Source organism: Duganella kummerowiae, from assembly GCF_053572355.1.
Window position 1 is genome coordinate 220,693 of sequence record NZ_JBKFEH010000017.1, and the last position, 57,671, is coordinate 278,363.

General features: G+C 63.8%; 51 protein-coding genes and 1 pseudogene (2 of these 52 only partly in view). 42 read left to right on the plus strand and 10 right to left on the minus strand.

The annotated features are described in order from the left end of the window. The 25 genes and pseudogenes from epsL to ACLB1G_RS22615 all read left to right on the plus strand — a co-directional run. On the plus strand, positions 1-356 hold the final stretch of the coding sequence (gene epsL / locus ACLB1G_RS22495) for an XrtB/PEP-CTERM-associated polysaccharide biosynthesis outer membrane protein EpsL (RefSeq protein WP_491629477.1). It extends 889 nt beyond the left edge of the window; only the last 356 of its 1,245 coding nucleotides appear in the window; its start codon lies off the left edge, out of view; the stop codon is at positions 354-356. 73 nt (positions 357-429) lie between these two features. Beyond that, positions 430-1,749: an undecaprenyl-phosphate glucose phosphotransferase gene (locus ACLB1G_RS22500; RefSeq protein WP_491629478.1), complete on the plus strand. Its 1,320-nt coding sequence runs from the start codon at positions 430-432 to the stop codon at positions 1,747-1,749. A gap of 150 nt (positions 1,750-1,899) precedes the next feature. After that, the gene (locus ACLB1G_RS22505; RefSeq protein ID WP_491629479.1) at positions 1,900-2,877 is read left to right on the plus strand and encodes an EpsD family peptidyl-prolyl cis-trans isomerase; all 978 of its coding nucleotides are present in this window, start codon (positions 1,900-1,902) and stop codon (positions 2,875-2,877) included. 34 nt (positions 2,878-2,911) lie between these two features. Then, complete coding sequence (gene epsE, locus ACLB1G_RS22510; protein WP_491629573.1) at positions 2,912-3,700, plus strand: polysaccharide export protein EpsE; 789 nt, start codon at positions 2,912-2,914, stop codon at positions 3,698-3,700. Between the two features lie 29 nt (positions 3,701-3,729). After that, complete coding sequence (epsF, locus tag ACLB1G_RS22515; RefSeq protein ID WP_491629480.1) at positions 3,730-5,133, plus strand: chain length determinant protein EpsF; 1,404 nt, start codon at positions 3,730-3,732, stop codon at positions 5,131-5,133. Between the two features lie 12 nt (positions 5,134-5,145). Further along, entirely contained in the window at positions 5,146-6,018 is an 873-nt protein-coding gene (gene epsG / locus ACLB1G_RS22520; protein ID WP_491629481.1) for a chain length determinant protein tyrosine kinase EpsG, read from the plus strand. 47 nt (positions 6,019-6,065) lie between these two features. Continuing rightward, entirely contained in the window at positions 6,066-6,923 is an 858-nt protein-coding gene (xrtB, locus tag ACLB1G_RS22525) for an exosortase B (protein ID WP_491629482.1), read from the plus strand. Next, positions 6,920-7,609 carry an exosortase-associated protein EpsI, B-type gene (epsI, locus tag ACLB1G_RS22530; RefSeq protein WP_491629483.1) on the plus strand — a complete coding sequence of 230 codons (690 nt, stop codon included), beginning with the start codon at positions 6,920-6,922 and terminating at the stop codon, positions 7,607-7,609. Before xrtB ends, epsI begins: the two co-directional genes overlap by 4 nt. Positions 7,610-7,679: 70 nt before the next feature. Then, positions 7,680-8,807, plus strand: a complete 1,128-nt coding sequence (locus ACLB1G_RS22535; RefSeq protein WP_491629484.1) for a glycosyltransferase family 4 protein — start codon at positions 7,680-7,682, stop codon at positions 8,805-8,807. Beyond that, positions 8,804-10,300, plus strand: a complete 1,497-nt coding sequence (locus tag ACLB1G_RS22540; RefSeq protein WP_491629485.1) for a hypothetical protein — start codon at positions 8,804-8,806, stop codon at positions 10,298-10,300. The genes ACLB1G_RS22535 and ACLB1G_RS22540 overlap by 4 nt, the downstream gene beginning before the upstream one ends. A 1-nt stretch (position 10,301) precedes the next feature. Beyond that, positions 10,302-11,525, plus strand: coding sequence for a glycosyltransferase family 4 protein (locus tag ACLB1G_RS22545; RefSeq protein ID WP_491629486.1), 1,224 nt, complete (start codon positions 10,302-10,304; stop codon positions 11,523-11,525). Positions 11,526-11,878: 353 nt separating this feature from the next. Next, positions 11,879-13,783 (plus strand): hypothetical protein, encoded by a 1,905-nt coding sequence (locus ACLB1G_RS22550; protein WP_491629487.1) that lies wholly within the window; start codon positions 11,879-11,881, stop codon positions 13,781-13,783. 26 nt (positions 13,784-13,809) lie between these two features. After that, positions 13,810-14,976, plus strand: a complete 1,167-nt coding sequence (locus ACLB1G_RS22555) for a glycosyltransferase family 4 protein (protein ID WP_491629488.1) — start codon at positions 13,810-13,812, stop codon at positions 14,974-14,976. Next, complete coding sequence (locus tag ACLB1G_RS22560; RefSeq protein ID WP_491629489.1) at positions 14,973-16,082, plus strand: glycosyltransferase family 4 protein; 1,110 nt, start codon at positions 14,973-14,975, stop codon at positions 16,080-16,082. Before ACLB1G_RS22555 ends, ACLB1G_RS22560 begins: the two co-directional genes overlap by 4 nt. After that, positions 16,079-17,200 carry a glycosyltransferase family 4 protein gene (locus ACLB1G_RS22565; RefSeq protein ID WP_491629490.1) on the plus strand — a complete coding sequence of 374 codons (1,122 nt, stop codon included), beginning with the start codon at positions 16,079-16,081 and terminating at the stop codon, positions 17,198-17,200. Before ACLB1G_RS22560 ends, ACLB1G_RS22565 begins: the two co-directional genes overlap by 4 nt. Positions 17,201-17,384: 184 nt before the next feature. Beyond that, on the plus strand, positions 17,385-19,637 hold the full coding sequence (locus ACLB1G_RS22570; protein WP_491629491.1) for a hypothetical protein: 2,253 nt from the start codon (positions 17,385-17,387) through the stop codon (positions 19,635-19,637). 261 nt (positions 19,638-19,898) lie between these two features. After that, positions 19,899-21,308: an oligosaccharide flippase family protein gene (locus tag ACLB1G_RS22575; protein WP_491629492.1), complete on the plus strand. Its 1,410-nt coding sequence runs from the start codon at positions 19,899-19,901 to the stop codon at positions 21,306-21,308. Positions 21,309-21,821: 513 nt separating this feature from the next. Then, positions 21,822-23,219 (plus strand): oligosaccharide flippase family protein, encoded by a 1,398-nt coding sequence (locus ACLB1G_RS22580; protein ID WP_491629493.1) that lies wholly within the window; start codon positions 21,822-21,824, stop codon positions 23,217-23,219. Continuing rightward, positions 23,216-24,229, plus strand: coding sequence for a polysaccharide pyruvyl transferase family protein (locus tag ACLB1G_RS22585; protein ID WP_491629494.1), 1,014 nt, complete (start codon positions 23,216-23,218; stop codon positions 24,227-24,229). Before ACLB1G_RS22580 ends, ACLB1G_RS22585 begins: the two co-directional genes overlap by 4 nt. A gap of 10 nt (positions 24,230-24,239) precedes the next feature. Further along, entirely contained in the window at positions 24,240-25,376 is a 1,137-nt protein-coding gene (locus ACLB1G_RS22590) for a glycosyltransferase (protein ID WP_491629495.1), read from the plus strand. 15 nt (positions 25,377-25,391) lie between these two features. Continuing rightward, the gene (galE, locus tag ACLB1G_RS22595) at positions 25,392-26,390 is read left to right on the plus strand and encodes a UDP-glucose 4-epimerase GalE (RefSeq protein WP_491629574.1); all 999 of its coding nucleotides are present in this window, start codon (positions 25,392-25,394) and stop codon (positions 26,388-26,390) included. A 92-nt stretch (positions 26,391-26,482) separates the two neighbouring features. Beyond that, positions 26,483-27,634: a nucleotidyltransferase family protein gene (locus ACLB1G_RS22600; protein ID WP_491629496.1), complete on the plus strand. Its 1,152-nt coding sequence runs from the start codon at positions 26,483-26,485 to the stop codon at positions 27,632-27,634. A 3-nt stretch (positions 27,635-27,637) separates the two neighbouring features. After that, entirely contained in the window at positions 27,638-29,047 is a 1,410-nt protein-coding gene (locus ACLB1G_RS22605; protein ID WP_491629497.1) for a mannose-1-phosphate guanylyltransferase/mannose-6-phosphate isomerase, read from the plus strand. Between the two features lie 316 nt (positions 29,048-29,363). Further along, positions 29,364-29,831: pseudogene (locus ACLB1G_RS22610) on the plus strand (FxDxF family PEP-CTERM protein); the annotation flags it as partial. A gap of 78 nt (positions 29,832-29,909) precedes the next feature. Next, complete coding sequence (locus tag ACLB1G_RS22615) at positions 29,910-30,923, plus strand: TIGR03790 family protein (RefSeq protein ID WP_491629498.1); 1,014 nt, start codon at positions 29,910-29,912, stop codon at positions 30,921-30,923. A 23-nt stretch (positions 30,924-30,946) separates the two neighbouring features. Here ACLB1G_RS22615 and ACLB1G_RS22620 read toward each other — a convergent pair whose 3' ends face one another. After that, positions 30,947-32,848, minus strand: coding sequence for an acyltransferase family protein (locus ACLB1G_RS22620; protein WP_491629499.1), 1,902 nt, complete (start codon positions 32,846-32,848; stop codon positions 30,947-30,949). A gap of 249 nt (positions 32,849-33,097) precedes the next feature. Between ACLB1G_RS22620 and ACLB1G_RS22625 the strand changes: the two genes are divergently transcribed. The 15 genes from ACLB1G_RS22625 (at position 33,098) to ACLB1G_RS22695 (ending at position 48,128) form a co-directional block, all read left to right on the plus strand. Next, complete coding sequence (locus ACLB1G_RS22625) at positions 33,098-36,103, plus strand: ExeM/NucH family extracellular endonuclease (protein ID WP_491629500.1); 3,006 nt, start codon at positions 33,098-33,100, stop codon at positions 36,101-36,103. Positions 36,104-36,115: 12 nt separating this feature from the next. After that, entirely contained in the window at positions 36,116-36,748 is a 633-nt protein-coding gene (locus ACLB1G_RS22630; RefSeq protein WP_491629501.1) for an NF038129 family PEP-CTERM protein, read from the plus strand. Between the two features lie 242 nt (positions 36,749-36,990). Next, positions 36,991-37,692 (plus strand): phosphate regulon transcriptional regulator PhoB, encoded by a 702-nt coding sequence (phoB, locus tag ACLB1G_RS22635; RefSeq protein ID WP_491629502.1) that lies wholly within the window; start codon positions 36,991-36,993, stop codon positions 37,690-37,692. Then, positions 37,689-38,513, plus strand: a complete 825-nt coding sequence (gene epsA / locus ACLB1G_RS22640) for an XrtB/PEP-CTERM-associated transcriptional regulator EpsA (RefSeq protein ID WP_491629503.1) — start codon at positions 37,689-37,691, stop codon at positions 38,511-38,513. Before phoB ends, epsA begins: the two co-directional genes overlap by 4 nt. A 94-nt stretch (positions 38,514-38,607) precedes the next feature. Beyond that, on the plus strand, positions 38,608-39,042 hold the full coding sequence (gene gspG, locus ACLB1G_RS22645) for a type II secretion system major pseudopilin GspG (protein ID WP_491629504.1): 435 nt from the start codon (positions 38,608-38,610) through the stop codon (positions 39,040-39,042). A gap of 21 nt (positions 39,043-39,063) precedes the next feature. After that, positions 39,064-40,251, plus strand: coding sequence for a type II secretion system F family protein (locus ACLB1G_RS22650; RefSeq protein ID WP_491629505.1), 1,188 nt, complete (start codon positions 39,064-39,066; stop codon positions 40,249-40,251). Beyond that, complete coding sequence (locus ACLB1G_RS22655; RefSeq protein WP_491629506.1) at positions 40,248-41,939, plus strand: GspE/PulE family protein; 1,692 nt, start codon at positions 40,248-40,250, stop codon at positions 41,937-41,939. Before ACLB1G_RS22650 ends, ACLB1G_RS22655 begins: the two co-directional genes overlap by 4 nt. Continuing rightward, the gene (locus tag ACLB1G_RS22660; protein WP_491629507.1) at positions 41,932-42,753 is read left to right on the plus strand and encodes a hypothetical protein; all 822 of its coding nucleotides are present in this window, start codon (positions 41,932-41,934) and stop codon (positions 42,751-42,753) included. The genes ACLB1G_RS22655 and ACLB1G_RS22660 overlap by 8 nt, the downstream gene beginning before the upstream one ends. After that, on the plus strand, positions 42,750-43,295 hold the full coding sequence (locus tag ACLB1G_RS22665) for a PilN domain-containing protein (protein ID WP_491629508.1): 546 nt from the start codon (positions 42,750-42,752) through the stop codon (positions 43,293-43,295). The genes ACLB1G_RS22660 and ACLB1G_RS22665 overlap by 4 nt, the downstream gene beginning before the upstream one ends. After that, positions 43,292-43,867 carry a hypothetical protein gene (locus tag ACLB1G_RS22670; protein WP_491629509.1) on the plus strand — a complete coding sequence of 192 codons (576 nt, stop codon included), beginning with the start codon at positions 43,292-43,294 and terminating at the stop codon, positions 43,865-43,867. The genes ACLB1G_RS22665 and ACLB1G_RS22670 overlap by 4 nt, the downstream gene beginning before the upstream one ends. After that, the gene (locus tag ACLB1G_RS22675; RefSeq protein WP_491629510.1) at positions 43,864-44,421 is read left to right on the plus strand and encodes a hypothetical protein; all 558 of its coding nucleotides are present in this window, start codon (positions 43,864-43,866) and stop codon (positions 44,419-44,421) included. Before ACLB1G_RS22670 ends, ACLB1G_RS22675 begins: the two co-directional genes overlap by 4 nt. Beyond that, entirely contained in the window at positions 44,421-46,469 is a 2,049-nt protein-coding gene (locus ACLB1G_RS22680; protein WP_491629511.1) for a secretin GspD/PilQ domain-containing protein, read from the plus strand. Before ACLB1G_RS22675 ends, ACLB1G_RS22680 begins: the two co-directional genes overlap by 1 nt. After that, complete coding sequence (locus tag ACLB1G_RS22685) at positions 46,469-46,951, plus strand: type II secretion system protein (protein ID WP_491629512.1); 483 nt, start codon at positions 46,469-46,471, stop codon at positions 46,949-46,951. Before ACLB1G_RS22680 ends, ACLB1G_RS22685 begins: the two co-directional genes overlap by 1 nt. Before the next feature lie 2 nt (positions 46,952-46,953). After that, positions 46,954-47,325, plus strand: a complete 372-nt coding sequence (locus ACLB1G_RS22690; RefSeq protein ID WP_491629513.1) for a type II secretion system protein — start codon at positions 46,954-46,956, stop codon at positions 47,323-47,325. Continuing rightward, complete coding sequence (locus ACLB1G_RS22695) at positions 47,319-48,128, plus strand: type II secretion system protein (protein WP_491629514.1); 810 nt, start codon at positions 47,319-47,321, stop codon at positions 48,126-48,128. Before ACLB1G_RS22690 ends, ACLB1G_RS22695 begins: the two co-directional genes overlap by 7 nt. A 120-nt stretch (positions 48,129-48,248) precedes the next feature. Here ACLB1G_RS22695 and murJ read toward each other — a convergent pair whose 3' ends face one another. Next, a complete protein-coding gene (gene murJ / locus ACLB1G_RS22700) occupies positions 48,249-49,799 on the minus strand; it encodes a murein biosynthesis integral membrane protein MurJ (RefSeq protein ID WP_491629515.1) in 1,551 nt (516 codons plus the stop codon). Positions 49,800-50,075: 276 nt separating this feature from the next. Here murJ and rpsT point away from each other — a divergent pair, with 276 nt between their 5' ends. Continuing rightward, positions 50,076-50,342 (plus strand): 30S ribosomal protein S20, encoded by a 267-nt coding sequence (gene rpsT, locus ACLB1G_RS22705; RefSeq protein WP_093559946.1) that lies wholly within the window; start codon positions 50,076-50,078, stop codon positions 50,340-50,342. A gap of 82 nt (positions 50,343-50,424) precedes the next feature. On the opposite strand, the gene ACLB1G_RS22710 is transcribed toward rpsT, so the two are convergent. Beyond that, entirely contained in the window at positions 50,425-50,982 is a 558-nt protein-coding gene (locus tag ACLB1G_RS22710; protein ID WP_491629516.1) for a pseudouridine synthase, read from the minus strand. A gap of 123 nt (positions 50,983-51,105) precedes the next feature. Between ACLB1G_RS22710 and icd the strand changes: the two genes are divergently transcribed. After that, positions 51,106-52,359: an NADP-dependent isocitrate dehydrogenase gene (gene icd / locus ACLB1G_RS22715; protein WP_491629575.1), complete on the plus strand. Its 1,254-nt coding sequence runs from the start codon at positions 51,106-51,108 to the stop codon at positions 52,357-52,359. A gap of 109 nt (positions 52,360-52,468) precedes the next feature. Here the strand turns inward: icd and ACLB1G_RS22720 are convergent, their stop codons facing one another. The 7 genes from ACLB1G_RS22720 to ACLB1G_RS22750 form a co-directional block, all read right to left on the minus strand. After that, positions 52,469-52,702: a type II toxin-antitoxin system MqsA family antitoxin gene (locus tag ACLB1G_RS22720; protein ID WP_491629517.1), complete on the minus strand. Its 234-nt coding sequence runs from the start codon at positions 52,700-52,702 to the stop codon at positions 52,469-52,471. A gap of 1 nt (position 52,703) precedes the next feature. Further along, a complete protein-coding gene (locus ACLB1G_RS22725) occupies positions 52,704-53,006 on the minus strand; it encodes a type II toxin-antitoxin system MqsR family toxin (protein WP_491629576.1) in 303 nt (100 codons plus the stop codon). Positions 53,007-53,103: 97 nt separating this feature from the next. After that, the gene (locus tag ACLB1G_RS22730; RefSeq protein ID WP_491629518.1) at positions 53,104-55,224 is read right to left on the minus strand and encodes a family 2A encapsulin nanocompartment cargo protein cysteine desulfurase; all 2,121 of its coding nucleotides are present in this window, start codon (positions 55,222-55,224) and stop codon (positions 53,104-53,106) included. Positions 55,225-55,233: 9 nt separating this feature from the next. Beyond that, positions 55,234-56,166, minus strand: a complete 933-nt coding sequence (locus ACLB1G_RS22735) for a family 2A encapsulin nanocompartment shell protein (protein WP_491629519.1) — start codon at positions 56,164-56,166, stop codon at positions 55,234-55,236. Between the two features lie 113 nt (positions 56,167-56,279). Continuing rightward, entirely contained in the window at positions 56,280-56,591 is a 312-nt protein-coding gene (locus tag ACLB1G_RS22740; protein ID WP_491629520.1) for a helix-turn-helix domain-containing protein, read from the minus strand. Positions 56,592-56,608: 17 nt separating this feature from the next. Next, a complete protein-coding gene (gene epsC / locus ACLB1G_RS22745; RefSeq protein WP_491629521.1) occupies positions 56,609-57,526 on the minus strand; it encodes a serine O-acetyltransferase EpsC in 918 nt (305 codons plus the stop codon). Between the two features lie 7 nt (positions 57,527-57,533). Continuing rightward, a protein-coding gene (locus ACLB1G_RS22750; RefSeq protein WP_491629522.1) for a rhodanese-like domain-containing protein crosses the window boundary here: on the minus strand, positions 57,534-57,671 show its final stretch. Its footprint extends 330 nt past the window's final position; only the last 138 of its 468 coding nucleotides appear in the window; its start codon lies beyond the right edge, outside the window; its stop codon occupies positions 57,534-57,536.

Sequence of the window (57,671 nt, forward strand, 5' to 3'; positions counted from 1 at the left end):
CCGTGCGGCTGGACGGTGAGTTGTGGCGCGAATTCGGCGCCTTTGAGGGCGATATCATCAACTATTCGCTGGACCGCGGTGCCAGTGTTAGCGCCAACTGGGTAGCGACGGCCAAGATCCAGGCCGAGGCCGAAGTGCATCGCCTGCACCGCACGCTCAGCGGCAGCACGCCGCGCAGCGCAATTCTCGGCGGTGATGATACGGGCGTTGGCGCTTCGGCTTCAGTGAGCTACCAGCCCCACCGCCGGGTCTCGCTGAGCCTGCGCGCCTTCCGCGAGACGCGCAAGGCGAATTCGCTCTTTAGCAGTAGCTACCATGCCAACGGCGCGACGGTCAGCGCCTCGGTCCAGTTCTAGTTGTGTGCCTGCGATGGTAAATAACATTCCCCTCATATCCTTTTTTCAGCGTGTCCTCGATCCCATACTCATCATGGGTGGCCTGTATGTCGTTGCGCAGCTTTATGGCGCCCCCTTCACCGGCCATGAGTTGGTACTGGTGATACTGGCTTTCTTTATTTCCTCGGCTGTGTACTACCACGTCGATCCCTATCGCGCCTGGCGTGGCGGACGCATGGGCGCCTATGCGCGCGACGTCGTGGTGGGCTGGGCCATCACCGTCGCCATCCTGTACCAGCTGGGCGGCGTCAGCGGCATGCGCGGCTACTTCCGATCTGAAGTGGTCCTGACCTGGTTCCTGCTCACGCCGCTGTTGATCCTCGCCAGCCACCTGATGGTGAGTAAACTCGGGGTGCTGGGCGGGGCTGGCGAGGAGGTCCGGTCGGCCATCATCGTCGGCGCCAATGACGTCGGCATCAAGTTCGCGCACAAGATTGAAAGCCAGCCCAACCTGTTCATGTCCGTGGCCGGTTTCTTCGACGATCGCATGGCCGACCGCCATCCGGCCAGCTTGGCCCATCCGGTGCTGGGCGTGATGGACGCGATCCCTGCTTACGTGCGCCAGCACCAGATCAAAATGATTTTTATCAGCCAGCCAATTTCTGCCCAGCCTCGCGTGCGCAAGCTGCTCGATGAGCTGGAGGATACCACCGCCTCGGTTTACTTCCTGCCCGACATTTACGTGTTTGACTTGATGCAGGCCCGCTTCGATAGCGTCGGCGGAATGCCGGTGATCGCCATCCGTGAAACACCGTTCACCGGCATCAATGGCGTGGTCAAGCGCGTCAGCGACATTGTGCTGGCGGTGCTGATACAGATCATGCTGCTGCCCATCATGCTGGTTATTGCGATCGCCGTCAAAGCCACTTCCCCGGGGCCGGTGATCTTCCGCCAGCGCCGCTATGGCCTGTATGGAGAAGAAATCATTGTCTACAAGTTCCGCTCCATGACCGTGGCGGAGGATGGCGACAAGGTAACCCAGGCCACCAAGAACGACGCGCGGGTTACCCGCGTCGGCGGCTTCCTGCGCCGCACCTCGCTGGACGAGCTGCCGCAGTTCTTCAACGTGATCCAGGGCCGCATGAGCATCGTCGGGCCGCGCCCGCACGCGGTGGCCCACAACGAGCAGTATCGTAAGCTGATCAAGGGATACATGCTGCGCCACAAGGTGAAGCCGGGTATCACCGGCTGGGCCCAGGTGAATGGCTTCCGCGGCGAAACCGAATCGCTGGACAAGATGGAGGCGAGAATCCGTTATGATCTGGACTATTTGCGGAATTGGTCGCTGTGGCTGGACTTGTGGATCGTGCTGCGCACCGTGGGCGTCGTGACGGGACACAAGAACGCTCACTGACCAAGCTTAAGACATGCTTAAGGGCATGATGCACTGCAAGAAATCATGGTGATAGCCGGGGTAAGCCGGTAGAATGCCTTAGTAGAAGAATATCTCTGTGGTTTTTTGCTTAACACTCGGCACCTGTCGATTTTAGCTAAGGAAATTATTTTGAACCAAGTACATCAGCATCCCCCCCGTGTTTCGGGCCACTGGCCGGCGCGTGCCGCACTGGCCTTGCTGGTGCTGGCCGCCGTCAGCGGCTGCGGTGAAAAGGAGAAAAAGCCCGGGCAGACGCTGGCTCGCGTCAACGGTGAGGAAATCACTGTATTGCAGCTCAACGAGGAATTACAGCGCGCCAACGTGCAGGCCGGCCAGCAAGCCGCCGCCAGCCAGCAAATCCTGGAGTCCCTGATCGATCGCCAACTGCTGCTGGAAGCCGCTGCCAAGGAAAAACTGGACCGCGATCCCAAGGTAGTGCAGGCCATCGAGCGCGCCAAGGCGCTGATCGTGGCCCAGGCTTACCTGCAGAAACAGGTGGGGGCGCCGACCAAGCCCAGCGCGGCCGAGGTGGCCGATTTTTACCAGAAAAATCCTTTGGCGTTCAGCGGCCGCAAGGTATTCGAGATGCGTCAATTGCTGCTGGCCACCAAGGATCTGACGCCAGAGCTGAAAGCTGCGGTGGATGGCGCCAAGTCCCTGGACGAGGTGGCGGCCTGGATGGATGGCCACAAGGTCGCCTATGGCCGCGCCCAGTTGGCGCGCAGCAGCGCCGACCTGCCCCCGGAGCTGTCGTCCAAGATGCTGTCCATGAACAAGGGCCAGCTGTTCATCGTGCGCGAAGGCGAGCGTTCGCTGCTCATGACCATTACCGACATCAAGGACGCGCCAGTACCTCAGGATGCGGCCGCCCCGCAGATCGAACAGCTGTTGGCCAACAAGCATGCCAAGGATGCGGCTGCGGCGCAGGTCAAGCAATTGCGGGCCAGCGCCAAGATCGAGTACCTGAACGGCGCCAGCGCGCCGGCTGCGCAGCCTGGCGCCGCTGCCCCCGCTGCCCCAGTCGCTGCGCCCGATTCGGCCCCGGCTGCCAGCGCCTCTGATGCCAGCGGGGATGCCGCTGCGCGTGGTGTTGCTGGTATGAAATGAGTGATCCCATTTTCTGCATGGAGCGATGAGTATGATGAAGCAAATATTGGTGTGGATGGTGGGACTGATGCTGATGGTGTCGCTGTCGGCGGCACGCGCCGACGATGCCGTATTGGGTGCGGGCGACGTGGTCAGGATGTCGGTGTATGGCAGCCCTGACCTGGCAATCGAAACCAAGATCAGCGATGCAGGAGTGATGACGCTGCCGCTGATCGGCCAGGTGCAGGTAAGCGGCCTGACCCCGGCAGCTGCGGAGAAAAAGATCGCCGGCCTGCTGGAGAGCGGCGGTTTCGTGCGCAAGCCCCAGGTCAACCTGCTGGTGACGGTGCAGAACAGCCAGCAGGTTTCCGTGCTCGGACAAGTCAACCGTCCGGGCCGCTATCCCATAGACAGCAAGCGAACCGTGATGGATCTGTTGGCGCAGGCTGGCGGTATTGCAGCCGAAGGTGGCGACGTCATTTCGCTGATTCGCAAGCGCAACGGAAGCACTACCAAGGAAACCATCGACGTGGTGGGCATGGTGCGCTCCGGCGCCCTGGAGCGCGATCTGGAAGTGCGCGCCAACGACATCATCTATGTCGAGCGTGCGCCGCGCATCTACATCTATGGTGAGGTGCAGCGTCCAGGTTTCTTCCGTCTTGAGCGCAACATGACGGTGGTGCAGGCACTGTCGGCCGGTGGCGGCCTGACCGCCCGTGGCACGGAGCGCGACATCCGCATCAAGCGCCGCGGCCCGGACGGCGTGCTGCATGTCATTAAGGCCAAGCATGATGACGAGCTGCAAAATGACGATGTCGTGTATGTCAGCGAAAGCTGGTTCTAAGCCGCTGCGTCCTTGAAAGAGAAATTGCCATGAACTTGTCCCAATTCCTGTTGATCTTGCGCGCACGCCGCATGATCGTGCTGGCCACGCTGGTACTGACGGTGCTCACCACTTTCGTGCTTAGCCTGCTGCAGCCCAAGACTTACCAGGCCTCTGCCGCAGTGCTGCTCAATTCCAAGGGCATCGATACGGTGACCGGCATGTCGGTCCCCGGCCAGTTGTTGCCCGGATATATGGCGACCCAGATTGATATTATTACCAGTAAGAACCTTGCCTTGCGGGTGGTTGACCGGCTGAAGTTGGCCGATAGTCCGGCCGTGCAAAGCCAGTTCAATGCGGCCACTGGCGGCCGCGGCACGGTACGCGAATGGCTCGCCGAACTCTTGCAGAAAAAAGTCGAGGCCGTGCCTTCGCGCGAGAGCAGCTTGATTGAAATCGGCTTCAAGGGCGCCGACCCGCAATTCGTGGCCGCCGTTGCCAATGCCTTCGCCGAGGAATACCAGCGCCTGAATATCACGCTCAAGGTTGATCCGATCAAGAAAGTGTCGGTCTATTTTGCGGACCAGTTGAAGACCTCGCGTGACGACCTGGAAGCAGCACAAAGCCGCCTGTCCAAATACCAGCAGGAGCACGGCATCGTCAGCGTGGACAACCGCCTCGACGTGGAATCGTCGCGGCTGAACGATCTGTCGGCACAACTGGTGGCGGCGCAAGGCCAGGCCATCGAGGCCGGTTCCCGCCAGCGCATGGCCAATGGAGCTGCCGGTGAGGCGCCGGATGTGGCCACCAACTCCGTGGTGCAGAGTCTGCGGCTGCAACTGGCGACGGCCGAGTCCAAGCTGGCCGAGGTGGCCCAGCGGCTGGACCGTAACCATCCGCAGTACCAGAGTGCCAAGGCCGAGGTCGACAAATTGCGTAGTGAGCTCGCAGCCCAGGTCAAGACCATTTCCACCACTGTGGGCAACAATGCGCAAATCATGCGTCAGCGCGAGGCGGAAATCCGCGCCGCGCTGCAGGAGCAGCGCAACAAGGTGCTGGAACTGAACCGCACGCGCGACGAAATGGGCGTTCTGATCAAGGATGTGGAAAGCGCCCAGCGGGCTTTTGACGCCGTGGCGCAGCGCGCATCCCAGACCCGTCTCGAAGGCCAGGCCGAACAGACTGATGTTTCTATCCTGAATCCGGCATCCGTCCCGCTGGAACCCTCCGGCCCCAAGGTGGTCCTGAACACCCTGATTGCCGTATTCCTCGGTGGCGTCCTGGGCGTGGCGCTGGGGCTGGTGGTGGAAATGCTGAACCGCCGCATCCGCTCCGAAAGCGACCTCAGCGATACGCTAGGCGTGCCGGTGCTGGCCGTGATCAATTGGCAGCCGCCCAAGAAGCGACTGGGTCTGCAAAAAGCGCTGCTGCCGAGCCGGCCGCGCCTGAACTAAAGAGGATATCCAATGAACGCTCCTTCCACGATTCATCCGTCGCAGTTATCGTCGTCCGGTGATTCCAGCATAGGCGGCATCCTTCTGGCCAGTGGCAAGATCACGCCGGAAAACGCCGAGCGTGTTCTGCGCATGCAAAAAGAACTGGGGATACGCTTCGGGGAAGCGGCCCAGCGTCTGGGGCTGATCACCGAGGCCGATATCCAACAGGTACTGGCGCGCCAGTTTGACTATCCCTACTTGCAGGCTGGGGAGCACAAGTATTCCGAAAAACTGCTGGCGGCGTATCAGCCGTTCAGCCCGCAGGTAGAGCAGTTGCGCGCCGCCCGCAGCCAGCTGATGCTGCGCTGGATGGCCCGTGGCCGCAAGGCCCTCGCTGTGGTGGCGGTAGGGGCGGACGATGGGTCCGACCTGCTGGCAGCCAATCTGGCCGTGGTGTTTTCCCAGCTGGGCGAACGTACCCTGCTGGTCGACGCCAACCTGCGCCAGCCCAGCCTGCATGGCGTGTTCGGCTTGCCGGCCGGTCCCGGCCTGTCGGATGTGCTGGCCGGCCGTGCCGCGCCCACCGTGGCCAGCCGCATCGATGGCCTGCTGTCGCTGTCGGTACTCACGGCGGGCACGCTGCCGCCCAACCCGCTGGAGCTGCTGTCGCGGCCCCAGTTCGCCCAGCTCAATCAGGAGCTCGAAGCTGCCTACGACGTGGTGCTCTATCATGCTGCACCATTTACGTTGGGCTCTGACGCCCTGGCGGTGGGTGCGCGTGCCGGCGGCGTGCTGCTGGTGGCACGCAGCAACCAGACATTGCTGGCAGATGCCGGTTTGGTCACCGATGAACTCAAGCAAGCCGGCGCCGAGGTAGTGGGTGCCGTAATGGTCGATTTCTGATGGCTGTCACCATGACCGTGAAAGGAGCCGCGCCGCCGGCCTGGCGCGTGACGCTGGCGGCCGACTGGGGCATGGCGCTGGGGCTGCTGGTGCTGTACCTGCCCACCCTGTACACCCTGTTTACCGGCATCTGGAGTACCGAGGGCTATGCCCACGGCCCCATCATCCTGGCTTTGTCCCTGTGGCTGCTGGGTCGCCAATGGCCCGCCATGCTGGCTGCGTCCAAGGGGCAGGGCGGCAACCGCCTGGGATGGGTGGTGTTCGCCTTCGGCCTGCTGCTGTACAGCATTGGTCGTTCGCAAGAGATCCTGATGGCGGAAATGGGTTCCTTCATCGTGATCGTGTTTGCCTGGATTCTCATGACCTATGGCGGCAGCGCATTGCGGATACAGTGGTTCCCATTCTTTTTCATGCTGTTCATGGTGCCGCTGCCCGGTCTGATAGTGGATTCGCTGACGCTGCCCATGAAAATGGCGGTGTCGTACGTGACCGAGCACCTGCTGTATTGGGTTGGTTATCCCATCGCCCGTACCGGGGTTATCCTGCAAGTTGGCCAATACCAGCTGATGGTGGCGGATGCCTGTGCCGGTCTCCAGACCCTGCTTACACTGGAGTCCCTCGGGCTGTTCTACCTGAACGTGGTTCGCCATACCGCGCCGCTGCGCAATATCACGCTGGCCCTGCTGATCATTCCGATTTCATTTACGGCCAATGTGATCCGCGTGATCACGCTGACCTTGATCACTTACCATTTCGGTGACGCGGCCGGGCAGGGCTTCCTGCACGGCTTCGCCGGCATGGTGCTGTTTGTGAGTGCGCTATTGCTCATCATCAGCCTCGACAGCCTGCTGCAGTATATAGTCAAACGCCGCGCCAGCCGTGCCGGCCAGGAGGTGCAACCATGACCCGCGCGTTGCGTAATGTAGTCTTGTTGGCGTCCATGCTGGCTGCCTCCGGCTTGGCGGTGGCGCTGCGGCCCACCGAGCGCTTGGCCGATCACGGCGCCAAGGTGGACCTGGAGCGCATGATTCCGCGGCAATTCGGCGAATGGCAGGTGGATGACAAGGTGGTGTATCAGCAGGTCAGCCCGGAGACCACGGCGGCCTTGAACAAGATCTACACCCAGGTGCTGACGCGCACCTACGTGAATGGCAGCGGCTATCGCATCATGCTCAGCGTTCCCTACGGCGCCAACCAGTCCGACGGCCTGGCCGCGCACGATCCCGAGGGATGCTACCCTGCCCAAGGCTTTCAAATTCTCTCCAAGAGTAAGGCTGATTTGCCCACCGCGCGTGGCCCATTGCCTGTACGCCGCATGGAGGCCCAGGCTGGTAATCGACATGAGTTGGTTACCTATTGGTTTACTGTGGGCGCTTATGCGGTGAACAACGACTGGGCGCGCAAGAAAGCGCAATTTCACTACGCCTTGCAGCGGCAAGTCGCCGATGGCTTGCTGATACGCGCTTCGTCTATTGATCCCGATAATAACAATGCGTACGTTGTCCAGCAGCAGTTTATTGGCCAGTTGCTTGATGCCCTGACCCCGGCCGACCGTGCCCGCGTTGGCGGGCGCGAGTTGGCGGCGCGCTGAAGGGCCATCGTCTTTTTTATCAGAACATGCCCATGTTTATTTCTTTACTGCGTCCAATCAGGGAGGCGCAATGACAGCTACGCCTCGCTGCATACTGGTGACCTGTTTTGCTGAAGGGCAGCCGGGCTTCCTAGATTTTTCCTATCGCATCCGGGCATTGGCAGCTGTCTACGACCTGACTGTGATTAGTATGGCGCCGCTGAGCCAAGCGGAACTGTTATTGCCACAGGTACGATATGTCTCGCTGTCTGCGCGTTCCGGGCGCCTGGGCTGGCTGGACTATTTGCGGCGCTGCGCGCGCCTGATCCGCGCCGAACGTCCATCCGTGGCGGTGCTGTTGCATTCACTGGCTGCGCCAGTGGCACTGGGCCTAGGCGGCATTCCCAGCTTGACATACTGGAACGAGCATCCAACCCATGTAGCGCCTCCGCCCGCCGGCGCCGCGCCGCTTAAAGCGGCATGGCGGGCGCTGTTGCGCGGCCTGATGTTCTGGGGCGCGCGTCGTTCCAGCCGGGTTCTGCCGATAGGTGAGGCCCATCGTGATGACTTGCTGGCGCACGGCTGCTCCCCGCAACGGGTGCAATTGCAGTACATGGGAGTTGACCCTGGCTTTCAGGTAGCTGAACGTCCGTTGCCTGCGCGGCCGGTACAACTGCTTTACATCGGCTCGGTGCATCCTGAGCGTGGGCGCGACGTTATGCTAGAAGCCATGGTTGCGGTTCGCCAAGCGGGTGCCTCTGCTCATCTGACCATTGTGGGGGCCTCCACCGAGCAACTTGCATACTGCCGTCGCAGGGTAATCGAACTAGGCGTGGCGGACTACGTTACTGTGTACGGCCGCGTGCCAGGCCACGAAGTGCCGCAGTACTGCGCGCGCGCCGACGTCGGCCTTTGCCTATGGGACGATCTGCCGTGGTACCGCTTCAACCCCCCTACCAAGTTGTTCGAATATTTGGTAGCTGGTTTGCCTGTGTTGGCGAGTAATATCCGTACCCACACGGCTTACATCAGCCATGGTGACAACGGCTGGATATTCGATTACGACGCCGCCAGCCTCGCGAAAGCTATCGTGGACCTGTGCCAGGACGACGCTGGGTTGGCTGCTATGCAGAAACGGGCCAGGGCATCCAGTAAGATTTACTTGTGGCCGCAACTGGAGCCGGCTTTCCTACAGCATGTGCAGGAGGTGCTGCCGTGACAAATCGCATAGCCCTAAGGCGAAACAGTAATCCAATTTGGCACTGGCTGACGATAGCTGTTGTGGTATTAGGAGGGTCACTGTTTTTTGGTCTGCTGGCGCAGTCCGGTAGTATGGTGTTGATCGGCTTGGGCATGGCAATGGTCCTGGGACCGGTATTGCTGCTTCTGCCGGAATTAACGGTCTGGCTAGTACTTATTGGAGCATTTTTCTTCGGCCTGCTCGCCGAAAGCGCACAATTTGCAAAACTCACATGGGCCGTATCACTGCTGAGCATGATGTTGTTTATTCCCGTGGCTATCAGCGTAGGTTGGAACCGCGAACGCAAATTGCCCGGCTTTCTGGTGGTCGCAATAGTCTTTTTGCTCTTCAGCATATTATGCTCGGCATTAAGGGGGTATTCATTTCAAGAAGCTGCCGCGGGATTTAAACGCTATTTTCAATCCTTTGGTGTGATGCTGGCGATCGGAGCTTTGGCATTCTCTCCAGCGGCCATCAATCGTTGGCGGCGCCTGATGGTTTTTCTAGGTCTTTTGCAATTTCCGTTTGCGTTATATGAATTGTTAATTCTGGTTCCGAAGCGGGGTGGACTTGCCAGCGGGAGTGATTCTACCGATGTGGTGGCAGGCACGTTTGGAGCGAATCTGGGGGGCGGAAGTCCAAACGCCGTAATGGTATTTTTCGTGCTCCTGATTATTGCGTTTCTAGTGGCGCGGTGGCGTGCGGGACTACTGTCCGGCAGGACGTTAGCTTGCTTGGGTAGTATTTGTGCGCTTCCGTTGTTTATGGGGGAAACCAAGGTCGCGGTCATCATGCTGCCACTGGTTGGTGCTAGCCTGCTGCGAAAGGATTTTCTCCGTAATCCAGTCCGCCATATACCGGCCGTCTTGGTTCTTGTCCTGCTGACGATTGGGTTGGGCTATGTTTATATAGCGTTGATCATGCATAGTAATCTGTCTGACGTACTGCAGGCGACCGCCCGATATAACGTTGGCGATCAAGGTTACTCCAAAGGACAAATTCTGAACCGCTTGACTGCGCTGACTTTCTGGTTCCAGCAGCAAACTGCATATGATCCCATAGGTTTTTTAATGGGTAATGGCCTCGGCAGTTCTTTTATGTCGGCTGGCAGCCTCGGGGGACATTTGGGGAACAAATATTCGCAATATGGCATAGCATTAACCGCCGCATCAACCTTACTTTGGGATACAGGCGTGATAGGTCTTGCGCTTTTTGTTGCCATATTTGTGATGGCTTGGTTCGCTGCTGAACGCTTATACCGTGCCACTGATAATCCGGAAGTACGCGCCGATGCGTTAGCAATCCAGGCATCTATTGTTTTATTAATAATGTTTGTCGTCTATTCGGCTGAGATAGTCAATATCATGGGCCTGCAAATTATTTACGCCGTAGTGTTAGGTTATCTGGCATACCTGATGAATTTGCATGGATTGTTAGGGCGCCGCGGAATCGTACGCACAGGAGCTCGGTAGTATGCGGCTGCTATATCTTACGGCCGAACAGTGGCCGACTTTTCGCCCCGACGTGCTGGCCCTGTTTGGCAGCTATCTGCCGCGCCATGGCGTGCAGGCCGACTTGGCCACCGAGCATGATCGCGCAGCGGGTTCCAAAGCACCGGCTTGGCAGGGCGGGCGCAGCCTGCTGTGCCAGGTGCCAGCCAGCCGTGCCGGCCAGTATTTGGTCAAGTTGTGGCATAGCTTGCGCGTGCTGGCGGGAGCGGACCCGCGCCAGTACGACGCGATCCAGGTGCGCGACATGTCCGTCACGGCGCTGGCGGGATTGCTGTGCGCCCGCTTGAAGGGCCTGCAATTTTTCTACTGGCTCTCCTATCCGCAATCAGAGGGCCAGGTCGACCGCGCCCGCCAGCGCGGACCGAAGGCCGGCATGCGCTATTGGTTCCCCCTGGTGCAGGGCCTGTTCGGCCAGTGGCTGCTGTATCGCGTGGTGTTGCCGCGTGCCAACCACGTATTTGTGCAAAGCCGCCAGATGCAACTGGACTTGGCCGCCAAGGGCATTCCCATGGAAAAAATGACGCCGGTACCGATGGGGGTGGACACAGCAGTGGCCAGTCCGGAACACATTGCCCCCAGCGACGACCCGCGCCTGCGCGGCAAGCGTGTGGTGGTGTACCTGGGCACCATGGACCCGGTGCGCCGCGTTGACATCTTGTTCGACATGCTGGCCCGGGCTATGCCGCGCATGCCGGACCTGCTGCTGGTGCTGGCAGGAGACACCGAGGATGCACACCATCGGTCCTGGCTGCGCGAACGCGCCGCCGCCGCTGGCGTGGCCGACCACGTGCTCTGGCTGGGCTGGCGTCCGGCCGCCGAGGCTTGGGCCTATGTGCGCGCCGCCGAATTGGGGCTGTCGCCATTCCCCCGCAGCTTCCTGCTCGACAGTGCTTCGCCCACCAAGGCCGTAGAATACATGGGACTGGGACTGCCGGTGCTGGTCAACGATAATCCCGACCAGCGCCAGGTGATAGAGGAAAGCGGGGCCGGTTTGTGCGTACCGCTGGAAGGCGATGCCTTTGCGGATGCGGTGGTCGAATTGCTGGGGGCTCCCGAGCGGCTGCGCGCCATGGGGGAGCGCGGCCGTGCCTACGTGGCCAGCCAGCGCAGCTATGCCCGCATCGCGGCCGACGTGGCCGCTGTCTACCAGGATCTGGCGCGCGTCGCGCCGGCGCCGGCCCGATGAGGGGCCGGGCACTGGCGGCTTGCCTGGCATGGCTGCCGCTGGCGGCATCGGCCGCCGATGGCTGGGCCACTTTGCGCGATGTGTCGTTGCGTATCGAAGCGGGGAGCGTACTCGACTTTTCCAAGCTGCTGCCGGTTGCGGGCCCCGTAACCGCGCCGCTGACGGTGACCAGCGACGGTCATCTTGCGCGCGCCGACCAGCCCGGACGCGCACAGCGGTTCCTGACTGCTACATTGCCGTTCTCGGCCGGCAGCGGTGGCTTCCCTAGCCATGACGTCGCGGATCAGTACGTAAGGCAGCTGATTGCACACGGTTACAACATGGCTCGGCTGGACTTCATCGAAGACATGTTGATGACCGGACGAGCCGCAGATTTCGATTTCAATCCTGATCAGCTGGACCGCATGCACTACCTGCTGGCGGCGCTGGGCCGGGCTGGTATTTATTATGTGGTCAACGGACTCAGCTCCGAGAACGGCGGCTATGGCGGAGTGGCCGACCGCTGGCAGGGAAAGCACCAGCTGAAATTGCGCCTGTATTGGGATCCGGAGGCGCGCCAGCATTGGAAAACCTTGATAGACCGCATGCTTGGCGCCCGCAATCCCTACACGGGACGAGCGACGCTGGCCGACCCGGCGCTGGCCTGCATCATGCTGGTCAACGAGGATAGCCTGGTATTTGGGTTGCGTGGTGGCCGCCCGGCCCCGGCGCCGTTGCTGCGCCGCTATGCTGATTGGCTGCGCGCGCGTTACGGCAACCAGTCAGGGCTGCAGGCCAAGTGGCGCTCGGAATTGAAATCCGGGGAAACCCTGGATGCCGCCAACGTGGCGCTGGCTGCACCCGGCCAGCCGGCCAGCCCGCGCATGGCTGATACCCAGCGCTTTTACCATGAGCTGGAACGCGAGGCCGCCACATGGATGGAGGCGCACGTGCGCAAGGCAGGCTACCGGGGTATGGTTACTGCCTACAATAACTGGCTGTCGCCGGCCGCCAGCGCTTCGCGATCCCAGTTCCGCTGGGTTGACATGCATAACTATTTCGGTGAAACCAGTGCCTATATCTCCCCCGGGTCGGTGTTGAGCCAGGACAGCATGCTGGCCAGCGCCGCATCGTACATCGGCGCGCTGGCCGGCGCACGCCAGGTCGGGCGCGCATATACCGTGTCGGAATACGGGCAGCTATTCTGGAATCGCTACCGGCGCGAATCGGCGCTGGCCGTGCCTGGCTATGCCAGCCTGCAGGGCTGGGATATGATCGCCCAGCACGGTGGTGATTTGATACTCGGTTACGATGAACCAGGCTACGGAGCCTTGCGGCCCTACATAGTCGCCACCGACCCGGTGGCGCGGGCCGGCGAGACGCTGGCGGCGCTGCTGTTCCGGCGCGGGGACGTGGCTGCCGCGCGCCGCCAGTACGATATCGCGCTGGACGACGATTATGTATTCGAGAACGGCACGCATTACAGCTCGGTTCCTGCAGATCTGACGCGGCTGGCGCTGGTGTCGCGCATAGGCGTGCGCTGGGATCAGGGCAAACCCGCCGAAGGCTCAGGCCAGTGGCGCCCGGCCGACAGCGTGCTGCGCACCGCCAGCGCCAGCGTAGGCGGCGGCGCCCTGTCCGGCGCCGACGAGGTCTTGCGCCGCGCCGCGCCGCAATCCGCCAAGGTCGGCACAGTGCGCGACTGGCGCCTGGGCCAGCGCCTGGACGCCATGCGCAAGGCCGGCTTGCTGCCGGCGGACAACGCCAGCGATGCAGGACAGGGCGTGTTCCAGAGCGACACCGGCCAACTGCTGCTCGATAGCGGTCGCCGCAGCATGACGGTCGTCACGCCCAATACCGAGGCGATGGTGTTCGACACTCCTGCGCCGCGCACGCTCAAGCAGCTCAGCCTTGACCAGGCCGACGGGCCAACCCTGCTGGCCGTGTCCACGGTCGATCCCCAGCCGCTCGCCAGCAGCCGCCGCATGCTGGTGGTGCTGGCCACCGACGCCCGCAACAGCGGCATGCGTTTTGCTAACGATGATGAGAGCGAACTGCGCGACATCGGGCGCTCACCGATCCTGCTGCAGACGCGCAAGCTACGCTTTACGCTGCGCAACCGCAACGCCGCCGCGCTCAAAGTGTATGCGACCGACCTGCGCGGCGTACGTACCGAGCAGTTGCAGGTGCAGCGCCAAGGCGACAGCATCAGTGTGACGCTGGACACGGCGGCACTGGCCAAGGGGCCCACCACCTATTTTGAAATCACCGCAGACTGAGCCACATGACTTCCATAGCAATTGTAGTGCCCGAACTCCTGCCTGTGCCGCCGGTGCAGGGCGGCGCTGTCGAGCACTGGGTAGACGAGGCTTCGGCCCGCATGGCCGGGCCGCAACGCAAGATCACCGTGGTCTCGCGCCCGGCCGGCCAGGCGGGCCGCGAGGGCATAGGCTATATCGGTATTCCCTGGACCACGGCCGAGCGCTGGTTCCAGCGCATCAAGGACAAGGTCAGCTGGCGTAACCCGCTGCGCTACGTGGCCAAGATCCAGAACGTATGGTCGTATGGGCGCCGCGTGGCGGCCGCAGTTACTCCCTTCGATGTGGTGATCGTCCACAACGAACCCAACATATTGCTGTTCTTGCGCCGCCGGCCGGGCCAGAAGCTGGTGCTGCACATGCATAACGAGCACTTGGGCATACGCCTGTTTCGGCCGCTGTACCGGCGCGCGCTACACAAGGTCGACCTCATACTGTGCGTCAGCGACTACATCCGGCGCCAGGCGGTTGCCATCTTCCCGGAGCATGCGCATCGCTTCCAGGTGCTGTTCAACTCCACCGACCCCGCCGTGTTCCAGCCGTATGCGGATGCGGCAGAGGTGGTGCGCGATGCAGTGACACTGGATCCCGCCCAACGCTATTTGCTGTATGTGGGCCGCCTGACCGCGCTCAAGGGAGTGCATGTCCTGATCGAAGCCTTCAGCGCCGTGCGCCGCACCCACCCCGACGTCAAGCTCATTATTACCGGCTCCTCCTTCTTCGGCGGGGCGGCCCGCACCGACTACGAGCGTCAACTGGAAGAACTGGCCAAACCGGTCAACGACGGTATCGTGTTTACGGGATATTTGCCGCATCAGAAGCTGCGCTACCTGTACGCGGCGGTCGACATGATCGTGCTGCCTTCCGTGTGGCAAGACCCTTGCCCGCTAGTGGTACTGGAAGCGATGGCCTCTGGCACGCTGCTGTTGAGTTCGGCGGTAGGCGGCATACCCGAAGTGGTTGAGCATCGGGTCAATGGCTTGCTGGTGCCGCCCAATGACGCGCCTGCCCTGGCGGCCGCCATAGGCGCCGCCCTGGACGACCCCGAGGCCCGCTCCCGCATGTCCACGGCGGCACGCGCCAAGATCGTCCAAGGCTACACCTGGGAGCGGCTCGTGAACGAACTCAACGACTCTTTAGACACATTGAAATGATAGCCATAGTTTATCCCCAGTTTTACGGCGTGGGCGGGATCGCGCGCTACCTGGAATCTTTCCTGGCCAATTTGCCGCCGGATCATCCGGGGCTGGTGCTGATCACCGGTGACGAGCACGCCGACGGCCGCGCCTTTCCTCGGGTACGCATTATCCAGGTGCCATTCCGATCCAGCCGCTTCAATTTGTTCAACTGGGGGATGGCAGTACGCCGCCTGCTACTGCAACTGCACCGCGAGGGCGTTATCAGCAGCGTCAACTTCCATTGGCCGCCGCTGATCCCGGGCCTGTTCCTGCCGGCCGGACTACCGGTCACGCTGACCGCCCACACCACTTATCTGGGCATGTCAGGCCGCTTCTACGCCGAGCGGCATTTCAACAGCCAGTGGAGCAACTTGTCGCTGAGCATCAAGATGGCCATGGAGCGGTTCATATTCAAGCGCGCAAATAAAGTCGTGGCACTGACCGAGCAGGGGCGCCAGGAAGTGCTGCGCTACGGCTATCCTGGCCCCGTCACGGTAATCCCCAACGGCGCGGACGTGCGCAAATTCACGCCCAACCCGGACCGCGCCAAGGATATCGACGTGCTTTTCTGCGGGCGTATCGAGCGCCGCAAGGGCAGCGCCGCCATGGTTGAGCTGTGCCGCCACCTGGTGCGGCGCCGCCCCGAGGTACGCATTTGCATCGTGGGCTATGGCGACGACGATGCCGAGGTGGCGCGCGAGTTGGCGCCCTTGCAGGCCAATGTGACCATGACCGGCAAGGTGCCGTTCGAGCGCATGGTGGATTACTACCAGCGCAGCCACGTGTATGCTTCCGGCTCCTATTACGAAGGCCTTCCCGGCACCTGCCTGGAAGCCATGGCCATGCAGCTGCCGGCTGTGGTGTGGGACTTCCTGTTCTATCGTGGACTGGTGATCGATGGCGAAACCGGCTATGTTGCCGCACCCAATGATTATGAGGCCATGACTGCGCGCATCCTGTCGTTGCTGGATGATCCGGTCCGCGCCGCCGCCATGGGCCGCCAAGGCCGTGTGATTCTGGAACGCGATTACAACTGGCAGGGCCTGGCACGACAGCTGCTGGATGTCATGGAGGCGCCATGACCCGCCCGCTGCGGGTGATGATGCTGGGTCTGCGCGGCTTTCCCGGTGTACAGGGCGGAGTCGAAACCCATGCCGAGCACCTGTGCCTGCGCCTGGCCGAGCTGGGCTGCGAAGTTACCGTATTGGTGCGCAAGCCTTACCAGCCAGCGGCCGTCGGCCGCGAATGGCGCGGCGTGCGTTTCGTACCGCTCTGGTCGCCACGTTCCAAGGGGCTGGAAGCCATACTGCACAGCCTGCTCGGGGTGGCCTACGCGGCTGTCGCCAGGCCCGACATCCTGCATATCCAGGCCATTGGGCCGGCCATCGTCACGCTGCCGGCCCGCCTGGCTGGCCTGCGCGTGGTGGTCACCCATCATGGCCCCGACTATGACCGGCAGAAATGGGGACGCTTCGCGCGCTTCGCCCTGCGCACCGGCGAGCGCTGGGGCATGCGGCTGTCGCATGGGCCCATCGTGATCTCGCGCGTGATTGCCAACCTTGTGGAAAAAGCGCACCGGCGCCAGGCCAGCATCGTGCCCAACGGCGTGGTGCTGCCTGTCATACCAGCCACCCATGCCGCGCCTGAGCGCTTCGGTCTGCAACCCGGCAAATATGTGTTGCTGGTAAGCCGGCTGGTGCCGGAAAAACGACACCTGGACCTGATCGGCGCCTTTGCCGCCGCCGCGCTGCCGGGTTGGGGGCTGGCCATCGTTGGGGCCGCCGACCATCCGGACGCCTATACCACCGAGGTACTGGAAACCGCCGCGCGCACCCCGGGCGTGGTGTGCACCGGTCTGCAGACCGGGACCGCGCTGGCCGAGTTGTATGCGCACGCCGGCATGTTCGTGCTGCCGTCATCGCACGAAGGCCTGCCGATCGCCATGCTGGAGGCGCTCTCTTATGGTCTGCCGGTGCTGGCCAGCGACATCCCTGCCAATCTGGAAGTAGGTCTGCCTGCCGAGCATTATTTCCCGCTAGGCGACACGACGGCGCTGGCAGCCCGTTTGCGCCAATTTGCTGCCAATTCCAAGTCTTCTGAACTGGTGGCCGAGCGGCGCGCCTGGGTGGCCGAGCGTTATGACTGGGGCCAAATCGCAAGGCGTACCAAAGCAATCTACGATTCAATTGCGCAAACTTGACTTTGCGCAAAATCAGAGTAATTTAGAACGGCCTGTGCTGATGAAACTTTGTGCACACAGGGAATTAGTGTATCCTTGAGGAATCAGATGGCCCCTGTGCCCCTTAGGGGGCTTTCCGCCATTGTCTTTTGCTGGCTGCAGGTTTCCTAACGCTGCGGCCTTACTGTTCACACAAGGAGTAGTCATGAAGTCTCTCGCCCGATGGATGCTGGCCCTGCTGCCGCTGACCGCCGCCGCCGCCGATACCTGGCTGCCGGTCAAGGATGTTTCGCTGCGCGTAGTGCCCGGCAGTATATTGGACTTTAGTTCGCTGGCGTCGCCTGCTACGACGATCACCTCGCCTCTGATTGTGACTGCCACGGGTGACTTCGCAGTCAAGAGTGCGCCTACCGTGCCGCGGCGATTCCTGATGATGTCGATGGCGGTCGGGTCGGCGAATGGAGGCATCCCCGACAAGCCGGTGTTGGATGATTACGTGACGCAGATTAGGCTGCACGGCTACAACATGGTGCGCCTGCATTATATCGACGATACCTTGATGACCGACCAGACGGTTGATTTCAATTTCAAGGCCGTCCAACTGGACCGGTTCTACTATTTGCTGGCCGCCCTGAAGAAAAACGGTATCTATTATCTGCTCGATGGGATGAGTTCCGATAACGGTGCATACGGTGTGACCGAGCGCTGGATCAATAAGCTCGACCTGAAACCCAAGCTGTACTACGACGCCGCCACGCAGCAGCACTGGAAGACCTTGGTAAGCAAGCTCTACGGCTCAGTCAACCCGTACACAGGTATCAGTACCCTTGCGGATCCCGCCTTGGCCGGGTTGATACTGGTCAATGAAGGGGGCTTGGCATATATCTTGCGTGGTAACAACCCGCCCACGCAGATCCAGGCCTTGTTTGCCGCTTGGCTGAAGAAAAAGTACGTAACCGATACGGCTTTGAAAGCAGCTTGGGGAAGCGATCTCAAGTCGACCGAGTCAGTTTCCTCCGCCGCCATCGCGCTGGCAAAGAATTACGACCCGGGTGGGAAGCGCATGGGCGACACCCAACGCTTCTTCGTTGACCTTGAGAAGAGCACGGGCGATTGGATGACCAGCTATCTGCGCTCCATTGGTTATCAGGGGCTGGTTACCTCGTATGATAACTGGTCTTCACCGGCAGCCAGCATTTCACGAGGCACCTTCAATTGGGTGGATATGCACAGTTATTTTGCGGAGCCCACCGGTTGGGTGGATAGCGGTTCCGTCATGCCTCAAACCAGCATGCTCAGTGGGGGATTGACTTACATTACCGAGCTATCCCTGAGCCGCTTGCACAACAAAGCATTCACGGTATCGGAATATGGCCAAGTGTTTTGGAACAAATACCGGCGTGAATCGGCTCTCGCCATGCCCTCATACGCCAGTTTTCAGAATTGGAGCATGATTGCCCAGCACGCTGGGGGCTTGACTTTGGCATACGATGAGGCCGGTGGCCGCAAGGATCGCATTTACCCATTCATGGTCGGCCCCGACCCGGTGGCGCGTGCAGGGGAGACTTTGTCGGCGCTGTTGTATCTGCGTGGCGACGTCAAGCGCGCGGCCAAGCAGGTGCGTCTGAAAATGGAGGACTGGTATACATTCGAGGGCAATGGCTTGTACGGCGGTGTCGGCCAGGACATCAAGCGCCTGACCATGGTGCATGGCGTGGGATTGGACTGGCAGGGGGCGAGTACCAGCTACGACGCTCAATTGATGCCTTATAACAGCGACACCAAGGTGTTCAGTGCCACCAGCAAGCTGGCCACCGCGTCGTCGGCGGCGCCGGTGACAGTGGCCGCTCCCATCGTGGAAGTCAATCTCACGGTAGACCAGATGTTTAGCGACCGCGTCACCGTGCTGCGCAATGCTGGCCTGCTTGGCGATAGTTCGCGCGATAACACTGCCGCCGGCGTGTTCCTGAGCGATACCAATGAACTGGCGGTGGATCGCAGCCGCCGGCGCATGACCGTTATCACGCCCAAGACCGAGGCGGCCGTATTCGATGTGCTGGAAAGTGTACCGCTCAGCAATGTGCGCATCGATGCCCCGACCGGTCCTGCCCTGCTGGCAGTGTCGGCCATGGATGGTTCCACAGTGAACGCCAGCAAGCGGCTGCTGGTGGTGCTGGCCACCGATGCCCGCAACACTGGCATGACGTTCTCCGACCCTGGTACCGACACCACCCTGGCATCGTTTGGGACGGGACCGGTAACCATCAAGACGGTGGCGCTGCGGGTGACCCTTACCACCGCCAACGCGTCCACCTTGAAGGTTTACTCCGTCAAGCTCACCGGCGCCCGCGGCGATTCGATCCCTGTGGTGCGCACGGCCAATACCATCACGTTCACGCTGAACACCGCGACGCTGAGCCACGGCCCGACCACCTACTTCGAAATCGCTACCAATTAATCATTCCGGGGCGGCTGCTGCCGCCCCGCGTCTTTCCGCTTGCAGCGGTCCAGGTCCACTCCGGCTCCGGCGGTGGCGTCCTGTAGTTCCAGGTTTGCAACATTTCCTCCAGATCAGGTTCCAGTTGACCGCGGCTACTGCAGCGGCGATACTTGCATCCGTGTTATTTTTTTAGCCGGCCTGGCGGCCGGTGACAGCAAACGGTGGCCGGTGACTTCAACTTGATACAGGCACGGCGGGGATGATCAAGACTGGGGTTCGATGGCAACTAACAAAGTAATCAGCAGTGTGCTGTGGTCAGTGGCGAAAAACTGGGGCGGACGCTTCACCTCGCTGGTGGTGTTTGCCGTCCTTACCCGGCTGTTGGACGCCCACGCCGTAGGCGCTGTGGCCTTTGTCAGCGCCATCCTTGCGGTGCTCACGTCGCTGGCTGAAATGGGGCTGGCAGAATATCTGATCTACCGCAACGATACTCCCCAGGCGCGGCGTCAGATTTTCTGGTTCCAGGTCTATGTGACCGGCACCATTTTTGTGCTGGCAGCCGTGATCGGTCCGCCAGTCCTGCGCGCCGTGGGACAGGACGACGCCGCCCGGGTATTCCCCTGGCTGTGCCTGATCCTGCCCATGACCGCCCTGATGTCGGTGCAGGACGCCATCCAGCGGCGCCTGCTCCAGTTCCGCGGCGTGGCCATGCGCACCCTGGCCGGGATGGTGGTCGGAGGAGTACTGGGGGTGGCCACCGCCCTGGCTGGTGGCGGCATGTGGAGCCTGGTGGTCAAGCAGGTGGCGGAAACCGCCGTGGGCGCCGCGCTGCTGTGGCGCATGAGCGACTGGCGTCCAGGCTGGCGTACCGACTGGACCGGTTTCCGCGAAATCTTCGATTACGGGCGCTACCTGGCGGGCGGCCGCCTGCTGGACGTCATCACCACCAATATCGACGACCTGATCGTGGGTCTGGCCATCGGTCAGCGCGAACTGGGCATGTACTCGATCGGCAAGAAACTCTATGTGATCAGTTCGGAACTGCTGGGCGGGGTGGCGCAGCAAATCGCTGGACCTTTCTTCGCCAGGGCCAAGGGCGACAGCCAGGTATTGTGGCAAATGCTGGTCAAGGTGATGGGCTATACCGCCTGGCTGATAATCCCCCTCTATGCGGCCCTGCATGCGGTAGCCTTCGATGTCATCGTGCTGCTGTTCGGGCAAAAATGGGCCGGGGCGGTGTGGGTACTGCAATGCTACTGTTTCGTCGGCATGATAATGCCGCTGTTCCTGTTCCACTGGCCGCTGCTGATGGCCAGCGGTAGTGCCGCACGCAGCTTCCGCTACTCGCTGGTGCGCAACCTGGGCGGTATTACCATCATCTCGCTTGCCAGCCTGGGCGGCTGGGGGGTATTCGTGTACGGCCAGGTGGCGCGCGTGCTGTTCAATGTCGGGGTGGGGGAGACGCTACTGCGCGGCTTCCTGCCGTTCAGCCGCATGCGGCTGTGGCGAGCGCTGTTGCCCGGCCTGGCCACCGCTGCGGCTGTCACCGCCGTGGCCGCTGCACTGCGCTGGCTGGGCTTCGGTGCGCTGCCTTGGCTGGCCATGGGCATGGCGCCTGTGCTGGGGCTATCCTACTTGCTCATGTTTAAGAAATTCAAAATCGACAGGCAATCCCAGCGAGCCGCCTGAGTCGGCCCCTGTACGCCCCATCTGTGGCGCGCCGGTGACGGTGGCACTACTGCGATACCAATGGTTGCCAATTCTGTAATTTTTGGTTGACCTACGGGCCTTAACGGCTCATACTTTCTACTGCGCCATAAAATTGCAGCTGTGCTATATAGTTGCATTTGTGTTATATTTATTCCCGTACTATCCGTTAGCGGCGAGCCCCCGATCCCCGTCTTGCCGCTGCGTTCCCGCACCGCCGACTCGTGTCTGCACCCTGGCTTTCTACGCCGGCGTCGCCATGACTGACCTCGGGCTGTAATGTCGGCACAAGCTCGCGCCGACCTTGTCTTCTACGCCGGTGCCTCGCCTTCGCCCGACGTGAATCAAACGCAATAGCTCCCTGCTGAACCGTCTTGCGACGCCAGCTGCTATGCCGATATTGTTATAAAAAATATAACCACATCTCCATCAGCCTTGATGCCTGCTCTCTGGCGAAGTGGGGCGGATGAAAGCCAAAACGATTAGGGTAGGAACATGAACAACAAGGTGATCAGCAGCTTGCTGTGGTCGGTGGCGAAGAATTGGGGCGGGCGGGTCACATCGCTATTGGTATTTATGATACTGACCAGGATGTTGGACGTCCACGAACTGGGCGCCGTGGCCTTTGTCAACGCCATCCTGGCGGTGCTGGTGTCGCTGGCTGAAATGGGCTTGGCCGAGTATCTGATCTACCGGGCCGACACACCGCGCGCCAGGACCCAGATATTCTGGTTCCAGATCTATGTAACGGGGGGCATCTTCGTGCTGGCCTCCCTGCTGGGGCCGTCCATTCTGCGTGCGCTCGGTCACCAAGATGCGGCCCTCATCTTCCCGTCCGTATGTCTGGTCCTGCCGCTGGCGGCGATGGTGTCTGTACAGGACGCCATCCAGCGCCGCGAGTTGCAGTTTCGTGGCGTAGCGTTGCGCTCGCTGGCCGGCATCGTGGTGGGGGGGATTGTCGGAGTCGCCACTGCCGCCTGCGGCGGCGGCATGTGGAGCCTGGTGGCCAAGCAGCTGGCCGAGACAGTTGTGAGCGCCGTCCTGTTGTGGCACATGAGCGAGTGGAGGCCCGGCTGGCGCACCGACTGGACCGGCTTCCGCGAGATATTCCAATACGGGCGCTACCTGGCAGGTGGGCGCATGCTGGACGTCATCGCTGCCAATGTGGACGACCTGATCGTAGGTCTTTTCATTGGGCAGCGCGAGCTGGGCATTTATTCGATAGGCAAGAAGTTGTATACCATCAGCGCCGACCTGTTGGCCGGCGTGGCCCAGCAAATTGCCGGCCCATTTTTCGCCAGGGCGCGCAATCAGGGCGCTACGCTATGGGAAATGTACGTGAAGGTCATTACTTATACCGCCTGGCTCGTTATTCCCTTGTACGCGGCGCTCCATGCCGTTGCGTTTGATATAATATTACTGTTGTTCGGCCCGAAACTGGTCGGCGCCGTATGGGTGCTGCGTTGTTACTGCCTGGTTGGCATGATCATGCCGCTGTTCCTGTTCCATTGGTCGCTGTTGATGGCAAGCGGCGGCGGCGCCCGTAGTTTCCGCTATTCGCTGTTGCGTAATGTGGGCGGTATCGCCATCATTGCGCTGGCCAGTATGGGCGGCTGGACAATCTTTGTGTACGGACAGGTGGCGCTGGTAATATTTAACGTGTGGGTGGGGGAGGCGCTGCTACGGGACTTTATGCCGTTCAGCCGGTCTCGGTTGTGGCGTGCGCTGTTGCCTGGCCTGGTCACCGCGGTGGCGGTGACTGCTGCATTGTCGCTGCTGCGTGGCGTGGGAGGCGAAGGCTTGCCGTTCCAGCTGGCGGGCATGCTGCCAGTATTGGCCGCGTCTTACCTGCTTATGTTCAAAAAATTCAAATTTGATCGACAGAGTGAATGAATACGGCTGACCTGATTTCGCAGTTGCAAGCACGGGCCGAGGCTGAGTTAAGCCCCTACATCCGCCGCGGCCAGAAGGTGGCCATTATTGATTTTCCCCATCATGCCAATGCCGGCGATTCCTATATCTGGCTGGGGGAAACAGCTTACTTGCGGCGCGCCGGGGCCGACCTGGTCTACGTTTGCTGGGACCAGGCATATGACCCGGAGCGCATCAAGGAAGTGCTGGGGCGGGACGGCCTGATCCTGTTCCACGGCGGCGGCAATTTCGGCGACCGCTGGCCGGCGCCGCATGAGCTGCGCCTGAAGGTGCTGCGCGACTTCCGCGGGCACCGCGTGCTTCAATTCCCCCAGACCGTGCATTTCGACCATGCCGCAAATGTCGAGGAAACCGCGCGCGCCATCGCCGAGCATGGTGACTTCATCGTGTTGGTACGCGACCAGACCTCGCTCGAGTTTGTGCGCAAGCACTTCGACTGCCCGGTTGCCCTGAGCCCGGACATGGCGTTCTTTATCGGCCCATGCCAGATGCAAGCGCCATCGTTGGACGGCTATGTGCTGGCGCGCAGCGATATCGAGTCGGCGGGCCCGCGCGCCGTCGTCAACCTGCCGCTGGCGTCGCTGCCCGGCCGCTGGGAGCGTGGTGACTGGCTGGGTTCGGACTGGCTGGAAACCAAATTGGCCAACCGTTTCTGTCGTCATAATCTGGAATGGAACCGGTCCGCGGTGGGCGCGCGCATGATGGTCTGGTTGTCCGATCAGGCGGCTGCTACGCGGCTGCGGCGCGGCATCCGCCAGCTGTCTCAAGGCAAACTCATCCTGACCGACCGGCTGCACGTGCATATCCTGTGCTTATTGCTGAACAAGCCTCACGTGGTGCTCGACAACGACTACGGCAAGATTTCATCGTTCTACCGGGCCTGGACCCATCCGACCAACCTGGCCTCGTTTGCCAGCGATTTCGATGATGCCATCGCCAAGGTCAGTGGGGCGGCGTTGGTCGCCACCTGAGGATCGATCTGTGCATATCGTTATCTGCAGCTGGTTTTACGAAGGCCAGCCAGGGTACCTGGACTTCAAGTACCGTATCCGGGCCCTGGCCGAACGCTATCAGGTCACCTTGCTGCTGCGCCATGCGGTTTTTCAGGCCGAGTTTGCCGATCTGCCATTGCAGACCGAGGTGATCCACACCGATGGCACGGGCGCGCCGCACCAGCTCTCGTTCATGCTGCGCAGCGCGCGCTACTGCCGCCGCCAGCGCCCCGACCTGGTGGTGCTGTTGGGTTCCCAGCTGGCCATGACAGCCATGCTGCTGGGCGGCCTGCCGTCGCTGCTGTACTGGAACGAGCATCCGACCCACTTTTTTTACCCCGATTACCGCAACCCGTTCAAGCGCCTGGCCTACCGCAGTCTGCTGTGGCTCAATTACCGCGCCGCACGCCATGCCGGCAAGGTAATGCCGATCGGCGAGGCGCACCTGGAAGATCTGCTGGCGCACGGCCTGGCGCCGTCCTCGGCCAAGCTGATCTATATGGGCGTGGAAGACCGTTTCGGTTTCCTGGCGCGGGTCAATGAGGCCCCCGCGCTGCGGCTGGTCTACACGGGCACCGTAATGCGTGAGCGCGGCCGGGATGTCATGCTTGATGGGCTGGCGCTGGCGCGCCAGCAAGGCGCCAACGTGACCCTGACCATGGTGGGCGCCAGCCCCGAGGAGCTGGCGTATTGCCAGCGCCGCGTGGCGGAACTGGGGCTGGAGGGCGCCTGCACCGTGGTCGGCCGTGTGCCGGGCAGTGCCATTCCCGGCTACCTGGCGGATGCCGACCTCGGGATCTGCATCTGGGAAGACCGGGTCTGGTGGCGCTTCAATCCACCCACGAAGCTGTTCGAGTATCTGGTGGCCGGCCTGCCGGTGCTGGGCAGCCGCATCCGCACTCATTCCGACTACATACGCGATGGCGTGAACGGCTGGATATTCGATTACGACGCGGCGGCCTTCGCCCGCGCGCTGCTGCATGCCTGCCGGGAGCGCGATGCGCTGCCGGCCATGTCCGCTGCCGCCCATGCGGCCGGCCAGCAGTATTTGTGGTCGGCTATCGAGCCGCGCTTCCTGCAGCTGGTGCGGGAAACGGCTGCAGTCACCCTTCCAATCTCAGCATAACCCTAGGAGAGCATGATGAAAATTTTGGTTACTGGCGGCACCGGCTACATCGGCTCGCACACCGTGGTGGAACTGGTCCAGGCTGGCCACGACGTCGTCATCGTCGACAACCTGTGCAACAGCAAGCGCTCGGTGCTGGAACGGCTGGAGCGCATCACCGGCGTGGCGGTGCCGTTTGCGGAAGTCGATATCCGCGACCGGGCCGGCCTGGAGGCCGTGTTCGCAGCACACGCCTTCGACTCGGTCATCCATTTTGCTGGATTGAAAGCGGTGGGCGAATCGGTGGCTGAACCGCTGCGTTACTACGACAACAATTTTGCCGGCAGCGTGGTCCTGTTCGAGACCATGGCCAAGTTCGGCGTGAAATCGCTGGTGTTCAGCTCTTCCGCGACTGTCTACGGGGATCCTGCGTCGGTGCCGATTTTCGAAACCTTCGACCTGCACGCCACCAATCCTTATGGGCGTAGCAAGCTGATGATCGAGGACATGCTGCGCGACCTGGCGATCGCCCAACCCGACTGGCGCATTGCCTTGCTACGCTACTTTAACCCGGTGGGCGCACACGAGAGCGGCCTGATCGGCGAGGATCCCAATGGCATTCCCAATAACCTGATGCCGTTCATTGCCCAGGTGGCGGTGGGCCGCAGGCCGCAGTTGTCGGTTTACGGCAGTGATTACCCGACCGTGGATGGCACTGGCGTGCGTGACTATATCCATGTCGTGGACCTGGCCGTGGGCCACGTCAAGACCTTGGACAAACTGGCCGCCGGTCCCGGCATCCACACCTACAACTTGGGCACTGGCCGCGGCACCAGTGTACTGGAAATGGTGCGCGCTTTCGAAGCCGCCAGCGGCCGTACTATTCCTTTCCAGATCGTGGCCCGCCGCCCTGGCGACATCGCGGCCTGCTACGCCGATGCCGCGCTGGCGGAACGCGAGCTGGGCTGGAGGGCCGAGCGCGATGTGGTGCGCATGTGCGCCGACACTTGGCGCTGGCAATCGTCGGGAATGTGAGTGGCAGACACGGAATCTTGTGTTATGATTAATTATGCTGCGGCGCAGCATCCCGTCTTCCTTTCACGTTTAATTTGCAGGAGTACTATTGTATGAAAGCTATGATATTGGCAGCAGGCAAGGGCACCCGTGTCCGTCCCCTGACCTACGACTTGCCCAAGCCCATGATTCCTATCCTGGGCAAACCCGTCATGGCTTACCTGATCGAGCACTTGGCCAAGTATGGGGTCAAGGAGATCATGGTCAATGTCAGCTACCTGCACGAGAAAATCGAGGATTACTTTGGTGAAGGCCATCAGTACGGCGTTCAGATCGGTTATTCCTTCGAGGGCTACACCAATGACGCGGGCGAAGTCGTACCGCAGCCTATCGGCTCGGCCGGCGGCATGAAGAAAATCCAGGCCTTTGGCGGTTTCTTCGACGAGACCACCATCGTGCTGTGTGGCGATGCGCTTATCGACCTGGACATCAAATCGGCCTTGTTCGAACACAAGCGCAAAGGTGCGCTGGCTTCGGTGGTGACCAAGGAGGTGCCGTGGGACAAGGTATCGAGCTATGGCGTGGTGGTGGCGGACAAGGAGGGCAGGATACAGGCTTTCCAGGAAAAGCCGTCTCCCGAGGAAGCCAAGTCCAACTTTGCCAGCACCGGCATCTACCTGTTCGAGCCGGAAGTGATCGACCTGATACCCAAGGACCGTGCTTTCGACATAGGCTCCGAACTGTTCCCGCTGCTGGCTGAAAAAGGATTGCCGTTCTATGCCCAGACCCGCGCCTTCAACTGGATCGACATCGGCACCGTGACCGACTACTGGCAAGTCTGCCAGAGCGTGCTGATGGGTGAGGTGGCGCACCTTGACGTGCCTGGCATACAAATCGCCGACGGCGTCTGGGTCGGTCTTAACACCCACATCGACTGGAACGGCACCCGCATCGAAGGTCCTGTCTACATCGGCTCCGGCACCTGCATCGAGGAGGGCGTGACCATCGTCGGTCCGACCTGGATCGGCCATGGCAGCCGTGTCTGCAAAGGCGCGCGGGTGGAGCGCAGCGTACTGTTCGAGTACACCCGAGTGTTACCGGATGTTACCTTGGAGGAAATGATAGTATTTAAAGACTATAGTGTGGACCGCGAAGGCGAAATGCGCCATATCTCGGAGTATGATTCCGAGGCATGGGCCAACGCCCGCGACCGGCGCAACAAGCGCCGGACCGAGGTTACCAGTCCGAATTTAATTGCGAAATAGTTTATGAATATATATCCAGTAATCCTGTCCGGTGGCGCGGGGACGCGCCTGTGGCCGCTGTCGCGCGCCGCGCTGCCCAAGCAGTTGCTGCCGCTGGTATCGGACAAGTCCATGCTCCAGGAAACCCTGCTGCGCCTGCGCGGCGCAGCCCGGCTGTGTGCGCCGTTGGTGGTGTGCGGCCAGGAACACCGTTTCCTGGTAGCGGAGCAGCTGCGCGAAATCGCGGTGGAGCCGCATGCCATCCTGCTGGAACCTGTGGGGCGCAACACGGCCCCGGCGGTGGCGGCGGCTGCCGCATACCTGCGTGCCAGCGACCCTGGCGCCCTGATGCTGGTCCTGCCGGCCGACCATGTGATCACGGACACCGCTGCATTCCTGGGTGTGATTGCCCAAGCTGCGCCGCTGGCGCAGGAGGGCGCCTTGGCGACTTTCGGCATCGTACCCACGGCGCCCGAGACTGGCTATGGCTACATCCAGGGCGGCGCGGCGCGCGGCGCAGGCTACCGGGTCGACCGTTTTGTTGAAAAGCCCGACCAAGCCACTGCTCGCCAGTTTCTGGAGGCCGGCAATTTCCTGTGGAATAGCGGAATGTTCTTGTTTCGTGCCGACCGCTATCTGGACGAACTGGGGCGCTTGCAGCCAGTCATGGCCGAGCGGGCCACGACGGCGGTGTCGGCAGGCTACCGTGACCTGGATTTCTGCCGGCTGAACGAGGAAGCCTTCTCGGCCTGCCCATCGGATTCCATCGATTACGCCGTCATGGAGCATACCGGCGATGCGGTCGTGGTACCGGCGGATATAGGCTGGAGCGATGTCGGATCCTGGTCGGCGCTGCGCGAGGTATTGCCGGCGGATGCCAATGGCAACGTTACTCGCGGTGATGTCTACCTGGACCAGGTGTCCGGCTCGCTGGTGCGCGCCGAGAGCCGTATCGTGGCCGTGGTCGGCCTGCAGGACGTGGTGGTGGTGGAAACCAGCGATGCGGTGCTGGTGGCCCACAAGGACCAGGTGCAGCGCGTCAAGCAGGTGGTCGAACATCTCAAGACCGAAGACCGCACCGAGCACTTGCACCATACCAAGGTTTACCGTCCCTGGGGCAGCTACGAAGGCATCGACCTGGGGGAGCGCTTTCAGGTCAAGCGCATCACGGTCAACCCTGGCGGCAAGCTGTCGCTGCAGATGCACCACCATCGCGCCGAGCACTGGATCGTGGTCAGTGGTACCGCCCGCGTCACCTGCGGCGACACCGTGACCCTGCTGACGGAAAACGAGTCGACCTACATTCCTATCGGCATGAACCACCGCCTTGAAAACCCCGGTAAACTGCCGCTGCATTTGATCGAGGTACAGTCCGGCAGCTATCTGGGCGAAGACGATATCGTCCGCTTCGAAGACGTCTACCAGCGCGCCTGAGCGTTGCGCCGGCCCATCACGAGCCGGTAAATTTCTCCTGTATTTGTGTAGGCCTAGTCCTACTTCATGTTTCCCCTACGGGCCGGCCATGCCGGCCCGTTTGTTTTTCCCTCTGTAGAGCAGTGTTGCGGCGCATAGCGCGTGCATGAGTTCTTATTGCGCTGCAATATTTCATTATTGAAATGTCAACTGTGCCACTTAAGCCAGTGCTAAGCTACTCCTGTAGTGATCGAGCAACCGCCGGTTGCACCGGCACTTTTTTAGGAGGAGTAATATGAAGCGTTTCCAACGTACCATCGCCGCACTGGCCGTGAGCGCCGCCTGCCTGCCTGCCTTTGCTGCTGACATCAGCAAGACCGAGACCGTGACGGGCGACCATAGTCTGATCTTCCACGCCCTCAGCACCCCGGCAGTGGGTGATACCTTCACCGATATGTATGACTTCACGGCGGCTGCCGGCAGCTCGCTGAGCGTCAAGGTCGGTGAATGGGCCCTGGTGGACATCACCGGTATCAGCCTGGTGAACTCGGCCGGCCTGTCGCTGGCCGGCACGGCGGCGCCTGCCAGCGGGTATACCGAGTGGAGCATCCTTGCCTCACCGCTGGCGGCGGACACCTACCACCTGCTGATCAATGGAAAGGTGACGAATGCTGCCGCGCCGTTTGCCTATTTTGGCTCGGTGTCGGTGGCAGCGCCCGTGCCTGAACCCGAGACCTATGGCATGCTGCTGGCCGGCATGGGCGTGCTGGGTGTGATCGCCCGCCGCCGGCGCCGCCCGGAATGAGCTGGGGGACGCTATAATCAAAAAACGGGGGCTGCGGCCGCCGTTTTTTTTATATCGTCCAGAGAGGGGTAGTGTCTGTTGCAACGCATAACGCTATTGCTGGCCGGCTTGCTCTTGCCGGCCACGGGGGAAGCCCAATTCGTCAAGCCTGTCGGCCTGCAGGCCGCACAACTGGCCCTGATCATCAACGATGAGGATGCTGCCAGCGTGGCGGCCGCCGAGTACTATCAAAAAGTGTACGCAGTGCCGGCCAGGAACCTGGTCCATGTACGCATCCCGGACCGTCCGCGCAAGCTCAGCGTGGAACAGTTTGCGCCGCTCAAAGAGCAGATCGACAGCAAGCTGGGACCCGATGTGCAGGCCGTGCTGATGGTCTGGACGGCTCCGTATGCGGTGGACTGCAACTCGATCACCTCAGCCTATACCTTGGGCGTGGACAGCGCATTGTGCGCCAAGCCCTGCGATCCATCCCAGCCCAGCCGCTACTACAACTCCGGCAGCCGACAGCCATTCAAGGATCTGGGGCTGCGCCCGTCCATGCTGCTGCCTGCCGAGTCGTTGGAGCAGGCCAAAGCCCTGATAGACCGGGGCCACGTGAGTAGTTTCCGGCCGCCAGCCGCCACGGCCTGGTTCTTGGTGACTAGCGACAAGCTGCGCAGCAGCCGCGCGCCATTTTTCCCGCGCAGCGGTCTGGTGGCGCAGAAAAAATTGACCATCAAGACTGTGTATGCCGATAGCCTGGAGAACGAGAAGGACATCATGGTCTACCAGACGGGCCGGGATTTCGTGCCCAAGCTGGACACACTGCACTTTGTGCCGGGCGCCCTGGCCGACCACCTGACCTCGGTGGGAGGCGACCTGCTCAGCGATAAACAGATGAGCGCACTGCGTTGGCTGGAGGCGGGCGCCACGGCCAGCTATGGCAGTGTTTCGGAACCCTGCAACTATTGGCAAAAATTCCCTAATTCATCGGTCCTGCTACGGCACTACCTGTCCGGCAACACCGCCATCGAAGCCTACTGGAAAAGCGTGGCCTGGCCCGCCCAGGGCCTGTTCATCGGCGATCCGCTGGCGGCTCCCTACCGTAATTAAGGGCGCAGAGTATCAGCCTTGGGTTAGGGAAGCCTGGCCATGGAGCCTGCAATAGGCAACCGGGGCAGAATGATTTGACGTACCACGAAGTCGGATCCTTCCGCTGACAGGTGTCCGTAGTCCACGGCCATCAAAGCGTGTCCTTCAGGCACGCGCGCTCTGCAGCCGCTGGCGCCACAAAGCACGTCCATCAAGGGGATATAACTGAAATTGGGGTGCTTCATATGCCCCAGCAATTCATTGGTGCGCACGACGACGTGATCGAGTGCTGCGTCCTGGATATATTCGCCCGGCTGCCCCCAATGACGGGCCACGATTACCAGAGGCAGTGACGGCTGCCATTGCGGCACAGGCCCTACCAGCACAACATGCCGCGCTCCGAGCGCCTGCAGATGTGCGGCCAGCTGCTGCCAGTCGGTTTGCTCGTGCCGCATGCGCTGGGCAACCAACACCACATCGGGCTGAAGCCGGGCGATGGATTCAAGCGCGAATTTGTTCGAATAGTCGCAGGCGGTGCGGGCCAGGCCTTTTAGCGTAGGCTCCTCGCTCAATCGCGGGCGGCATCCTGCCGAAGTGGCCTGGTAAAACGGCACTTCGCGCGGCAAGCTGGCGCGTAGCCCGTGCGATAAGGCTTCCGCATGGGAGTCGCCCCAAAGGAATACTCCACCACTGCCGCTCTTGGTGGTGCACACCGGATCCGTCCTGAGCTGGCCGGTTGCCGAGTAGCGGTCATACATATTGCATTTATTGATCCAATGTACATCCCGCAATTGGCGGTATTTTTCATCGTACTCTGCAACGAACCTGGCACGGTCGGACACACTGATGGGGCGGTAAGCTGACACTACGCCATGGGCAACAAACACCGCCATGCCGCCGGCGCATAGCAGCGCTGCGCTGGCTGACCAGCGCCAAGTCCAGGCTGGCGTCGTTCGGCTACGCAGCTTCTGCTCCACCAGGCTATAGGATAATTGGGCCATTAGCAGCGACGCTGCTACGCCGCCTGCCTGCCAGCGCCAGTCGGACAAGAATCCGAGATAGCTGAACAGCACCACGATAGGCCAATGCCACAGATACAGCGAGTAAGAGATATCACCCAGCCACTGGCTTGGTGCCGAGCCGGTGAGCCATGAGTGTTGCCGGTTGGCGCACAATACCAGACATGCTCCCGCCACGGGCAGCAGAGCCAGCCCGCCGGGCCAAGTGTCTCCCTCTGACAAAAACACATAGCTTGCAAAGATGAGCAGCGCGCCTGCCAGTTCTGCGACGCCGGCTGACCTGCTGGACAGGACGGTGGGGTAGAGCAGAACAAGGCCACCGGCCATCATTTCCCAAGCACGGGTGGGAAGTAAGAAAAATGCCGCCTCGGGGAAACGGCCCGATGCAGCGATGGACAACCCCAGGCTGAGTATGGCTCCTACCGCGACAAAGCCACGTAATGCCTTCAGCCCGAATGTTCGCCGCAACAGCAGCAGCACGATAGGATAGAGGATATAGAATTGCCACTCTACCGACAAGGACCAGGTGTGCAGCAGCCATTTTTCGTGGGCCCCGGGGGCGAAGTATCCCGCCTCAGTCCAGTACACGATATTGGAAACGAACCCCAGGCTGGACGCAACATGCTTGGCCAACCCCATATATGTGGCAGGCAACAGAAAATACCAGCCGGCTACCAGTAACAGCAGGCACACGGGAAGCAACGCCGGGATGATGCGACGGCCTCGTGCAAGATAGAATTTCAGCAGGCTGAGCTGGTCCGTTTGTAAGCCTCGATAGATGATCGAGGTCATCAGATATCCGGAAATGACAAAAAATACGTCTACGCCTGCGAAGCCTCCCGGCAATATTGCCGGATTAAAATGAAAAATGATGACGGCCACGACGGCCAGGGCACGCAACCCATTAATGTCTTTTCTGAAATTCATGTGCAAGGCACTGTAATTAATAATATAGATACGGCAAGTATTATGCCTGCGTTAGCGCACTCTGTGTGCGCTGCAGCATCCTGAATTTTAGTCCAATCGGATCAATCCCCTGTCATCAAGCCGTCACCCCCGTCTTTTAATATGGAAGTTGCAATTTTCCAAGACATTTTGTCAACGGGGGCGCGGCGTTCCTGATCGCGGCGGCCCGGTAGACGCAGTTTGTTAATCCAACTTCGATCGGGAAAGCCCATGAAAAACATCCCCATGCCAGGACGCCGCACCGTGCTGGCCACGCTGCTGGCCAGCCTTAGCGCCTCGGCCTGCGCCACTTCCGATGTCGTCATCAGCCAGGTGTACGGCGGCGGCGGCAACTCGGGCGCCGTGTTCCGCTCCGACTTCATCGAGATCTTCAACCGCAGCGCGTCCGACGTCGCTATCGGCGGCTGGAGCGTGCAGTACGCCAGCACTTCCGGCACCACCTGGCAGGCCACCGCGATCCCGGCCGGCACCGTGCTCAAGGCGGGCCAATACTACCTGATCCAGGAAGCCACCGGCAGCAACACCAGCCAGACCGCGCTGACGCCCGACCTGACCGGCACCCTGGCCCTGAGCGGCACCAACGGCAAGGTGGCCCTGTCGAGCAGCACCACTGCGCTCAGCGGCAGCCAGCCCACCAGCAGCGCCCTGCGCGACCTGGTCAGCTTCGGCAGCGCGGCCGGCTGGGAAGGCGCGGCCGGCCCGGTCCTGGCCAACAACCTGGCCGCCCTGCGCGCCGATGAGGGCTGCATCGACACCGACAACAACGCCAGCGACTTTACCGCCGTGACCCCGGCACCGCGCAACACCAGCAGCGCGTTGCGCGACTGCCGCCTGCCGGCCGCCAAGCCCATCGTTGCGACTTGTCCTGCCACGCTGCCGCTGGCGCGCGGCACCAGCGGCGGCGCCACCCTGAGCGCCACCGACGCCGACGGCATCGTCAGCCGTGCCTCCATCACGGCCGGCGCCATTGCCGGCATCACCCTGACTGGCTTCCAGAACGACGGCCTGACCGGCGGCACCGCCACCGTCAGCCTGAGCGTGGCCAGCACCCTGGCCGTGGGCAGCTATCCGGTCACAGTCCAGTTCGGCAATGACCAGTCGCAGACCGTGTCCTGCAGCATCGCTGTCAGCGTCCAGGAACCGGCCGCCGTGACGCTCAGCATTCCGAAGATCCAGGGTAGCGGCGCCACCAGCGCGTATGCCAACACCATCCAGACCACCGAAGGCGTAGTGACCCTGAAAGTCCCTACCGGCTTCTTCCTGCAGGACGCCGCCGGCGACGGCGACCCGGCCACATCGGACGGCATCTTTGTCTACACCGGCAGCGCCACCAACTCGGTCAAGGCCGGCGACAAGGTGCGCGTCACCGGCACCGTGCAGGAATACACCCCGACCGGCGGCACCCGCTCCATGACGGAACTATCCAGCGTGACCGCCATCGTGCCCCAGGGCACAGGCAGCGTCAGCCCGACCATCATCAGCCTGCCGGCCGACCTGGCCCCGTACGAAGGCATGCTGGTGCAGTTCAGCCAGCCGTTGACCGTGTCGCAGCTGGAGTATGTGGGCGAGCGTGGCGAAGTCAGCCTGTCGTCCGGCCGCCTGGAAATCCCGACCAACCGCTACCCGGCACGCTCGGCCGAGGCCATCGCCCTGGCCGCCGAGAATGCCCGCAACCTGATCGTGCTGGATGACGGCACCACCGCCACTCCCAACCCCATCCCCTACATCGGCGCCGGCGACGGCTCGCTGCGCGTGGGCGACACCACCAGCGGCGTCACCGGCGTGGTCGACTACGCTACCGGCGGCGGCAACGTGGGCGTGTTCAAGCTGCAGCCTACCGTGGCGCCCGTGTTCTCGCAGGATAACCAGCGTACCAGCGCGCCGTCCCTGGCGGCCGGCAACGTCAAGGTGGCCAGCGCCAACGTCCTGAACTTCTTCACCACCTTCACCAACGGCAGCGACGACACAGGCGCCACCGGCCAGGGGTGCTCGCTGGGCAGCGTCGTGTCCAAGAGCAATTGCCGCGGCGCCGACAATATGGCCGAGTTCATCCGCCAGCGCGACAAGATCGTCAACGAGCTCAAAGCCATGGACGCCGATGTCTACGGCCTGATGGAAATCCAGAACAGCGTCAAGGACAATGGCGAGTACACGGTCAAGTACCTGGTCAAGGCGCTCAACGACGCTGTGGGCGTGCCCGGCACCTACGCCTACGTGCCGCGCCCGGCCAGCACCGGCACCGACGCCATCCGCGTGGCCATGATCTACAAGCCGGCCAAGCTGACCCTGGTGGGCGGCGCCCTGAGCGACGCCGATGACATCAACAACCGTCCGCCCATGGCCCAGACTTTCCGCACCGCCGACGGCGGCAAGTTCAGCCTGATCGTCAACCACCTGAAGTCCAAGGGCAGCTGCTCCACCAGCAGCAGCACTGATCCGCTCGACAAGGACCAGGGCGACAGCCAGAGCTGCTGGAACGCCACCCGCGTCAAGCAGGCGCAGCGCCTGGTCAACACCTTCGTGCCGCAGGTGGCGGCCGCCGCCGGCGACAACCGCGTGCTGCTGATCGGTGACTTCAATTCCTACGGCATGGAAGACCCGATCGCCGCCATCACCGCCAAGGGCTACGTCAACCAGCTGGAGCGCTTCGTGCGTCCGCGCGGCATGCCGTACTCCTTCGTGTTCGGCAGCACCTCGGGCTACCTGGACCACGCCCTGGCCAGCGCCGCCCTGAGCCCGGAAGTGGCCGACGTGACCGAATGGCACGTCAACGCCGACGAGCCGACCGTGATCGACTACAACACCGACGGCAAGGCCGTGGACCTGTACACGGCCTTGCCGTACCGCGCCTCAGACCATGACCCGGTGGTGATCAGCCTGAACCTGAAAGGCAGCTACACCGACATCGCCGCCAGCGTGCGCACCGCCGCCTCCGGCCTGGTGTACAACCGCGCCACCGGCAAGTTCACCGGCACCTTCAGCTTCACCAACACCAGCGGCGGCGTGCTGAACGGCCCGTTCCAGGTGCAGTTCGACGGCCTGACCGCGGGCGTCACCCTGGACAACGCCAGCGGCACCCACAACGGTGCGCCCTACATCACCGTGGGCAGCGGCCAGCTGGCGGCGGGCGCCACCGCCACCGTGACGCTGACCTTCACCAATCCGGCCAAGGCGGGCGTCAGCTACGCGGCCAAGATCTACAGCGGTACTTTCTAAGGAATCGAAGACATGAACGCGATCAACACCCGTTTCCGCCGCGGCCTGCTGGCCCTGGCCATGCTGGCCGCCAGCGCCGCCGCCTCGGCCGAGACCCTGCACGTGACCCTGGACACCAGCGCCTTTGGCTCCGGCCTGGGCTGGCTGGACCTGCAGTTCAATCCGGCCAACACCAGCGCGGCTGCCGCCTCCGTCACCCTGAGCAACTTCGTCGGCTTCAACAGCGGCGTGGCGCCCGAGGTGTGGGGCGACGTCAGCGGTTCGCTGGCCAGCGGCTATGTGATTTCCAACAGCGAGGCCTATAACGACCTGTTCCACTCGGTCTACCTGGGCAGCACGGTCAGCTTCGATGTCAGCTACAGCGGCGCCCTGGACAGCGCCGCCAATGGCTACCAGTCGGTGCTGGGGGTGAGCTTGTACGACGCCAGCTACAACCAGCTGGGCGCCACGGCCGCCAACGGCACCCTGGCGGAAATCTCCTACGCCGCGCCGGTGACGGCCGGCCAGAGCGTGACCGTGAACGCGGTCACCTATGACAGCAGCACCGTCAAGTCGGTGACCGCCGTGCCGGAACCGGAAAGCTGGCTGATGCTGGGCGCCGGCCTGGCCGTGCTGGGCTTCCTGCGCCGCCGCAAGGCTGCCTGAGCGGCACCCGCTGCACACCAAAACGGCACCTGGTCCGCCCTGCGCGGCCCGAGTGTCGTTTTTTCCCTACGGCGTACGCACGCCGGCCGCATAGCATACGGCTTCCGATTCGATAGTTATCCTGCGATATACCGTATATATATGCTCAGGATATAAATCCTCCAAAGAAATCATATTAGTAATGCATGTTTGCTTGATGCATAGTGAATCCGTCTTTCACTGCACCAGCTCACGGATAAGCCATGCATGCCCACATCCTCGTCGTCGAAAACGAGCCTGCGATACAGGAACTCATCGCCCACAACCTCGGCCTGGCCGGGCACCGCGTCAGCCGTGCCCCGGACGCCGAAAGCGCGCTGCTGATGATGGAGGAGGGCTTGCCCGACATGCTGCTGCTGGACTGGACCCTGCGCGGACAAAGCGGCATCGCCCTGATACGGCGCCTGCGTGCCCAGGCGCGCACGCGTGACCTGCCCATCATCATGCTGACGGCGCGCTGCGGCGAGGCCGACAAGATCCTGGCCCTGGAAAGCGGGGCCGACGATTACATGACCAAGCCCTTCAGCCCGCGCGAGATGGTGGCCCGGGTGCACGCGCTGCTGCGCCGCCGCCATCCGCACGCGGCGCCGGACACGGTGCAGATGGCCGGCCTGCGGCTGGACCCCAGCACCCAGCGCGTCACGGCCGGCAGCCGCGAGCTGGCCATGGGCCGGGTCGAATTCCGCCTGCTCAATTTCCTCATGCACCACCCGGAGCGCGTGCACAGCCGGGCCCAGCTGCTGGACCAGGTCTGGGGCCGCCAGGCCATCCTGGACGAGCGCACCGTGGACGCCCACGTGGGCCGCCTGCGCAGCGCGCTGCAGCCCAGCGGCCACCAGGAGCACATCGAAACCGTGCGTGGCAGCGGCTACCGCTTTGCCGTCAGCCATGGGGTGCTGGTATGAGCGTGGAAACGCTGGTGATCCTGAGCAAGCTGGAGCAGGAGTATCTGCTGCACGCCATCGAAGCGGCGCTGCCGGTGCGCGACTGCCGCCAGTTCTTCCTGTGGAGCCAGGGCCAGCTGCAGGCCCTGCTGCCGCACCAGGTGCTGGTGTGCCTGCAATTCGGCCCGGCGGACGAGCTGCTGCATGTGGAATGCCTGCACAGCACGGTGCTGGACGCCCGTCTGCTGAGCCGCCTCAGCCACGCCGAGGATGGCCTGGCGCTGCGCCTGGCGCGCCACTGCCGCGACGGCGTGCGCCTGCCGGCCATGCTGGACGCCGCCGGCCGGGGAGCGGACCAGGGGAGCGGCGCCGCGCCCCCGCTGGCCGCTTCGTTGGCCCCCTTCGCCGCCGAGCTGGCCGAGCTGGGGCTGGACAATGCGCTGCTGCACGGTACCGAGCGGCTGGCTGGCGGCTCCAGCGTGTTCGCGCTGTTTGGCCTGCCTTTCCGGCCGCGCGCGCGCCACGCCTATTTCCTCGAGCTGCTGCTGCCGCATTTGCATCTGGCCCTGCAACGAGTAGGCAGGCCGGGCGTCCAAACCGCCGCCGTGCGGCTGGCACGCCCGGTCAGCGCGCGTGAAGCGGAGATCCTGCACTGGGTGCGCGAAGGCAAGAGCAACGATGAGATCGGCCTGATCCTGGGCATCAGCGGCCTGACCGTGAAGAACCATTTGCAGCGCCTGTACCGGCTGCTGGGTGTCAGCAACCGCGCTCACGCCATCGCCCGCTGCATGGCGCTGAGGCTGTTCGAGCGCACGCCCGGCCAGCTGGCCAGGGCGGCATAGACAGCAATGTAAAAAAGATTGTCGGCATGGCAAACTGCATGGTAGCCTCTGCACTCGCACAGCCTGCGTGGGCGCCGATAAGGAGTGGTTGGAAATGCAAGTGGTAAAGTCGTTGAAGGGCGGGGCGCGTGGGTTCACCCTGCTGGAGCTGCTGGTGGTGATCGTGATCATCGGCTTGCTGGCGGCCTACGTGGGTCCCAAGTATTTTTCCCAGCTGGGCAAGTCCGAGGTGACCATCGCCAAGGCCCAGATCGAGGCCTTTGAAAAATCGCTCGACACCTACCGGCTGGACGTGGGCCGCTATCCGACCACGGACGAAGGCCTGGCCGCGCTGTTGACGGCGCCGCCCACGGCTGGCGCCAAGTGGAACGGTCCCTACCTGAAGAAAGGCGTGCCGCCCGATCCCTGGGGCCACCCTTACCAGTACAAATCGCCGGGCGCCAAGGGCGAGTTCGAGATCATCTCCCTAGGCCGCGACGGCCAGCCCGGCGGCGCCGGCGAGGATGCCGATATCAGCAATTCACAGTAACGTCGCCAGCAAGCCTTCCGTATGCAGTTCGATGTCCGCACCCTGTCGCCCGAGATGGTGATCAGCCATCTGGTGATCGACGGCCGCGATGAAGCCGACGCGCGCCGCCAGGCGGAGGCGCGCGGGCTGTTCGTGAGCGCCATCACGCCGGTGCGCGGGCTGCGGGCGCGCGCCGGAAAGCGCGGTGCGCTTTCCCTGGTGCTGTTCAGCCAGGAGCTGCTGGCGCTGCTGACGGCCGGCCTGGGCATCGTCGAGGCGCTGGAAGCCTTGCTGGAAAAGGAAGCCAGCCCCGCCACGCGCGGCGTGCTGGAGCGCCTGCTGGCCGGACTGCGCGAGGGCCAGCGCTTTTCCGCCGTGCTGGCCGATCAGCCGGAATTGTTCCCGCCCCTGTACGTGGGCATCGTGCGCGCGGCCGAGGGCACCTCGGACTTGCCGCGCTCGCTGTCCCGCTTCATCGATTACCAGCAGCGCATCGACCTGGTGCGCGGCAAGCTGGTGTCGGCCGCCATCTATCCCTGCATATTGCTGCTGGTGGGCGGCGGCGTGTCGCTGTTCCTGATCGGCTACGTGGTGCCGCGCTTTGCCGAAGTGTACCAGGGCGCCGGACGCAACCTGCCGTGGCTGTCGCAGCAAATGCTGAACTGGGGCCAGTTCGCCAGCCGCCACACGGTGCTGCTGCTGGCCGCCATCGCAGGCGTGCTGGCCGCGCTGGCGCTCGGCGTGCGCCACCTGCTGGCCCAGGGCGGCGTGGCCAGCCTGCTGGGGCGGCTGCCCGGCATTGGCGAGCGGGTGCGTATCTACGAACTGTCGCGTTTATATCTGACGCTGGGCATGCTGAGCGAGGGCGGCATCACCATCGTGCACGCCATCGAGACGGTGCAGGGCATGGTGTCGCCGGCCGTGCGCCAGGGCCTGCGCTCGGCGCGCGCCGCCATCGAGTCCGGCCTGCCGCTGTCGACCGCGTTCGAGGCCAGCCGGCTGACCACGCCCATCTCGCTGCGCATGCTGCGCGTGGGTGAGCGCACCGGCGACATGGGCCCCATGCTGACCCAATCGGCCGCCTTCTACGACGGCGAGATCGCGCGCTGGATAGACCGCTTCACGCGCACCTTCGAACCGCTGCTGATGGCCGCCATCGGCCTGGTGGTGGGCGCCATCGTGGTGCTGCTGTACATGCCGATATTCGACCTGGCCGGAGACATGGGATGAGCGCCACCGTGATAGACGCATCGGTGCTGGCCCGCGCGCGCGGCCTGCGGGCCCAGTCCAAGCGCACCCTGGTGGAGGAAGTGTCGGACCTGAACGGCATGGAGCCGCGCCAGGTGGTGCAGGCCCTGGCGGCGCCCTTCGGCCTGGCCGTGATGGAGACGGCCGACATGCTGGCCTGCACCCCGGCCTTCGACCTGCTGCCGCTGTCGCAGGCCATGGCGCGCCACACAGTGCTGCTGCGCGAGGGCGGCGGCAACGGGGCGTTAATTGGCGTGATCGCCGACCCCTTCGACCTCGACCTGCAGACCTGGCTGGGCACCCAGGCGCGCGCCAGCGCGCAGGCGCCGCTGCAACTGCGGCTGGCGCTGCAGGCCGACATCCAGGCCTATTTGTCCAAACAGGAGGAATCGGTGCGCGCCACCGACAGCCTGCTGCCCGGTGGCGGCGAGGGCCGGCGCGACGGCAAGACCGCCGCCGTGCTGTCGTTCGCCTCGGTGTCGGAAGCGGCCAGTCCGGCGGTGCGGCTGGTGAACTCCACCCTGTACGACGCGCTCAAGGCCGGCGCCTCCGACATCCACCTGGAAAGCACGGCCGGCGGCCTGGCCGTCAAGTACCGGGTGGACGGCGTGCTCGATCACGCCACCGCCGTCAACGGGGTGGACGTGGCCGAGCAGATCATCTCGCGCATCAAGGTGCTGGGCGAACTCGATATCGCCGAGCGCCGCATCCCGCAGGACGGCAGCTTCCGCGTGGAGGCGGGCGGACGCGAGATCGACTTGCGGGTCTCCATCATGCCCAGCATCCATGGCGAGGACGCCGTGATCCGTATCCTCGACAAGCGCGCCATGATAGAAGCCTACGGTTCGCTGACCCTGGAGGCGCTGGGCTTCGACGCGCCTTCGCTGGCCACCTTGCGCACCCTGGCGCAGGAAGCCTACGGCATGCTGCTGGTGACCGGCCCCACCGGCTCCGGCAAGACCACCACCCTGTATGCGGCCCTGACCGAAATCCACAACGGCCGCGAGAAAATCATCACCATCGAGGATCCGGTCGAGTACCAGCTGCCCGGCATCCTGCAGATTCCGGTCAACGAAAAGAAGGGGCTGACCTTCGCCAAAGGCCTGCGCTCCATCCTGCGCCACGACCCGGACAAGATCATGGTGGGCGAGATCCGCGACCGCGAGACGGCCGAAATTGCCGTGCAGTCGGCGCTGACCGGCCACCTGGTGCTGACCACGGTGCACGCCAATAACGTGTTCGATGTGTTCGGCCGCTTCACCCACATGGGCATAGACCCCTACGCCTTCGTGTCGGCCCTGAACGGCATCTGGGCCCAGCGCCTGATCCGCATCAACTGCCCGCACTGCGCGGCCGAGGTCACGCCCGACGCGCAGGAGCTGGCCAGCGTGGGCCTGACGCGTGAACAGGCCAGTGCATACCGCTTCATGGCCGGCAAGGGCTGCGGCGACTGCCGCGGCACCGGCTACAAGGGGCGCCGTTCCATTGCCGAGATACTGACCCTGAACGACGAGATACGTGAACTGATCGTGGACAAGCGGCCCATCCGCCAGATCAAGCAGGCCGCCTACGACAACGGCACCCGCAGCCTGCGCCAGGCGGCGCTGGAGCTGGTCAGGCGCGGCGGCACCACGCTGGCCGAAATCAAGCGGGTGACCCTGCATGCGTAGGGCGATAGGACAGGCGCTGCGCATCGGCGTCGCGCCGCAAGCCGTGAGCCTGGTGCGCACCAGCCGCTGGCGCGGCGCACCCTGGACCGTGCTGGCCGAACAGGCCATCGCGCCGTCCACGCTCGATCCCCACGCAGCGGTGGCCCAGGCGCTGCGGGTGCTGCTGGATGAGCACCAGCTGCAGGGCTGGCCCGCCAGCGTGGTGCTGGACCAGGGCTGGAGCCGCATGTGGCGCGTGACGCCGCCGGCCGGCGCCGGCCGCCTGGCCGACCTGGAGGGGGCGGCCGGACTGCGCTTCCAGGCCCTGTACGGCGAGCCGCCGTCCGCCTGGCGGATCAGCGCCGACTGGGATGCGCAGCGCCCGTTCTTCGCCGCCGCCGTGCCGCGCGTGCTGCTGGAACACCTGGAGCTGGTGGCGCGCGAACGCAGGCTGGCGCTGGTCGCCATCGAGCCGCACTTCGTCGCGGCCTGGAACCGCTGGCGGCGCGGCCTCCAGCCGGGCGCCTGGTTCGGCCTGGTGCACGGACAGCTGCTGACCCTGGCCGTGATGAACGGGGACGGCATGCTGGCCTTGCGCCCGCTGCCGGTGCCGGTGGGGGCCGGCCATGACTGGCTGGCCCAGGCCGTGGCGCGCGAGGCGCTGCTGCAGGATGTGGAGGCGCCGCGCATGCTGCAGCTGTGCGGCGCGGTGCCTGGCGACTGGCTGCGCGCGGATGGCGCTACGCTGCAATGCGCGGCCCTGGAGCCGGCGCGCGGCGGCGCCGATGCGCGCAGCGACGCCGTCCTGCTGGCCTGCATGGGAGGGAGGGTATGAGGCGCATGCAGATCGACTTCGCCGCGTCCGGCGTGCGGCGCAGCCTGTACCGTTTGCATCCGGCGCTGGGCGCGGCCGCTGTGCTGGGCCTGCTGCTGTGCGTGGGCGCGGCGGTGGGCGGCTGGAAGCTGCTGGAGCAGCAGCGCGAACGGGAGCGCCAGCTGCGCCACCAGATGGAACGCTACACGCGCCTGGCCGCCGCGCCGGCGCCGGTGGCCAGGACTGTCATCCCGCAGGCGCAGGCTGTATTTGTCAACGCCGCCATTGGCCAGCTCAACCTGCCGTGGCGCGAACTGATGGACGCGGTGGCGGCCGCCACGCCGCGTTCCGTGGCGCTGCTGGCCCTGGAACCGGACGCCCGCAAGCAGGTGCTCAAGATCACGGCCGAGGCCAGGGGCAGCGACGAGATGGTGGCCTATATCGAGGAGCTCAAGCAGCAGGACGTGTTCAGCAGCGTGCTGCTGACACGGCATGAGATCGGCGAGCAGGACCCCAACCACCCGCTGCGTTTCCAGCTGGAAGCCGCGTGGAGCGCGCGATGAAGGCAGCGATGGAAAACCTCAACCTGGGGCCGCAGCTGCTGCGCGCGCGCCTGCTGCTGCAACGGGCCGGCGCTGCGCCCTGCATCGCGGCCGGCGTGTCCGTGCTGGGTATTGCTGCCTGGGCCTGGCTGCTGCCGCAGCGCGCCGAGCAGGCGCGCGTGATGGCGCAGCCGCTGCCGGCGCCGTCCACGCTGGTGGTGGCGCCGCCTCCGCCGACAGCCAACCAGAACCTGGCCGCCTTCTACGAGGTGCTGGGCGAGCAGCGCTACGCCGAGCAGCAGGTCAAGCTGCTGTTCGACCTGGCCGCCAAATCCGGACTCGTGTTGAGCCAAGGTGAGTACAAGGCCGGCTACGACAAGGCCAGCCAGGTCGCCACCTACCAGATCCTGTTGCCGGTCAAGGGGCAGTACAACGCCATCTGGCAATTCAGCATGCAGGCCCTGCGCGCCATGCCGTTCGCAGCCCTGGACGAGATCAGCCTGCGGCGCGACGCCATTGCCGATCCGGCCGTCGAAGCGCGGCTGCGTTTCACGCTGTATCTCAAGCCCCCGGCGGCGGCGGTGCCGCCATGAAGCCGCTGCACATCGCCATGGGCGTGGCGCTGCTGGCGGCGGCCGGGCTGGCCCTGTTCGGCGACAAGACGCCATCCACCGAGGTGGCGGAAGCCGTGGTGCGGACGGAAACTCCGCGCCCCGCGCCGCGCGTCCGCGAGGATGGCGCGCAGGCCGGCAAGCCGGCCGCCGGCGCCGATACCGCCATCCTGCAGCTGCGCCCGCGCGCCGAGCTGGTCGGGGAGGCCGGCGAGGCCGCCTTCGCCTCGGGCGAGGGCATCTTCCTGGGCCAGAATTTCAACCCGCCGCCGCCCACCGCCGCCCAGCTGCAGGCCGCGACGCCGCCGCCTCCACCGCCGCAGGCGCCGCCGCTGCCGTTCACCTACATAGGCAAGGCGGCCCAGGCGGGCGCCTGGGAAGTCTACCTGGCGCGCGGCGACAAGGTGTATGTGGCGCGCCTGCAGGCCGTGATCGACGGCGTGTACCGGGTGGACGCCATCGCGCCGCCGTTTCTTACCCTGACCTACCTGCCCATGAACCAGGTACAACAGCTCAATATTGGAGTCCTAGAGTGATGTCCCGTCCACCACGAGTGCTGGCCCGCCTGGGCCGCCGCGCCGCCCTGCCGGCCCTGATTGCGCTGGCGCTGTCCGGCTGCGCCGCGCAAATGGCCTACCGCGACGGCCGCGACCTGGTGGCCAGGGACCAGGTCGAGGCCGGGCTGGCCAAGTACCAGCAGGCCATTGCGGCCGATCCCGGCAATGCAGAATACCGCGCCGCCTACCTGCAGGCGCGCGACCGCGCCATCAAGCGCTACCTGGACCTGGCCGAGCGCCAGATGGCCGACGGCCAGCCCGAACTGGCGGAACAGAATCTGCGCCGGGCGCTGGCGCTCGATGGCCTCAACGAACGCGCGCGCGCCGACCTGCGCCAGCTGGACGCCGACCAGCGCATCAACAAGCTCGTTGCCGATGCCGCCGCCCACGCCGAGCGCGCCGAGTACGACCTGGCCAGGCAAAAGCTGAACGCGGTGCTGACCGAGCGCCCCACCGACGAGAAGGCGCGCAAGCTGCTGCGCGAGGTGCAGGACAAGAGCGCGCCGCCGGCCCAGGAAACCGGGCTGGCGAAAGCCTACAAGCAGCCCATCACCATCGAGTTCCGCGACGCCCCGCTCAAGCAGGTGTTCGAGGTGATCTCGCGCCGCTCGGGCCTGAACTTCGTGTTCGACAAGGACGTCAAGACCGACCAGCGCGCCTCCATCTTCCTGAAGAACAGCACGGTGGAATCGGCCATCTACTTCCTGCTGGTGACCAACCAGCTGGAGCAGCAAGTCATGGACGGCAACACCATCCTGATCTACCCCAACGTGGCGGCCAAGATCAAGGAATACCAGGAGATGACCATCAAGACCTTCTTCCTCGCCAACGCCGAGGCCAAGCTGGTCGCCAACACCCTCAAGACCATCCTCAAGACGCGCGACGTGGTGGTCGATGAAAAGCTGAATCTGCTGATCGTGCGCGACAGCCCGGAAGGCATACGCCTGGCCGAGCGCCTGATCGCCACCCAGGACCTGCCGGAGGCGGAGGTCATGCTGGACGTGGAAATCCTGGAGGTCAAGCGCTCCCGTTTGATGGACCTGGGTGTGCTGTGGCCGACGTCGGTAAGCCTGTCGCCCATCGCCACCAGCAGCGGCACGCTGACCATCAACGACCTGCGCAACCTGAACGGCAACACCATCGGCGTGAGCAGTCTCACCGCCAAGATCAACGCCAACGCCACCGACAGCGACAGCAACCTGCTGGCCAATCCGCGCATCCGCGTGCGCAACAAGGAAAAGGCCAAGGTGGTCATCGGCGACAAGGTGCCGGTGATTACCACCACGGTGTCGTCCGGCGTGGGCGGCTTCGCCAGCGACTCGGTCAACTACGTGGACGTGGGCCTGACCCTGAACGCCGAGCCCACCATCTACCTGAACAACGAGGTGGCGATCCGCGTCCAGCTGGAGGTCAGCAACCTGGTCTCCACCATCACCACCAAGAATGGCAGCACGGCCTACCAGATCGGTACCCGCCAGGCGTCCACCATGCTGCAGCTCAAGGATGGCGAGAACCAGGTGCTGGCCGGCCTGATCAACAGCGAGGAGCGCGGCTCGGCCGACAAGATCCCCGGCGCCGGCGATTTGCCGCTGATCGGCCGCCTGTTCGGCAGCAAGCATGACGACAACCAGAAGACCGAGATCGTGCTGTCGATCACGCCGCACCTGATCCGCAATGTGCAGCGTCCGGAAGCCTCGGCCTCGGAATTCTCGGCCGGCACGGAATCGAGCTTCCGGCGCCGTCCCGACCTGAGCGCGCGGCCGCCGGCCCAGCTGCCGCCAGCCGGCGGCGCCCGTCCGGCCGCGCTGCCCGCGCCAGCCGCCAGCGCCACCCCGGCCACACCAGCGAGCGGAGCGGAAACGGCGCCGGTCAGCGCGCCGGTCACCGTCATGCCGGTGCTGAACGCGCCCATGCAAGCGTCGCCGCCGCCACAGTCCAACGTGCAGCCCGGACCGCTGCCGCCATCCGACACCCAACCGCAGCCGGTGGCGCCGGCGCCGCCAGCCGCGCCGCCGAAAGGACAGTAATGGCCAGCGCCGGGCGCCCCAGCGGTTTCACGCTGATCGAACTGCTGGTCACGCTGGCCGTCATGGGCCTGCTGGGCGCCCTGGTGGTGCCGGCGGCCCAGGTAGTGGTGCAGCGCCGCCAGGAGCAGGAGCTGCGCGAAGGGCTGCGCGAGATCCGCCAGGCCATCGACGCCTACAAGCTGGCCTATGACCAGGGCCGCATCGTCAAGACCCTGGGCGCCAGCGGCTATCCCAAGTCGCTGGAGGTGCTGGTGCAGGGCGTGCCGGACCAGCAGCATCCCAGGCATGTGAAGATGTACTTCCTGCGGCGCGTGCCGCGCGATCCCTTCAACCCCGACACCACGATCAGCGAGGCCGCGTCCTGGGGCAAGCGCAGCTACGCCAGCGAAGCGGACGACCCGCGCGAGGGCGAGGATGTCTACGACGTCTACAGCACCAGCGACAAGCCGGGCCTGAATGGCGTCCCTTACCGCAGGTGGTGACCATGCGCTCCCGTGGCTTTACCCTGATCGAACTGCTGGTGGTGCTGGGCATCGTGGCCCTGATGCTGACCTTGGCCGTGCCGCGCTACTTCCCCAGCATAGACCGCTCGAAGGAGATCGTCCTGGCCGACAATCTGCGCAGCCTGCGCCACGTGATCGACCAGTACTATGGCGACACCGGCCGCTATCCGGACTCGCTGGACCAGCTGGTGGAGAAAAAATACCTGCGCGAGCTGCCGGTCGATCCGGTCACGGACAGCAGCACCAGCTGGATCATCGTGCCGCCCGAGGATGGCGCCAAGGGCGGCGTCTACAACGTGCGCAGCGGCGCGCCCGGCAATGACCGCAACGGCAAGCCTTACGCGGAATGGTAGCGCGGTCCGCACGGCGCGCCGGCGCCGGCTTCACCTATGTCAGCGTGATGGTGCTGGTGGCCGTGATCGCGCTGGCGGGGGCGGCCACGCTCAAGCTGGGCTCCGTGCTGCAGCGCAGCCGGCTGGAGGCCGAGCTGCTGGCCATAGGCGCGGAATACGCCGATGCGCTGCAAAGCTATGCCGACGCCACCCCTGCCGGCCAGCCTACCCAGCCGCGTTCATTCAAGGAATTGCTGCGCGATCCGCGCAGCAGCACGCTCAAGCGCCATTTGCGCCGCATCTATGTCGATCCGCTGACCGGCAGCGCAGAGTGGGGCATCGTGTACGCGGGCGACAAGACGGGCATCGTGGCCATCTACAGCCTGTCGGATGCGAAGGCCGTCAAGATAGGTAACTTCCCCGAGCGTTTCCGCGCCTTCGAGGGCCGTACCAAGGTGTCGGACTGGAAGTTCACCGCCGCTGGCAAGCCGGCCGGCACGGCGCAGCAGCAGGCCGCCAACGCTGGCGCAAACCAGGGGACGGCCAATCCGGGGACGGCCAATCCGGGGACGGCCAACCCGGGGACGGCCAATCCGGCGCTGCAGCAGCCGGGCTCGCTATTCCCCGCCACGCCCGCCACGCCGCCCGTCCCGCAGCAGGACGGCCCCGCACCGGAACCGGCGCCGCCTCCCGACGCGCCGCCGCCGGATGCCCCGCAGCCGGAGAAACCGGCATCCCAGCCGGACCAGCCGCCGCAGGAGCCGCCCGACCCGGCCAGGGACGTGGAAAACGCGCCCCCAACTGCCAAGCCCCAGCAGCGCTGACCACCGGCTCGGAACGGCTTCAACATGACCATGGCGTGGTTGGCCTTGCCGCGCATGCGCACTGCTTGCGGTGTCCCGGCCCTGGCCGGCGCCTCGTCCAGCAGGGCTTGAATCGGGTCCTCAGCGCGCAATGCGCTTGAAGTCGCGCAGGCGGAAGCCCATGGCCAGCAGGGCGGCAAAGTACACCCCGGCGCAGGCGCCGACCAGCAGCAGCAGGGCGCCCAGGCGCAGGAAGGCATGCTCGCGCAGGCCCAGCCAGTCGATCTGGCTGTTGCCGAACCAGGCTGCCGCGCCCATCACGGCGCTGGCCAGCAGCACCTTGGTGAAGAAGCCGGTCCAGCCCGGACGGGGACGGTAGGTGCCGTTGCGGCGCAGGCCGCGGTACAGGAAGGCCGCGTTGATGGAGGCGCCGATACCGATGGACAGGGCCAGCCCGGCCACCTGCAGCAAGGGCACGAACACCAGGTTCATCAGCTGTGTCACCAGCAGCACCATGATGGCGATGCGCACCGGGGTGCGGATATCCTGCTTGGCGTAAAAGGCCGGCGCCAGGATCTTGACCAGGATGATGCCCAGCAGGCCGGCCGCATAGGCGATCAGCGGGCGCGCCGATTGGGTGGCTGCTTCATCGGTGAATTTACCGTAATGGAACAGGGTGGCGATCATGGGCTCGGCCAGGGTGGCGATGCCGACCGCCGCCGGCAGGGCCAGCAGGAAAGTCAGGCGCAGGCCCCAGTCCAGCAGGTCGGAGTATTCTTCGTGGTCGCCCTCGCTGTTGGCCTTGGACAGGCTGGGCAGCAGGATGGTGCCCAGCGCCACGCCCAGCAGGGCGGTGGGGAATTCCATCAGGCGGTCGGCGTAGGACAGCCAGGAAATGCTGCCCTCGGGCAGGTGGGAGGCGATGCTCATGTTGATCAGCAGGCTGAGCTGGGCCGCCGAGACGGCAAACACGGCCGGTCCCATCTTGCGCAGCACGCGCCGCACGCCGGGATCGTTGAGGCCGCCCAGCGGATTGATCGACAGGCGCGGCAGCATGCCGATGCGCACCAGGGCCGGTATCTGTATCGCCACCTGCAGCACGCCGCCCACGAACACGGCAATCGCCATGGCGTAGATGGGCTGCTCCAGGTGCTGCTGCAGGAACAGCGAAGCCAGGATGGAACTGATGTTCAGCAGCACCGGCGTGAAGGCCGGGACCTTGAATTCGCGCCAGGTGTTGAGGATGCCCCCGGCCAGGGCCACGAAGGCCATGAAGCTAATATAAGGGAACATCACGCGCGTCATCCAGACGGCGGCCTCGAAGTCGTGCGGATTCTTTTCCAGGCCGCCGGCCACCAGGTACAGGAAGGCTGGCGCGGCAATGATGCCCAGCGCCGTGACCGCCAGCGTGGCCCAGATCAGGATGTTGCCCACATGGTCGGCCAGGCGCTTGCTGGCCGCTTGCCCCTGCTTGTTCTTGTACTCGGCCAGGATGGGCACGAAGGCTTGCGAGAAAGCGCCTTCGGCAAACAGGCGGCGCAGCAGGTTGGGGATGCGGAACGCCACGATGTAGGCGTCGGTCAGCCCGTCGGCGCCAAAGGCGCGGGCGATCAGGGTTTCGCGCAGAAGGCCGGTGATGCGCGACAGCATGGTCATGCTGGAAATGGCCGACAGGGTTCTAAGCAGGTTCATGGGCGGTGATTATAGCGGCGTGCCCCGCCTCGCGGCTGGCATGGCAAAAGTTTATCGAAATTTATCTTTCGCCACGCCGTTGCCCTTCCGCGAATTTTGCAATTGATCCTGGCACGGAACTTGGTTATAATCGCAGGCTGTACAGAATTCTGCTATGCAGACAACAATTGTTTGGCATGCAGCAGTTTGACTCACAAGGTCGGCATCTACCGGCCGGACTTGTTTGACAAACAATTATGTTTGCAAACGCACCTTTACACTGTTCTAGGAAATTTCATGGCAAATACCGCACAAGCGCGCAAACGCGCTCGCCAGGCTGTTAAGCAAAACGCCCACAACTCGGCCCAGCGCTCGACCCTGCGCACCGCTATCAAAGCTGCCCGCAAAGCCATCCAGGCTGGCGACAAGGCCGCTGCTACCGCAATCTTCCAGGCTTCCGTGTCGACCATCGACAGCATCGCCGACAAGAAGATCATCCACAAAAACAAGGCCGCTCGCCACAAGAGCCGCCTGGCAGCTGCCCTGAAAGCACTGTCCGCTTAATTGATGTAATGCGGCCCAGGCCGCATTAATCGATACAGCAAGAACCCGCCCGGCCATGGCCCGGCGGGTTTTGTCGTTTGGGTCAGCGTAATTCAGAAGGGGCGACTTCCATCCACTCGCCCGGCATCAAGGGATGGCTGGCCAGCGAGATGGCGCCTATGCTGCTGCGTACCAGGCGCAGGGTGGGCAGGCCGACGGCCGCCGTCATGCGGCGAACCTGGCGGTTTTTCCCTTCCTGCAGGGTGATGGCCAGCCAACTGGTGGGCTGGCTGGCGCGCTGGCGTATGGGGGGATTGCGCGGCCACAGCCAGTCTGGCTCGGCGATGCGGACGGCCTGGCAGGGCAGGGTGGTGAAGTCGCCCAGGTCGATGGGGGCCTGCAGGCGCGCCAGCGTGGCCGCGTCGGGCACGCCGTCGACCTGCACCAGGTAGGTCTTGGGCTGCTTGTGGTCCGGGTGGGCGATGTCGTGCTGCAGCTTGCCGTCGTCGGTCAGCAGCAGCAGGCCTTCGCTGTCGGCGTCCAGGCGTCCGGCCGGGTAAATGTTGGGGATATCGAGGTAGTCGGCCAGGGTCTGGCGTTCGCCGTCGCCGGAAAACTGGCACAGTACCTGGAAGGGCTTGTTGAAGAGTATGAGTGACATGCCGATATGGTACTCTGCCAGGCGCCTGGCCGGTTCAAAAACCTTGGCGGCTTGTAAAATAGTCGTGCATAATAAGACAGCGTCTTATGTCTTATACAAGACTGATCCCTATCGGAGAACATGATGTACCAACATATCCAAGTCCCTGCCGGCGGCCAGAAAATCACCGCCAACGCCGATTGCAGCCTGAACGTGCCGCTCAACCCCATCATCCCCTACATCGAGGGCGACGGGGTAGGCGCCGACATCAGCCCGGTGATGCTGAAGGTGATCGACGCGGCGGTGGACAAGGCCTATGGCGGCGAGCGCAAGATACACTGGATGGAGATCTACGCAGGCGAGAAGGCCACCCGCCTGTATGGCGCCGACGTGTGGCTGCCGCAGGAAACCCTGGAAGTGGTGCGCGATTACCTGGTCTCCATCAAGGGCCCGCTGACCACGCCGGTGGGCGGCGGCATCCGTTCCCTCAACGTACAGCTGCGCCAGGAACTGGACCTGTACGTGTGCCTGCGCCCGGTGCGCTATTTCCGCGGCGTGCCGTCGCCGCTGAAGGAGCCGGAAAAGACCAATATGGTGATCTTCCGTGAGAACTCGGAAGACATCTACGCCGGCATCGAATACGCGGCCGGTTCGGACGGCGCGCGCAAGCTGATACGCTTCCTCACCGAGGACATGGGCGTCAAGAAAATCCGCTTCCCGGACAGTTCCGGCATTGGCGTCAAGCCGGTCTCGCGCGAGGGTACCGAGCGCCTGGTGCGCAAGGCGATACAGTACGCCATCGACAACGACAAGCCCTCGGTGACCATTGTCCACAAGGGCAACATCATGAAATTCACCGAAGGCGGCTTCCGCGACTGGGCCTACGCGCTGGCGCAGAAGGAATTCGGAGCCCAGCTGATCGACGGCGGCCCATGGTGCAAGTTCAAGAACCCCAAGACCGGGCGCGATATCACCATCAAGGATTCCATTGCCGACGCCTTCCTGCAGCAGATCCTCATGCGTCCGGCCGAGTACAGCGTGATCGCCACCCTGAACCTGAATGGCGACTACATCTCGGACGCGCTGGCGGCCCAGGTGGGCGGCATCGGCATTGCGCCGGGCGCCAACATGTCGGACTCGGTGGCCATGTTCGAGGCGACCCACGGCACCGCGCCCAAGTACGCGGGCAAGGATTACGTGAATCCGGGTTCCATGATCTTGTCAGCCGAGATGATGCTGCGCCACATGGGCTGGACCGAAGCGGCCGACCTGATCATCCGCTCCATGGAAAAAGCCATCACCTCGAAACAGGTCACCTACGACTTCGCCCGCTTGCTGGAAGGCGCCAACCAGCTGTCCTGCTCCGGCTTCGGCAATGTGATGATCGAGCAGATGTAAGGCCAGGTGTCACTGTATTCCCCTGTTCCTGTCGGGACAGGGGATGATGGAGAAGTTTGATACGCCAAGCCGCTTTCAACGGAAGCCATGGGCCTCACTTGCCCACGTATTACTTTTCGATGTGTGTTGGCTCGACAGGATCCTTGTTTACTCGGCGCTCGAACTCGCCTATTAGTTCGCTGTAGCGGTCCGCTGCAGCGCGATCAAGGGTAACCTCGCCGCAGTGGGCGCAATGATAGCCGCTGACGGCTGGAATAATGGTGGTTTTTCCCCTGTAGGTGTAAGGCAGATTGCGGGTCGCGTATTCTGGGAACGGTGCACCGCATACGGGACAGTTTTTCATGTCACAGCTCCTTGAACGAAACGATCAGTACATCATTGATGACCGTCACCTTGATGTAGAGCGCTATCCCGTCTGCCGTCATTCCATGATAGACATCCTGCCATATCCGATGGTCCAGATGGCTTGTCATGCTCTTGTAGAAATCCGCAGGCGTCAGGGATAAAAGAATTTCGCACATCCCCTGTAGGGTGGTGATGCCGACACCGCGTGCGTCGCGCATAGCCGTGTTCGTTGCGAGGACTCTGCCGGCCGTCACCAATGCCTTCACCTTGCTCAGTTTGCAGTGTGGCGTGTGCTTTTCCATGATCATACTAGCCTAAAAGGCCAATGTAACCAAATGGGGTGGAGTGGTATTGACGGGGATTAGAAGCGGGCGCCAGGGTGGCGCCCGCTGGTGGGTGTCAGCCCGCGCGGCGCTGGCCTGCCAGGCGCCGCACGACGGCGACCAGGCGGTCGATTTCGTCGTACGTGTTGTAGAACGCCAGCGAGGGGCGCACCGTCGTTTCCACGCCGAAGCGGCGCAGGATGGGCTGGGCGCAGTGGTGGCCCGTGCGTACCGCGATGCCTTCGTCGTTCAGCGCATGGCCCACTTCTTCCGTGCTGTAGCCTGCCAGTACGAAGGACATCACGCTGGCCTTGTCGGCCGCCGTGCCGATCAGGCGCAGGCCCTGGATCGCGCCCAGCTCGCGCATGCCGTACAACAGCAGTTCATGCTCGTAGCGGGCGATGTTCTCCATTCCGATGCGGTTCACGTAGTCGATGGCGGCGCCCAGGCCCACGGCGTCGGCGATGTTGCCGGTGCCGGCTTCGAACTTGTTGGGGATGGGCTGGAACACCGTTTTCTCGAACGTGACGTCGGCGATCATGTTGCCGCCGCCCTGCCAGGGCGGCATGTCTTCCAGCACTTCGCGCTTGCCCCACACCACGCCGATGCCGGTGGGACCGAACACCTTGTGGCCGGAGAACACGAAGAAATCGGCGCCGATATCCTGCACGTCGACCCGCATGTGCGACACCGATTGCGCGCCATCGACCAGCGCCCTGGCGCCGGCGCGGTGCGCCAGTTCGACGATTTCCTTGACCGGCACCACCGTGCCCAGCGCGTTCGACACTTGTGTGACTGCCACGATTTTGGTGCGGTCGTTGAGCAGCTTGCGGTATTCGTCCAGCAGCACCTGGCCGCTGTCGTCCACCGGGATCACGCGCAGCCTGGCGCCCTTGGCGGCGGCCAGCTGCTGCCAGGGCACGATGTTGGCGTGGTGCTCCAGGTTGGAGACGATGATCTCGTCGCCTTCGCCCACGTGCTGGCCGCCCCAGCTCTTGGCCACCAGGTTGATGGCCTCGGTGGTGCCGCGCACGAAGATCACCTCGTTCACGTCCGGTGCGTTGATGAAGCTTTTTACGCGCTGGCGCGCGCCTTCGTAGGCGTCGGTGGCGCGCGCCGCCAGTTCGTGCGCGGCGCGGTGGATGTTGGAGTTCTCGTGCTCGTAAAAGTGGCTGATGCGGTCTATCACCGGCTGCGGCTTGTGGGTGGTGGCGGCGTTGTCGAACCACACCAGCTGGCGGCCGTTGACGCGCTCCTGCAGGATGGGGAAGTCGCGCCGCACGGCATGCACGTCGAACGGTGGGTGGCGGCCGGCCCCGGCCAGCGGCACGGTGCCGTGCGGCGCCGTCTTGGCGGGTGTGACGTAGCCGCTGGGCAGCACCACGGCATCGACGAAGTAGTACTGCGGCGATGGTGCTGCAGTAGCGGCGCCGGGCAGGACCGGCGCCGCCGGACCATGCAGCGTGCCAGGCTGCGGCTGCGGCACGTCCAGCCAGGGCGCATGGAGTGCGGACAGCCCTGGCGCCGCGCCTGTTACGCCTGTCACCGGAACACCTGCAGCAGCTGTGCTGGCTACTGGAGTCCCGGCTGAGGGAGCACGGTGCGCCCAAAGGCCGGCCGCCGGAGCGCCGGCCGCCGGAACGCCGGCCGCCGGAGCGCCGGCCGCCGGAGCGCCCGCCGCCGGAGCGCCCGCCGCCCCAGGCGCTGCGGTCTGTATGCCGGTCGGACGGCCGGCCAGCCCCTGCGCCTCATTGACGAAGTAGTAGGGCGATGCGGCCGCCGGCGCCTGGCCGGCCTCCACCGATTCCGGCACGCCCAGCAGCGCGCCGCAGCTGCGCGGCTCGTAGGCGGGGATGGACGCGAACAGCTTGTCCGGCACGCCGTTGCCGGCCTGTGCGGCCGGCGCCAGCGCCGGTGCGCGGTTGCCCAGTGACAGCACCGGGCCGGGCGAGGCCGGTATCAAATTGGTGCCGGGGATTTGTCCCTGGGGGATGGGCGTGCCCGGCACGCCGGGGCCCAAGCCGGCCGGACTGGACAGTGGCGAACCGGCCGGCGCCATGTTACCGGGCGCCTGCACGCCATGCGGCGCGAACGGCGGGGCGGCGAACAGCTCGGTGGCCAGGCGCGCCAGCAGGCCCGGGTCGATCGGGGCTGCAGCGGCGTCCGGCACGGTGGGGGGAGTGGTCAGCGAGCTCACGGCATCCCTTTATTTGTAGACGTCCGGGTAGTCGTGGTATTTGCCGATCTCGACATCGTCCAGCACGGCCAGCGCATCCTTGGTCAGCACCGCCAGCGAGCAGTACAGCGAGATCAGGTAGGACGAAATGGCATGGTTGTTGATGCCCATGAAGCGCACCGACAGCCCCGGGCTTTGCTCGCCCGGCAGGCCGGGCTGCAACAGGCCCACCACGCCCTGGCGCTTTTCGCCCACGCGCAGCAGGATGATCTTGGATTTGCCGTCGGCCACGGGCACCTTGTCCGAGGGGATCAGCGGGATGCCGCGCCAGGTGATGAACTGCGAGCCGAACAGGCTGATGGTGGGCGGTGGCGTGCCGCGCCGCGTGGCTTCGCGCCCGAAGGCGGCAATCGCCAGCGGGTGGGTCAGGAAGAAGGCGGGCTCCTTCCACACCTTGGTCAGCAGCTCGTCCAGGTCGTCCGGGGTGGGCGCGCCAGTCAGCGGGAAGATGCGTTGCTCGTCCGCGACCTGGGCCAGCAGGCCGTAGTCAGGATTGTTGATCAGTTCGCTTTCCTGGTTTTCCTTGATGGTCTCGATGGTGAGGCGCAGCTGTTCCTTGATCTGGTCGTGCGGGCTGCTGTACAGGTCGGAGACGCGGGTGTGCACGTCCAGGATGGTGGAAACGGCGTTCAGGAAGTATTCGCGCGGATGCTCCTCGTAGTCCACATAGGTGCGCGGCAGTTGGTTCTCTTCCTCGCGCGCGGTGCAGGTCACCTTGATGGCTTCCGGATTCTTCACCTTGTTGAGGCGGTAGATGCCGGCTTCCACCGGTACCCATTGCAGCAGGTGGGTCAGCCAGCGCGGGCTGATGGTTTCAAGCTGCGGTGCGGTCTTGGTCGCATTGGCTAGTTGCCGTGCTGCATTATCGCCCAGCGCAGTGGTGCCGCCTACGGTTGCCGTCATCGTTATTCCTTTTCCAAATAAATAAAGTTGAAAAATAAGCTAAGCAGTTCGTAGTGTGCGGCGGCGCACAAAACAGCTCAACATGCTATAGCCATCAAAACGGCGAGCCGTCGTCAGGCTTCTTGCTGGCGGCTGATGTTTTCGCCGCGCGTGAGCAGGGCCGAGGGAGTGAGCTGCAGGGCGGCGGCCAGCTTTTCCACCGTCACCAGGGAGGCGATCACGCGGCCGCGTTCGATCTCGCCGATGTAGGAACGGTTGAGGTTGGAATTTTCGGCCAGGCGCTCCTGTGACCAGCCCTGGGCTTCGCGCAGCTGGCGCACGCCGATGCCGAAGCCGCGCACCAGCCCGCTGGGTATGCCGTCCCGGTCTTCGCCCTGGCGCGCCGTGTCCGCGCGCTGTTTGCCGTCAGTTCGTTTGTCTGCCATGAAGCGCTCCAACAGGACTAGCTGGCCGCGAGGGCGCCGACGCGCGATTCCGCCTGGGCGATGCGGCCTCCCGGCGGTACATCGTGCGTGACCCAGACATTGCCGCCGATGACGGCTCCCTTGCCGATGGTGATGCGGCCCAGGATGGTGGCGCCTGCATAGATGACCACATCGTCCTCCACCAGCGGGTGGCGCGGCCAGCCTTTTTGCAGATTGCCGTCGGCATCGGTGGGGAAGCGCTTGGCGCCCAGGGTGACGGCCTGGTAGACCCGCACCCGCTGGCCGATGATGGCGGTCTCGCCTATCACCACGCCAGTGCCGTGGTCGATGAAGAAGCCGGCGCCTATGCTGGCGCCGGGATGGATGTCGATGCCGGTGGCGGCGTGGGCCAGCTCGGCCACGATGCGCGCCAGCAGCGGCAGCTCCAGCCGGTATAGCTGGTGCGCCAGGCGGTAATGGATCATGGCCAGCACGCCCGGATAGCACAGCAGCACCTCGTCCACGCTGCGCGCGGCGGGATCGCCCTGGTAGGCGGCCAGCACATCGCTGTCCAGCAGCGAGCGGATGGCGGGCAGGGCGGCGGCGAAGCGGCGCACCGCGTCCAGGGCGGCCTGTTCGATGTCACCGGTGCTTTGTTCGGCCAGGGTGGCGTTGTACTTCAGTTCGCGCCGCACCTGCTTGAGCAGGGCGTGCAGGGCGGCGTCCAGGGCGTGGGCGACGTGGAAGTCCTCGCTTTCCTGGCGCAGGTCGGGCGGGCCCAGGCGCATGGGGAACAGCACCCCTTTCAGGCTCTCGATGATGGCCGCCAGCGCATCACGCGAGGGGAATTCGCGGCCGCCCGCTTCCGTCACGGCGCGGCTCTGGGCCTGGCGCCAGGCTTGGCGGGTGTGATGCAATTGCTGGACGATGCCGGCGATGTCGAAGGTGGCGCTCATGGCTTGCTCAGTCCTGGACCCAGGGCAGGCCGTGGAAGCGCCAGCCGTCGGCCTTGCCGCGCTGCTGGCTGGCGTCGATCTCGCCCTCGAAGCCTTCCAGCACGTTGAAGATGCAGCTCAGGCCTGCCTTGGTGGCTGCCTCGGC

Excerpts from the sequence above, each read along its gene's own strand:
- ACLB1G_RS22565 (WP_491629490.1), top strand. The coding sequence starts at position 16,079 with ATGACCCGCCCGCTGCGGGTGATGATGCTGGGTCTGCGCGGCTTTCCC.
- rpsT (WP_093559946.1), top strand. The coding sequence starts at position 50,076 with ATGGCAAATACCGCACAAGCGCGCAAACGCGCTCGCCAGGCTGTTAAG.
- ACLB1G_RS22500 (WP_491629478.1), top strand. The coding sequence starts at position 430 with ATGGGTGGCCTGTATGTCGTTGCGCAGCTTTATGGCGCCCCCTTCACC.
- ACLB1G_RS22560 (WP_491629489.1), top strand. The coding sequence starts at position 14,973 with ATGATAGCCATAGTTTATCCCCAGTTTTACGGCGTGGGCGGGATCGCG.
- ACLB1G_RS22585 (WP_491629494.1), top strand. The coding sequence starts at position 23,216 with ATGAATACGGCTGACCTGATTTCGCAGTTGCAAGCACGGGCCGAGGCT.
- ACLB1G_RS22580 (WP_491629493.1), top strand. The coding sequence starts at position 21,822 with ATGAACAACAAGGTGATCAGCAGCTTGCTGTGGTCGGTGGCGAAGAAT.
- phoB (WP_491629502.1), top strand. The coding sequence starts at position 36,991 with ATGCATGCCCACATCCTCGTCGTCGAAAACGAGCCTGCGATACAGGAA.
- epsG (WP_491629481.1), top strand. The coding sequence starts at position 5,146 with ATGAACGCTCCTTCCACGATTCATCCGTCGCAGTTATCGTCGTCCGGT.
- gspG (WP_491629504.1), top strand. The coding sequence starts at position 38,608 with ATGCAAGTGGTAAAGTCGTTGAAGGGCGGGGCGCGTGGGTTCACCCTG.
- icd (WP_491629575.1), top strand. The coding sequence starts at position 51,106 with ATGTACCAACATATCCAAGTCCCTGCCGGCGGCCAGAAAATCACCGCC.
- ACLB1G_RS22620 (WP_491629499.1), bottom strand. The coding sequence starts at position 32,848 with ATGAATTTCAGAAAAGACATTAATGGGTTGCGTGCCCTGGCCGTCGTG.
- galE (WP_491629574.1), top strand. The coding sequence starts at position 25,392 with ATGAAAATTTTGGTTACTGGCGGCACCGGCTACATCGGCTCGCACACC.
- ACLB1G_RS22600 (WP_491629496.1), top strand. The coding sequence starts at position 26,483 with ATGAAAGCTATGATATTGGCAGCAGGCAAGGGCACCCGTGTCCGTCCC.
- ACLB1G_RS22720 (WP_491629517.1), bottom strand. The coding sequence starts at position 52,702 with ATGAAAAACTGTCCCGTATGCGGTGCACCGTTCCCAGAATACGCGACC.
- ACLB1G_RS22550 (WP_491629487.1), top strand. The coding sequence starts at position 11,879 with ATGACCGGACGAGCCGCAGATTTCGATTTCAATCCTGATCAGCTGGAC.
- epsI (WP_491629483.1), top strand. The coding sequence starts at position 6,920 with ATGACCCGCGCGTTGCGTAATGTAGTCTTGTTGGCGTCCATGCTGGCT.
- ACLB1G_RS22625 (WP_491629500.1), top strand. The coding sequence starts at position 33,098 with ATGAAAAACATCCCCATGCCAGGACGCCGCACCGTGCTGGCCACGCTG.
- epsC (WP_491629521.1), bottom strand. The coding sequence starts at position 57,526 with ATGAGCGCCACCTTCGACATCGCCGGCATCGTCCAGCAATTGCATCAC.
- ACLB1G_RS22650 (WP_491629505.1), top strand. The coding sequence starts at position 39,064 with ATGCAGTTCGATGTCCGCACCCTGTCGCCCGAGATGGTGATCAGCCAT.
- ACLB1G_RS22735 (WP_491629519.1), bottom strand. The coding sequence starts at position 56,166 with ATGACGGCAACCGTAGGCGGCACCACTGCGCTGGGCGATAATGCAGCA.
- ACLB1G_RS22695 (WP_491629514.1), top strand. The coding sequence starts at position 47,319 with ATGGTAGCGCGGTCCGCACGGCGCGCCGGCGCCGGCTTCACCTATGTC.
- ACLB1G_RS22680 (WP_491629511.1), top strand. The coding sequence starts at position 44,421 with ATGTCCCGTCCACCACGAGTGCTGGCCCGCCTGGGCCGCCGCGCCGCC.
- ACLB1G_RS22685 (WP_491629512.1), top strand. The coding sequence starts at position 46,469 with ATGGCCAGCGCCGGGCGCCCCAGCGGTTTCACGCTGATCGAACTGCTG.
- ACLB1G_RS22630 (WP_491629501.1), top strand. The coding sequence starts at position 36,116 with ATGAACGCGATCAACACCCGTTTCCGCCGCGGCCTGCTGGCCCTGGCC.
- ACLB1G_RS22575 (WP_491629492.1), top strand. The coding sequence starts at position 19,899 with ATGGCAACTAACAAAGTAATCAGCAGTGTGCTGTGGTCAGTGGCGAAA.
- ACLB1G_RS22725 (WP_491629576.1), bottom strand. The coding sequence starts at position 53,006 with ATGGAAAAGCACACGCCACACTGCAAACTGAGCAAGGTGAAGGCATTG.
- ACLB1G_RS22670 (WP_491629509.1), top strand. The coding sequence starts at position 43,292 with ATGAAGGCAGCGATGGAAAACCTCAACCTGGGGCCGCAGCTGCTGCGC.
- epsF (WP_491629480.1), top strand. The coding sequence starts at position 3,730 with ATGAACTTGTCCCAATTCCTGTTGATCTTGCGCGCACGCCGCATGATC.
- ACLB1G_RS22665 (WP_491629508.1), top strand. The coding sequence starts at position 42,750 with ATGAGGCGCATGCAGATCGACTTCGCCGCGTCCGGCGTGCGGCGCAGC.
- epsE (WP_491629573.1), top strand. The coding sequence starts at position 2,912 with ATGAAGCAAATATTGGTGTGGATGGTGGGACTGATGCTGATGGTGTCG.
- murJ (WP_491629515.1), bottom strand. The coding sequence starts at position 49,799 with ATGAACCTGCTTAGAACCCTGTCGGCCATTTCCAGCATGACCATGCTG.
- ACLB1G_RS22545 (WP_491629486.1), top strand. The coding sequence starts at position 10,302 with ATGCGGCTGCTATATCTTACGGCCGAACAGTGGCCGACTTTTCGCCCC.
- ACLB1G_RS22710 (WP_491629516.1), bottom strand. The coding sequence starts at position 50,982 with ATGTCACTCATACTCTTCAACAAGCCCTTCCAGGTACTGTGCCAGTTT.
- ACLB1G_RS22605 (WP_491629497.1), top strand. The coding sequence starts at position 27,638 with ATGAATATATATCCAGTAATCCTGTCCGGTGGCGCGGGGACGCGCCTG.
- ACLB1G_RS22690 (WP_491629513.1), top strand. The coding sequence starts at position 46,954 with ATGCGCTCCCGTGGCTTTACCCTGATCGAACTGCTGGTGGTGCTGGGC.
- ACLB1G_RS22570 (WP_491629491.1), top strand. The coding sequence starts at position 17,385 with ATGAAGTCTCTCGCCCGATGGATGCTGGCCCTGCTGCCGCTGACCGCC.
- ACLB1G_RS22740 (WP_491629520.1), bottom strand. The coding sequence starts at position 56,591 with ATGGCAGACAAACGAACTGACGGCAAACAGCGCGCGGACACGGCGCGC.
- ACLB1G_RS22655 (WP_491629506.1), top strand. The coding sequence starts at position 40,248 with ATGAGCGCCACCGTGATAGACGCATCGGTGCTGGCCCGCGCGCGCGGC.
- ACLB1G_RS22675 (WP_491629510.1), top strand. The coding sequence starts at position 43,864 with ATGAAGCCGCTGCACATCGCCATGGGCGTGGCGCTGCTGGCGGCGGCC.
- epsA (WP_491629503.1), top strand. The coding sequence starts at position 37,689 with ATGAGCGTGGAAACGCTGGTGATCCTGAGCAAGCTGGAGCAGGAGTAT.
- ACLB1G_RS22660 (WP_491629507.1), top strand. The coding sequence starts at position 41,932 with ATGCGTAGGGCGATAGGACAGGCGCTGCGCATCGGCGTCGCGCCGCAA.
- ACLB1G_RS22535 (WP_491629484.1), top strand. The coding sequence starts at position 7,680 with ATGACAGCTACGCCTCGCTGCATACTGGTGACCTGTTTTGCTGAAGGG.